Origin of the sequence: Limimaricola pyoseonensis (genome assembly GCF_900102015.1) — a bacterium.
In the GTDB taxonomy this organism is placed as follows: Bacteria; Pseudomonadota; Alphaproteobacteria; order Rhodobacterales; family Rhodobacteraceae; genus Limimaricola; species Limimaricola pyoseonensis.
The window spans coordinates 110180-164601 of record NZ_FNAT01000001.1 but is presented as its reverse complement, the minus strand read 5'-3'; the positions used below and the strand labels follow the sequence as shown (position 1 = coordinate 164601).

Annotated in this window: 54 protein-coding genes, 1 tRNA gene and 1 pseudogene (2 of these 56 running past the window's edge); 30 read left to right on the top strand and 26 right to left on the bottom strand. The window is 70.2% G+C overall.

Features of this window, described 5'->3' with window-relative positions:
• On the top strand, positions 1-842 hold the 3' portion of the coding sequence (locus BLT43_RS00805; protein WP_090109261.1) for a glycosyltransferase 61 family protein. It extends 292 nt beyond the left edge of the window; the window shows 842 of its 1134 coding nt (coding positions 293-1134); the start codon falls outside the window, past its left edge; the stop codon is at positions 840-842.
• A gap of 66 nt (positions 843-908) precedes the next feature.
• Here the strand turns inward: BLT43_RS00805 and BLT43_RS19045 are convergent, their stop codons facing one another.
• Positions 909-1304: a hypothetical protein gene (locus BLT43_RS19045; RefSeq protein WP_090109260.1), complete on the bottom strand. Its 396-nt coding sequence runs from the start codon at positions 1302-1304 to the stop codon at positions 909-911.
• 196 nt (positions 1305-1500) lie between these two features.
• Between BLT43_RS19045 and ccmI the strand changes: the two genes are divergently transcribed.
• Genes ccmI through BLT43_RS00785 form a run of 3 tightly spaced genes read left to right on the top strand, consistent with a single transcriptional unit; the run spans position 1501 to position 3397 of the window.
• Positions 1501-2697: a c-type cytochrome biogenesis protein CcmI gene (gene ccmI, locus BLT43_RS00795; protein WP_090109259.1), complete on the top strand. Its 1197-nt coding sequence runs from the start codon at positions 1501-1503 to the stop codon at positions 2695-2697.
• Entirely contained in the window at positions 2694-3170 is a 477-nt protein-coding gene (gene ruvX, locus BLT43_RS00790; protein WP_090109258.1) for a Holliday junction resolvase RuvX, read from the top strand. Before ccmI ends, ruvX begins: the two co-directional genes overlap by 4 nt.
• On the top strand, positions 3167-3397 hold the full coding sequence (locus tag BLT43_RS00785; RefSeq protein ID WP_090109257.1) for a DUF1289 domain-containing protein: 231 nt from the start codon (positions 3167-3169) through the stop codon (positions 3395-3397). The genes ruvX and BLT43_RS00785 overlap by 4 nt, the downstream gene beginning before the upstream one ends.
• On the opposite strand, the gene dusA is transcribed toward BLT43_RS00785, so the two are convergent.
• Positions 3394-4398: a tRNA dihydrouridine(20/20a) synthase DusA gene (gene dusA, locus BLT43_RS00780; RefSeq protein ID WP_090109256.1), complete on the bottom strand. Its 1005-nt coding sequence runs from the start codon at positions 4396-4398 to the stop codon at positions 3394-3396. The two genes, BLT43_RS00785 and dusA, sit on opposite strands and share 4 nt — an antisense overlap.
• Positions 4399-4492: 94 nt before the next feature.
• On the bottom strand, positions 4493-5089 hold the full coding sequence (locus BLT43_RS00775; RefSeq protein WP_090109255.1) for a TetR/AcrR family transcriptional regulator: 597 nt from the start codon (positions 5087-5089) through the stop codon (positions 4493-4495).
• A gap of 161 nt (positions 5090-5250) precedes the next feature.
• On the opposite strand from BLT43_RS00775, the gene BLT43_RS00770 reads away from it, so the two are divergent.
• Entirely contained in the window at positions 5251-5805 is a 555-nt protein-coding gene (locus BLT43_RS00770) for a carboxymuconolactone decarboxylase family protein (protein ID WP_090109254.1), read from the top strand.
• Positions 5806-5848: 43 nt separating this feature from the next.
• Here BLT43_RS00770 and scpA read toward each other — a convergent pair whose 3' ends face one another.
• Genes scpA through BLT43_RS00755 form a run of 3 tightly spaced genes read right to left on the bottom strand, consistent with a single transcriptional unit; the run spans position 5849 to position 11553 of the window.
• A complete protein-coding gene (gene scpA, locus BLT43_RS00765; RefSeq protein WP_090109253.1) occupies positions 5849-7990 on the bottom strand; it encodes a methylmalonyl-CoA mutase in 2142 nt (713 codons plus the stop codon).
• Positions 7991-8009: 19 nt separating this feature from the next.
• Positions 8010-10040: an acetyl-CoA carboxylase biotin carboxylase subunit gene (locus BLT43_RS00760; protein ID WP_090109251.1), complete on the bottom strand. Its 2031-nt coding sequence runs from the start codon at positions 10038-10040 to the stop codon at positions 8010-8012.
• Positions 10021-11553 carry an acyl-CoA carboxylase subunit beta gene (locus tag BLT43_RS00755; RefSeq protein ID WP_090109249.1) on the bottom strand — a complete coding sequence of 511 codons (1533 nt, stop codon included), beginning with the start codon at positions 11551-11553 and terminating at the stop codon, positions 10021-10023. Before BLT43_RS00755 ends, BLT43_RS00760 begins: the two co-directional genes overlap by 20 nt.
• A 125-nt stretch (positions 11554-11678) precedes the next feature.
• On the opposite strand from BLT43_RS00755, the gene BLT43_RS00750 reads away from it, so the two are divergent.
• Complete coding sequence (locus tag BLT43_RS00750; protein WP_090109247.1) at positions 11679-13076, top strand: helix-turn-helix domain-containing protein; 1398 nt, start codon at positions 11679-11681, stop codon at positions 13074-13076.
• On the opposite strand, the gene BLT43_RS00745 is transcribed toward BLT43_RS00750, so the two are convergent.
• Genes BLT43_RS00745 through bioB form a run of 6 tightly spaced genes read right to left on the bottom strand, consistent with a single transcriptional unit; the run spans position 13061 to position 18471 of the window.
• Positions 13061-13825 carry a methyltransferase domain-containing protein gene (locus BLT43_RS00745; RefSeq protein WP_090109245.1) on the bottom strand — a complete coding sequence of 255 codons (765 nt, stop codon included), beginning with the start codon at positions 13823-13825 and terminating at the stop codon, positions 13061-13063. The genes BLT43_RS00750 and BLT43_RS00745 overlap by 16 nt on opposite strands.
• A complete protein-coding gene (locus tag BLT43_RS00740) occupies positions 13822-14433 on the bottom strand; it encodes a pimeloyl-ACP methyl esterase BioG family protein (protein WP_090109243.1) in 612 nt (203 codons plus the stop codon). Before BLT43_RS00740 ends, BLT43_RS00745 begins: the two co-directional genes overlap by 4 nt.
• 3 nt (positions 14434-14436) lie before the next feature.
• Positions 14437-15723 carry an adenosylmethionine--8-amino-7-oxononanoate transaminase gene (gene bioA, locus BLT43_RS00735; RefSeq protein ID WP_090109241.1) on the bottom strand — a complete coding sequence of 429 codons (1287 nt, stop codon included), beginning with the start codon at positions 15721-15723 and terminating at the stop codon, positions 14437-14439.
• On the bottom strand, positions 15720-16349 hold the full coding sequence (bioD, locus tag BLT43_RS00730; protein ID WP_090109239.1) for a dethiobiotin synthase: 630 nt from the start codon (positions 16347-16349) through the stop codon (positions 15720-15722). The genes bioA and bioD overlap by 4 nt, the downstream gene beginning before the upstream one ends.
• The gene (locus BLT43_RS00725) at positions 16346-17497 is read right to left on the bottom strand and encodes an 8-amino-7-oxononanoate synthase (RefSeq protein WP_090109237.1); all 1152 of its coding nucleotides are present in this window, start codon (positions 17495-17497) and stop codon (positions 16346-16348) included. The genes bioD and BLT43_RS00725 overlap by 4 nt, the downstream gene beginning before the upstream one ends.
• On the bottom strand, positions 17494-18471 hold the full coding sequence (gene bioB, locus BLT43_RS00720; RefSeq protein WP_090109236.1) for a biotin synthase BioB: 978 nt from the start codon (positions 18469-18471) through the stop codon (positions 17494-17496). Before bioB ends, BLT43_RS00725 begins: the two co-directional genes overlap by 4 nt.
• 202 nt (positions 18472-18673) lie before the next feature.
• On the opposite strand from bioB, the gene BLT43_RS00715 reads away from it, so the two are divergent.
• The 3 genes from BLT43_RS00715 to BLT43_RS00705 are packed head-to-tail and all read left to right on the top strand — an operon-like array spanning position 18674 to position 23030.
• A complete protein-coding gene (locus BLT43_RS00715) occupies positions 18674-19216 on the top strand; it encodes a PAS domain-containing protein (RefSeq protein WP_165612510.1) in 543 nt (180 codons plus the stop codon).
• A complete protein-coding gene (locus BLT43_RS00710) occupies positions 19209-22649 on the top strand; it encodes a chemotaxis protein CheB (protein ID WP_207497375.1) in 3441 nt (1146 codons plus the stop codon). Before BLT43_RS00715 ends, BLT43_RS00710 begins: the two co-directional genes overlap by 8 nt.
• A gap of 3 nt (positions 22650-22652) precedes the next feature.
• Positions 22653-23030: a response regulator gene (locus BLT43_RS00705; protein ID WP_207497374.1), complete on the top strand. Its 378-nt coding sequence runs from the start codon at positions 22653-22655 to the stop codon at positions 23028-23030.
• A 274-nt stretch (positions 23031-23304) separates the two neighbouring features.
• On the opposite strand, the pseudogene BLT43_RS19285 reads toward BLT43_RS00705, so the two are convergent.
• Positions 23305-23487: pseudogene (locus BLT43_RS19285) on the bottom strand (transposase); the annotation flags it as partial.
• Positions 23488-23776: 289 nt separating this feature from the next.
• Between BLT43_RS19285 and BLT43_RS00700 the strand changes: the two are divergent.
• From BLT43_RS00700 to BLT43_RS00665, 8 genes are read left to right on the top strand one after another with little or no spacing between them, the layout of a single operon-like run.
• On the top strand, positions 23777-24475 hold the full coding sequence (locus BLT43_RS00700) for a FadR/GntR family transcriptional regulator (protein WP_165612508.1): 699 nt from the start codon (positions 23777-23779) through the stop codon (positions 24473-24475).
• Positions 24476-24489: 14 nt separating this feature from the next.
• Positions 24490-25461, top strand: coding sequence for a tripartite tricarboxylate transporter substrate binding protein (locus tag BLT43_RS00695; RefSeq protein ID WP_090109232.1), 972 nt, complete (start codon positions 24490-24492; stop codon positions 25459-25461).
• A gap of 10 nt (positions 25462-25471) precedes the next feature.
• Positions 25472-25936 (top strand): tripartite tricarboxylate transporter TctB family protein, encoded by a 465-nt coding sequence (locus tag BLT43_RS00690; RefSeq protein WP_090109231.1) that lies wholly within the window; start codon positions 25472-25474, stop codon positions 25934-25936.
• A 10-nt stretch (positions 25937-25946) separates the two neighbouring features.
• Complete coding sequence (locus BLT43_RS00685; RefSeq protein WP_090109230.1) at positions 25947-27476, top strand: tripartite tricarboxylate transporter permease; 1530 nt, start codon at positions 25947-25949, stop codon at positions 27474-27476.
• 4 nt (positions 27477-27480) lie between these two features.
• Entirely contained in the window at positions 27481-27966 is a 486-nt protein-coding gene (locus BLT43_RS00680; protein ID WP_090110180.1) for a 2,4'-dihydroxyacetophenone dioxygenase family protein, read from the top strand.
• 16 nt (positions 27967-27982) lie between these two features.
• Positions 27983-28762 (top strand): SDR family NAD(P)-dependent oxidoreductase, encoded by a 780-nt coding sequence (locus BLT43_RS00675; protein ID WP_090109229.1) that lies wholly within the window; start codon positions 27983-27985, stop codon positions 28760-28762.
• A 7-nt stretch (positions 28763-28769) separates the two neighbouring features.
• Positions 28770-29783 (top strand): zinc-dependent alcohol dehydrogenase, encoded by a 1014-nt coding sequence (locus BLT43_RS00670; RefSeq protein ID WP_090109228.1) that lies wholly within the window; start codon positions 28770-28772, stop codon positions 29781-29783.
• A 54-nt stretch (positions 29784-29837) separates the two neighbouring features.
• Positions 29838-30758: a sugar kinase gene (locus tag BLT43_RS00665; protein ID WP_090109227.1), complete on the top strand. Its 921-nt coding sequence runs from the start codon at positions 29838-29840 to the stop codon at positions 30756-30758.
• A gap of 314 nt (positions 30759-31072) precedes the next feature.
• Here the strand turns inward: BLT43_RS00665 and BLT43_RS00660 are convergent.
• Both BLT43_RS00660 and BLT43_RS00655 read right to left on the bottom strand, forming a co-directional pair.
• Positions 31073-31148 (bottom strand) — tRNA-Thr (locus tag BLT43_RS00660).
• A gap of 51 nt (positions 31149-31199) precedes the next feature.
• On the bottom strand, positions 31200-32819 hold the full coding sequence (locus tag BLT43_RS00655) for an ABC transporter permease (RefSeq protein WP_242652167.1): 1620 nt from the start codon (positions 32817-32819) through the stop codon (positions 31200-31202).
• Between the two features lie 127 nt (positions 32820-32946).
• Here BLT43_RS00655 and BLT43_RS00650 point away from each other — a divergent pair, with 127 nt between their 5' ends.
• On the top strand, positions 32947-33828 hold the full coding sequence (locus BLT43_RS00650; protein ID WP_090109225.1) for a hypothetical protein: 882 nt from the start codon (positions 32947-32949) through the stop codon (positions 33826-33828).
• Positions 33829-33846: 18 nt separating this feature from the next.
• Here the strand turns inward: BLT43_RS00650 and BLT43_RS00645 are convergent, their stop codons facing one another.
• Positions 33847-34110, bottom strand: a complete 264-nt coding sequence (locus BLT43_RS00645) for a DUF2312 domain-containing protein (protein WP_090109224.1) — start codon at positions 34108-34110, stop codon at positions 33847-33849.
• A gap of 142 nt (positions 34111-34252) precedes the next feature.
• Here BLT43_RS00645 and BLT43_RS00640 point away from each other — a divergent pair, with 142 nt between their 5' ends.
• The gene (locus BLT43_RS00640) at positions 34253-34468 is read left to right on the top strand and encodes a hypothetical protein (RefSeq protein WP_090109223.1); all 216 of its coding nucleotides are present in this window, start codon (positions 34253-34255) and stop codon (positions 34466-34468) included.
• Here BLT43_RS00640 and BLT43_RS00635 read toward each other — a convergent pair.
• Positions 34455-35732 (bottom strand): enoyl-CoA hydratase/isomerase family protein, encoded by a 1278-nt coding sequence (locus tag BLT43_RS00635; RefSeq protein WP_165612507.1) that lies wholly within the window; start codon positions 35730-35732, stop codon positions 34455-34457. The two genes, BLT43_RS00640 and BLT43_RS00635, sit on opposite strands and share 14 nt — an antisense overlap.
• Before the next feature lie 136 nt (positions 35733-35868).
• Here BLT43_RS00635 and BLT43_RS00630 point away from each other — a divergent pair, with 136 nt between their 5' ends.
• Positions 35869-36309 carry a protein tyrosine phosphatase family protein gene (locus tag BLT43_RS00630; protein ID WP_090109219.1) on the top strand — a complete coding sequence of 147 codons (441 nt, stop codon included), beginning with the start codon at positions 35869-35871 and terminating at the stop codon, positions 36307-36309.
• A gap of 10 nt (positions 36310-36319) precedes the next feature.
• Here the strand turns inward: BLT43_RS00630 and BLT43_RS00625 are convergent, their stop codons facing one another.
• The 5 genes from BLT43_RS00625 to BLT43_RS00605 form a co-directional block, all read right to left on the bottom strand.
• On the bottom strand, positions 36320-37204 hold the full coding sequence (locus BLT43_RS00625; protein WP_090109217.1) for a FliM/FliN family flagellar motor C-terminal domain-containing protein: 885 nt from the start codon (positions 37202-37204) through the stop codon (positions 36320-36322).
• A gap of 76 nt (positions 37205-37280) precedes the next feature.
• Positions 37281-39959 carry an ATP-binding protein gene (locus tag BLT43_RS00620; protein ID WP_090109215.1) on the bottom strand — a complete coding sequence of 893 codons (2679 nt, stop codon included), beginning with the start codon at positions 39957-39959 and terminating at the stop codon, positions 37281-37283.
• 10 nt (positions 39960-39969) lie between these two features.
• Positions 39970-40257 carry a hypothetical protein gene (locus tag BLT43_RS00615; RefSeq protein WP_090109214.1) on the bottom strand — a complete coding sequence of 96 codons (288 nt, stop codon included), beginning with the start codon at positions 40255-40257 and terminating at the stop codon, positions 39970-39972.
• On the bottom strand, positions 40244-40612 hold the full coding sequence (locus tag BLT43_RS00610) for a response regulator transcription factor (RefSeq protein ID WP_090109212.1): 369 nt from the start codon (positions 40610-40612) through the stop codon (positions 40244-40246). Before BLT43_RS00610 ends, BLT43_RS00615 begins: the two co-directional genes overlap by 14 nt.
• 101 nt (positions 40613-40713) lie before the next feature.
• Positions 40714-42003 (bottom strand): helix-turn-helix domain-containing protein, encoded by a 1290-nt coding sequence (locus tag BLT43_RS00605; RefSeq protein ID WP_090109210.1) that lies wholly within the window; start codon positions 42001-42003, stop codon positions 40714-40716.
• A gap of 236 nt (positions 42004-42239) precedes the next feature.
• Between BLT43_RS00605 and BLT43_RS00600 the strand changes: the two genes are divergently transcribed.
• The 10 genes from BLT43_RS00600 to aat all read left to right on the top strand — a co-directional run bounded on the left by BLT43_RS00600 (position 42240) and on the right by aat (position 52814).
• A complete protein-coding gene (locus BLT43_RS00600) occupies positions 42240-43586 on the top strand; it encodes a substrate-binding protein (protein ID WP_090109208.1) in 1347 nt (448 codons plus the stop codon).
• Positions 43587-43702: 116 nt separating this feature from the next.
• A complete protein-coding gene (locus BLT43_RS00595; RefSeq protein ID WP_090109206.1) occupies positions 43703-44734 on the top strand; it encodes a branched-chain amino acid ABC transporter permease in 1032 nt (343 codons plus the stop codon).
• Between the two features lie 3 nt (positions 44735-44737).
• Complete coding sequence (locus tag BLT43_RS00590) at positions 44738-45943, top strand: branched-chain amino acid ABC transporter permease (protein WP_090109204.1); 1206 nt, start codon at positions 44738-44740, stop codon at positions 45941-45943.
• Positions 45944-45955: 12 nt separating this feature from the next.
• Positions 45956-46714: an ABC transporter ATP-binding protein gene (locus BLT43_RS00585; protein ID WP_090109202.1), complete on the top strand. Its 759-nt coding sequence runs from the start codon at positions 45956-45958 to the stop codon at positions 46712-46714.
• Positions 46715-46773: 59 nt separating this feature from the next.
• A complete protein-coding gene (locus BLT43_RS00580) occupies positions 46774-47529 on the top strand; it encodes an ABC transporter ATP-binding protein (RefSeq protein ID WP_090110179.1) in 756 nt (251 codons plus the stop codon).
• A 31-nt stretch (positions 47530-47560) separates the two neighbouring features.
• Entirely contained in the window at positions 47561-49519 is a 1959-nt protein-coding gene (gene acs, locus BLT43_RS00575; protein ID WP_090109200.1) for an acetate--CoA ligase, read from the top strand.
• Between the two features lie 147 nt (positions 49520-49666).
• A complete protein-coding gene (locus tag BLT43_RS00570; RefSeq protein WP_090109196.1) occupies positions 49667-50164 on the top strand; it encodes a hypothetical protein in 498 nt (165 codons plus the stop codon).
• A gap of 108 nt (positions 50165-50272) precedes the next feature.
• Entirely contained in the window at positions 50273-50788 is a 516-nt protein-coding gene (accB, locus tag BLT43_RS00565; RefSeq protein ID WP_090109194.1) for an acetyl-CoA carboxylase biotin carboxyl carrier protein, read from the top strand.
• 8 nt (positions 50789-50796) lie between these two features.
• The gene (accC, locus tag BLT43_RS00560) at positions 50797-52146 is read left to right on the top strand and encodes an acetyl-CoA carboxylase biotin carboxylase subunit (RefSeq protein WP_090109193.1); all 1350 of its coding nucleotides are present in this window, start codon (positions 50797-50799) and stop codon (positions 52144-52146) included.
• Positions 52147-52160: 14 nt separating this feature from the next.
• Positions 52161-52814 (top strand): leucyl/phenylalanyl-tRNA--protein transferase, encoded by a 654-nt coding sequence (gene aat, locus BLT43_RS00555; RefSeq protein ID WP_090109192.1) that lies wholly within the window; start codon positions 52161-52163, stop codon positions 52812-52814.
• Here the strand turns inward: aat and BLT43_RS00550 are convergent.
• The 4 genes from BLT43_RS00550 to clpX form a co-directional block, all read right to left on the bottom strand.
• Positions 52778-53158 carry a DUF2155 domain-containing protein gene (locus tag BLT43_RS00550; RefSeq protein ID WP_242652166.1) on the bottom strand — a complete coding sequence of 127 codons (381 nt, stop codon included), beginning with the start codon at positions 53156-53158 and terminating at the stop codon, positions 52778-52780. The two genes, aat and BLT43_RS00550, sit on opposite strands and share 37 nt — an antisense overlap.
• The gene (locus tag BLT43_RS00545; RefSeq protein WP_090109190.1) at positions 53143-53526 is read right to left on the bottom strand and encodes an NADH:ubiquinone oxidoreductase subunit NDUFA12; all 384 of its coding nucleotides are present in this window, start codon (positions 53524-53526) and stop codon (positions 53143-53145) included. The genes BLT43_RS00550 and BLT43_RS00545 overlap by 16 nt, the downstream gene beginning before the upstream one ends.
• Before the next feature lie 66 nt (positions 53527-53592).
• The gene (locus tag BLT43_RS00540) at positions 53593-53967 is read right to left on the bottom strand and encodes a RidA family protein (protein WP_090109189.1); all 375 of its coding nucleotides are present in this window, start codon (positions 53965-53967) and stop codon (positions 53593-53595) included.
• A gap of 3 nt (positions 53968-53970) precedes the next feature.
• Positions 53971-54422: the 3' portion of an ATP-dependent Clp protease ATP-binding subunit ClpX gene (gene clpX, locus BLT43_RS00535; RefSeq protein ID WP_090109188.1), read on the bottom strand. 817 nt of this gene lie beyond the right edge of the window; 452 of the gene's 1269 nt are visible here — the last part of the coding sequence; its start codon lies beyond the right edge, outside the window; the stop codon is at positions 53971-53973.

The window sequence follows — 54422 nt, the reverse complement described above, 5'->3', positions numbered from 1 at the left end:
TCGAGAGCCTCGCCCGGATCTGGGCCTTCGACGCGCTGCGCCACGACCTCGACGGCGTCCTTTACGTGCCCAAGGCGCAGGTCCGGCCGCAGCATGTCGCCCGCAGCTTTCGCCCGCTGCTCGGCGCGCTCGGCCTCGATGCCCCGATGCGCAACCTCGAGGCCCCGACCCGGGTGGAGCGGCTGCACGTGCCGCCGCAGGGGCTCGGCATGTTCGACATGATCGAGGGGGCGCCCGAGTTCCGGCGCTTCATCCGCCGCCATGCGGGCGCGGACATCCCCGCCGACGGCCCGGAGCGGATCTACATCTCGCGCAGCGCCCTGCCGGCGGCGCGCGGCTCGATCCTCGGGGAAAGCTGGCTAGAACGCCGGCTGGCGCAGGAGGGCTACGTCGCCTTCCACCCGCAGCAGCACGACCATCGCACCCAGATCGCGACCTACAAGGCGGCGCGCCGGATCGTCTCGGTCGACGGATCGCCCCTGCACCTCTTGGCCATGGTCGGCGATGCCGGGCAGCGGGTCGGCATCGTCGCGCGCCGTCCCGGCGGGCTCGACGAGGTCTTCGCGCGGCAGATTCGCGCCTTCAGCGGCGCGTCGGTCACGCTGTGCGGCCCGCCGCGCGGCAACTGGGTGCCCGACGGCGCGGCCGGCCCCAACCGGCTGAGCTGGGGCGAGATCGATTTCCCAAGGGCGGGCGCGGCGCTGGCGGAAGGCGGGCTGGTCGATCACGGTCCGTCATGGACGGGCCCGGAGCCCGCGGAGCTTGCGGCCGAGATCGCGCGCGTCGGCGCCGCCAACGGCCGCGCGTTCCACCGCTTCGACGCGGAACGGCCGGGCCGCTAGGGCGCGGCCCGGCGAAAGCGGCGCGAACGGCGGCAGCAGGGCCCCGTCCGCGCAGGTCCTCGGCGATTACTGGGTCGTCTCGACCTCGGCCTCGCCCTCGGTCTCGATGACGGTTTCGTCCTCGAGCGGCTCGACCGCGCCGGCCTCGGTCTCGTCCACGGTCTCCTCGATCGCGGCATCGGCTTCGGCCTCGGCCGCCGCCGCGGCGTCCTCGACCTCCTCGACCGCCGCGGCCCCGGTGTCCTCGATCGCCTCGGCCGCGCCTTCGGCCTCGGCCTCGACATTGACGTTGGTGTCGCCCTCGACGACGTCGGCGTTCTCGACCTCGCCGCCACCGGCGAACAGCCAGTAGAGCACGACCACGGCCACCACGAGGCCGCCGACGATCAGCGCGATGGAGGAACCGCCGCTCTTGGCCGGCGGCGGGTTGCTGTTGTTGTTGTTGATGTTCGGATCAGACATTCGGGATCCCCCTCGATGTGTCATTTGACGGCGCAACGTCAGCTTCGAAATGGGGGTTCCCGCCGATGCAAAAGAATCGCGACATTCGGTCGCGCCGGTTTCGGGCCAATGCGGGCCTCCCACTCGCGAAGCCGTGGCCGCGCGGGTCTTTCTCCGGCGGACGAGGACGGCTAGGAGGAGCGCAAAGGAGAGGCTGATGCTGTTCTGGATCATCGCATCCGCGCTGGCGGCGACCGTCGCGATCTCAATGATCGCGCCGCTGCGGCGTCCTGCGCCGCCAAGCCCGCCGGACGCCGACCTGGCCTTCTACAGAAGCCAGCTGGCCGAGATCGAGCATGACCGCGCGCGCGGCCTGATCGGCGCGGAGGAGGCGGACCGCGCCCGCGCCGAGATCGGCCGTCGCCTGATCCAGGCCGACCGCGCCGGCCAGCGCCGCGCGGCCGCCGTAGCGGGGCCGCGCCGTTTGCTCGGCCTCGTCGCCGGGGTCGGCGTGGTGGCGGGCGCGCTCGCGCTCTATGCGCAGCTCGGCGCGCCGGGCGCCGGCGACCTGCCGCTGTCGCAACGCATCGCCGATGCCGAGGCGGCCCGCGCCGCCCGCCCCAGCCAGTCGGAGGCCGAACGCCGCGCCGGCACCGGGCCCGAGATCTCGGCGCCCGAGGATTACGTCGAGATGGTCGCGCAGCTGCGCGAGGCCGTGCCGCAGCGGCCGGACGACCTGACCGGCTGGCAGCTGCTCTCGCGCCACGAGGCCGCGCTCGGTAATTTCGCCGCCGCGGCGCGGGCGCAGGAGCGGGTGATCGCCCTCAAGGGCGACGAGGCCGGGTTCGACGACCGTCTCGCGCTGGTGGACCGCATGGTCGCGGCGACCGGCGGCCTCGTGACCGCCGAGAGCGAGACCCTGCTGCGCGCGCTGCTCGAGACGCGCCCTGACGCCCCGGCGGCGCTTTATTACATGGGTCTTCTGCAGGCGCAGACCGATCGTCCCGACCTCGCCTTCCGCTACTGGCGGCAGGTGGTCGAGCAGGGTGACCCCGAGGCCCCGCATGTCCGCATGGCGCGGGCGCAGGTCGGGCGCGCCGCCGCGCTGGCCGGGGTGGACTATGCCCCGCCGTCGCTGTCGGGCCCCAGCGCCGACGACATCGCCGCCGCGCAGGACATGTCGCCCGAGGCGCAGGCCGGCATGATCCGCGGCATGGTCGACGGGCTGGCGCAGCGGCTGGCCTCCGAGGGCGGCAGCGCGCAGGACTGGGCCCGGCTGATCGACGCTTTGGCCGTGCTGGGCGAGGCCACGCGCGCCGAGGCGATCTGGTCGGAGGCGCAGCAGGTCTTCGCCGGCACGCCCGACCTCGAGACGATCCGCGCCGCGGCGCGCAAGGCAGGAGTGGCCGAATGATTCACGAGACCGCGGAAGACTTCGCCGCCGCCCTGCCCCGCGCCGGCGCGCTGGCCGGGCTCGACTTCGGCACCAAGACCATCGGCGTCGCGGTGTCGGACGGGCTGCGCTCGGTCGCGACCCCGCTCGAGACGGTGAAGCGCAAGAAGTTCACCGAGGACGCGGCCCGGCTGCTCGCCATCGCCGAGGCGCGCGGGCTGGCCGGCTTCGTGCTCGGCCTGCCGCGCAACATGGACGGCTCGGAGGGCCCGCGCGCCCAGTCCACCCGCGCCTTCGCGCGCAACCTGTCGCGGCTGACCGAGCTGCCGATCGGCTTCTGGGACGAGCGGCTCTCGACCGTCGCGGCCGAGCGGGCGCTTCTCGAGGCCGACCATTCGCGCAAGCGCCGCGCCGAGGTGATCGACGCGGTGGCGGCGGGCTACATCCTGCAGGGCATGCTCGACCGGCTGGGCTACATGGGGCGCGGAGCATGAGCGACGAGGTCTGGAGCCGGGCCGAGATCGAGAGCCCCTGCGTGAAGCTCTGCACGATCCATCCCGAAACGCGGCTCTGCCTCGGCTGCGCTCGCTCGATCGACGAGATCGCCGGCTGGGGCCGGATGTCGCCAGAGGAGCGCCGCCGGGTCATGGACGAGCTGCCCGCGCGAGAGGCCGCGCCGAAGCGCCGCCGCGGCGGCCGCGCGGCGCGGCGGGAGAGTTAGGCGGCGGCCCTCAGGTCCGTGACCTGCGCCAGCGCCGCCTCGACCAGCTCCGGCCCCGCGCCGGGGCGGTTCGCCCCCTCCGACAGCATCCGCCGCCAGCCGCGTGCCCCGGGCCGCCCTGCGAAGAGGCCGAGCATGTGCCGCGTCACCTGGTGCAGCCGCCCGCCCTGCGCGAGGTGCCGCTCGATATAGGGCAGCATCCGCGCCACGGCCTCTTCGGCCGCGACCGTCTCGCCCTCGCCCCAGATCGTCCGGTCGGCATCGCCGAGGATGTCGGCGGGCTGGTGATAGGCCGCGCGCCCGATCATCGCGCCGTCGAGGCCGGCCTCGAGGAAGCCGCGCGCCTCCTCGAGCGAGCCGATGCCACCATTGACCGACAGGTGCAGATCCGGGAAGTCGCGCTTCATCCGGTGCACGAGGTCGTAGTCGAGCGGCGGGATGTCGCGGTTCTCCTTGGGGCTGAGCCCCTGCAGCCAGGCCTTGCGGGCGTGGATGGTGAAGCGCGTGACGCCGGCGGCCGCGACGGTTTCGAGGAAGCGCGGCAGCACTTCCTCGGGCTCCTGCTCGTCGACGCCGATGCGGCACTTCACCGTCACCTCGACCGGGCTTTCCGCGATCATCTCGGCGCAGCACTCGGCCACCAGCTCGGGCCGGGTCATCAGGATCGCGCCGAAGGCCCCGGACTGGACCCGGTCCGACGGGCAGCCGCAGTTCAGGTTGATCTCGTCATAACCGTACTCCGTCCCGATCCGCGCCGCCTGCCGCAGCTCCGCCGGGTCCGAGCCGCCAAGCTGCAGCGCCACCGGGTGCTCGGCCGCCTCGAAGCCCAGGAGCCGCTCGCGCTCGCCATGGATCACCGCGGGCGCGGTGACCATCTCGGTGTAGAGCAGCGCCCGGCCCGAAAGCTGCCGGTGCAGGTAGCGGCAATGCCGGTCTGTCCAGTCCATCATGGGTGCGACGGACAGGCGGGCGGCGGTTTTGAGCGGTGTGTCGGTGGTCATGTCGGCTCCGTTGGCGGCACGGAAGGCGGTGTGGGCATGAATGCGGGAACGCCGGGGCTCATAGCAGCAAAGCCGCGAAAGGCAAAGCGCGGGCTCAGTGCCGCAGGCGCAGCGCCTCGACCTCGGCGGCGATGTCCTCGGCCAGCATCCGCAGCGCGGCGCCCGAGGTCTCGCGCTGGGCCTGCACCTTCAGGCCGAAGATGTTGCTCTGCACCCGCCGGGCAAGGCGCGCCGGGTCGGCATCCGGGGCGATCTCGCCCGCACGCTTCGCCGCGGCGAAAATCTCGGCGATGTCGCCCTCCACGGCATCGAGATGCCGCCGCGCCGCCGCCATCACCTCGGGATGATCGGCATTGGTCTCGAGCAGCGTCTTGACCAGCATGCAGGCCCGGCTCGGCCCGCCCGCCTCCAGAAGCCCGCCCAGCGCCCGCAGATAGCCCGAAAGTGCGCCGAGCGGCGAGGCCTGCCCCGCGATCCCGGCCAGCTCAACGCGCATCCGCTCGGCATAGCGGTCGAGCACGCTGCGAAACAGCGCCTCCTTGCTGTGGAAGGCGGCGTAGATGCTGCCGGGCTTCATCGCCAGCTCGGCCTCGAGGTCCTTGAGCGAGGTCGCGTGGAAACCCTTGCGCCAGAACAGCGCCAGGGCGGCGTCGAGCGCCTGCTCGCGATCATATGGGGCGGCACGGGGCATGCGCGCAACATAGGGGCCCCGGGCCCGCTTGTCGCCCCGTCCGGCCACATCCTCACCTTTGAGTGATTGCTCAAGTCTACCCATTGAGTGATCGCTCAAACGTGCCATGTCTGTGCGGCGACGGGCCGAGGCGGCCCGATCACGAGACACAGGAGTTCGCGATGACCGATTTCACCCTGCACGACGCCGAGACCGCGCCCGAGGCCAGCAAGCCGCTGCTCGACAAGTCGCAGAAGGCCTTCGGCATGATCCCCGGCCTGCACGCGGTGATGGCCGAGGCGCCGGGCCTGCTCGAGGGTTACCAGGAGCTGCACCGCCTGTTCCTCGAGACCAGCTTCACCGCCGAGGAGCAGACCGTGGTCTGGCAGACGATCAACGTCGAGCATGCCTGCCACTACTGCGTGCCGGCGCATACCGGCATCGCCAAGGCGATGAAGGTGGACGACGCGATCACCGACGCGCTGCGCGACGAGGCGCCGCTGCCCACCGCCAAGCTCGAGGCGCTGCGCGACTTCACCCTCTCGGTCGTGCGCGGCCGCGGCAATGTCGACGAGGCCGCCGTGGCGGCGTTCCTCGAGGCGGGCTTCACCAAGCGCAACATCCTCGAGGTGATCCTCGGCGTCGCGCAGAAGGTGATGAGCAACTACACCAACCACCTCGCCGAGACGCCGGTCGACAAGCCGTTTCAGAAGTTCGACTGGCAGAAGGCGGCCTGATCCGCCTTTCCGGGCCGGCCCATCGGGGCCGGCCTTTCTTCCGTCAGGCGCCGCGCGCCTTGCGGATCATCCCGAGGATCTCGGACGCGGCGGCCGGGATGTTCGTGCCCGGCCCGAAGATCGCGCTGACCCCGGCCCCTTTCAGGAAGTCGTAGTCCTGCTGCGGGATCACCCCGCCGCAGACCACGAGGATCTCGCCCGCGCCCTGCGCCTTCAGCGCCTGCACCAGCTTCGGCGCCAGCGTCCGGTGCCCGGCGGCCTGGCTCGAGATGCCGACCACGTGGACGTCGTTGTCGACCGCGTCCTGCGCGGCCTCCTCGGGCGTCTGGAACAGCGGCCCGACATCGACGTCGAAGCCGATATCGGCGAAGGCCGTCGCGATCACCTTGGCGCCGCGGTCATGGCCGTCCTGCCCCATCTTGACCACCAGCATCCGCGGGCGGCGGCCCTCCTCCTCGGCGAAGCCCTCGACCTCGGCCTGGATCTTCTCGAACTCGGCGTCGCCCTCATAGGCCGCGCCATAGACCCCGGCGAGGGTCTTCACCTCGGCCCGGTGCCGGCCGAACACCTTCTCCATCGCCATGCTGATCTCCCCCACCGTGGCGCGTGCCCGCGCCGCCTCGACCGCCGCCGCGAGCAGGTTGTCGCCCTCGCGTGCCGCCTGCTCCAGACCCTCCAGCGCGGCGTCGCAGGCGCGCTGGTCGCGGCTCTCGCGCACCTTCGCGATCCGCGCCACCTGCCCCTCGCGCACCTTGACGTTGTCGATGTCGAGGATGTCGATCGGGTCTTCGCGCTCCTTGCGGTACTTGTTGACCCCGACGATCACGTCCTCGCCCCGGTCGATCAGCGCCTGCCGCCGCGCGGCCGTCTCCTCGATCCGGAGCTTGGGCATGCCCGAGGCCACGGCCTTGGTCATGCCGCCCATCTCCTCGACCTCCTCGATCAGCGCCCAGGCCTTCTCGGCCAGCTCCGCCGTCAGGCTCTCGACGTAGTAGGAGCCGGCGAGCGGATCGACGACGTTGGTGATCCCGGTCTCTTCCTGCAGGATCAGCTGGGTGTTTCGGGCGATCCGGGCCGAGAAGTCGGTCGGCAGCGCGATCGCCTCGTCGAGCGCGTTGGTGTGCAGCGACTGGGTGCCGCCGAGCACGGCGCTCAGCGCCTCGTAGGCGGTGCGCACGACGTTGTTGTAGGGGTCCTGCTCCTGCAGGCTCACGCCCGAGGTCTGGCAATGCGTGCGCAGCATCAGGGACTTCGGGTCCTTCGGCTCGAACTCCGACATGATGCGGTGCCACAAGAGCCGCGCGGCGCGCAGCTTGGCGGCCTCCATGAAGAAGTTCATGCCGATGGCGAAGAAGAAGCTCAGCCTTCCTGCGAAGCGGTCCACGTCCATGCCGCGCGCGATGGCGGCGCGGACATATTCGCGCCCGTCGGCCAGGGTGAAGGCCAGCTCCTGCACGAGGTTCGCGCCGGCCTCCTGCATGTGGTAGCCGGAGATCGACACCGAGTTGAACTTCGGCATGTGGTCGGCGGTATATTCGATGATGTCCGCGACGATCCGCATCGAGGGTTCGGGCGGATAGACATAGGTGTTGCGGACCATGAACTCCTTGAGGATGTCGTTCTGGATCGTCCCCGAGAGCTTCCCGACCGGCACGCCCTGCTCCTCGCCCGCGACGATGAAGCTCGCGAGGATCGGAATGACGGCCCCGTTCATGGTCATCGAGACCGAGACCTTGTCGAGCGGGATGCCGTCGAACAGGATCTTCATGTCCTCGACGCTGTCGATGGCGACGCCCGCCTTGCCGACATCGCCCTCGACGCGCGGATGGTCGCTGTCATAGCCGCGATGGGTGGCGAGGTCGAAGGCGACCGACACCCCCTGCTGGCCCGCATCGAGCGCGCGCCGGTAGAAGGCGTTCGATTCCTCGGCCGTCGAGAAGCCGGCATATTGCCGGATCGTCCATGGCCGTCCGGCATACATGGTCGAGCGCACGCCGCGCAGGAAGGGCGCCTCGCCCGGCAGGCTGTCGACATGGTCGAGCCCGGCCGTGTCCTCGGCGGTGTAGAGCGGCCGCACGTCGATCCCCTCGAGCGTGCGCCAGGTCAGCTCGGACGGGTCGCGCCCCTTCAGTTCGCTCTTCGCGCGCTCGGTCCAGCCGGCGCGACGCTCGCTCTCCCCGGTCATCGCATGGCCCTCCCCCGGCTCACTCGAATTCCATGATGGTCTGGTCCACCGACAGGCTGTCGCCGGCGGCGGCGTGCAGCTTGGAGACCCTGGCCTTGCGCTCGGCGCGCAGCACGTTCTCCATCTTCATCGCCTCGACTGTGCAGAGCGGCTGGCCCTCCTCGACCTCCTGCCCCTCGGCGACCGCGATGTGCACGACGACGCCCGGCATCGGGCAGAGCAGCAGCTTCGAGGTGTCCGCCCCCTGCTTCTCGGGCATCAATGCAGCCAGCTCGGCCTGCCGCGGCGTGTAGACCCGCACGTCGAGATCGGCGCCGCGGTGGCGCACCCGGTAGCCCGCGATGCGCGGCGCGACCTTGAGCACGGTCTCGGCGCCATCGACGGTGAGGCGGGCCAGCCGCGCGCCGGGCGTCCAGTCGCCCTCGACCCGCATCACCGCGCCGTCCTCGAAGGTCACGTCGGTGCCACCCGCCCCGGCCTCCAGCGTCACCGGGTGGCTTTCGCCCGCGACCTGCACCACGAAGGCGCGGCCGACGCGGCGCTCGTGATTGTCGATCCGGCCCGAGATGCGGGCGCGGCGGATCTCCTCGATCCGCTGCAGCGTCGCGCAGGCGGCGGCAATGCGGCGGCGGGCCTCGGCGGGCAGTTCGACGCCCGAGAAGCCCTCGGGCCATTCCTCGGCGATGAAGCCGGTGTGGATGTCGCCCGAGTGGAACTTGGGATGCGCCATCACCGCCGAGAGGAACGGCAGGTTGTGGCCGATGCCCTCCAGCTCGAAGCCGTCGAGCGCCCGTTCCATCGCGTCGACCGCGCGGTCGCGGTCGGGAGCCCATGTACAGAGCTTGGCGATCATCGGGTCGTAATGCATCGAGATCTCGCCGCCCTCGGCGACGCCGGTGTCGTTGCGCACGACCTCCGCGTCGGAGGCGAACTCCTCGGGCGGACGGTAGCGGGTCAGCCGCCCGATCGAGGGCAGGAAGCCGCGATACGGATCCTCGGCGTAGAGCCGGCTCTCGATCGCCCAGCCATTGAGCTTGATGTCGTCCTGCGCGAAGGGCAGCTCTTCGCCCGCCGCCACCTTGATCATCTGCTCGACCAGGTCGACGCCGGTGATCAGCTCGGTCACCGGGTGCTCGACCTGAAGCCGGGTGTTCATCTCGAGGAAGTAGAAGTTGCGGTCGGCGTCGACGATGAACTCGACCGTGCCGGCGCTCTCGTAGCCCACGGCCTTCGCCAGCGCGCAGGCCTGCGCGCCCATGGCGGCGCGGGTTTCGGGGTCGAGGAAGGGCGACGGGGCCTCTTCCACGACCTTCTGGTTGCGGCGCTGGATCGAGCATTCGCGCTCGCCCAGATAGACGCAGTTGCCGTGCCGGTCGGCCAGCACCTGGATCTCGATGTGGCGCGGGCCGACGACGAACTTCTCGATGAAGATGCGGTCGTCGCCGAAGGAGGAGGCCGCCTCGCGCTTCGAGGCCTCGAAGCCCTCGCGCGCCTGGTCGTCGTCATGCGCGATCCGCATGCCCTTGCCGCCGCCGCCTGCGCTGGCCTTGATCATCACCGGGTAGCCGATGTCGCGGGCGATCCTGACCGCCTCCTCGGCATCCTCGATCAAGCCCATATGGCCCGGCACGGTGGAAACGCCGGCCTCGGCCGCGATCTTCTTCGAGGCGATCTTGTCGCCCATCGCGTCGATGGCGCTCGCGGGGGGACCCACGAAAACCACGCCGCGCTCGGCCAGCGCGCGGGCGAATTTCGGGTTCTCGGACAGGAAGCCGTAGCCCGGATGCACGGCCTCGGCGCCGGTCTCCTCGATCGCGCGCATGACGCGGTCGATGTCGATATAGGACTGCGCGGCGGGCGCAGGCCCGATCTCGACCGCGCGGTCGGCCATGGCGACATGCACCGCGTCGCGGTCGGCCTCGGAATGCACCGCGATGGTCTCGATCCCCATGGCGCGGGCCGAGCGGATCACGCGGCAGGCGATCTCGCCGCGGTTGGCGACGAGCAGACTGCGGAACGGCTTGGCGGCCTCAGAGCGGGATGTTGTCATGCTTCCTCCACGGGTTCTCGAGGCGCTTGTTCCGCAGGGCGGCGAAGGCGCGGGCGGTGCGGCGGCGGGTGGCGCGCGGCATGATCACCTCGTCGATGAAACCGCGCTCGGCCGCGACGAAGGGGTTGGCGAAGCGGTCCTCGTAATCCTTGGTGCGCTGCGCGATCTTCTCGGGCTCGCCCAGTTCGGAGCGGTAGAGGATCTCGGTCGCGCCCTTGGCGCCCATCACCGCGATCTCGGCGGTGGGCCAGGCGTAGTTCACGTCGCCGCGCAGGTGCTTGGACGCCATGACGTCATAGGCGCCGCCATAGGCCTTGCGGGTGATGACGGTGACCTTGGGCACGGTGGCCTCGCCATAGGCGAACAAAAGCTTCGCGCCGTGCTTGATGACGCCGCCATATTCCTGGCCCGTCCCGGGCAGGAAGCCCGGCACGTCGACCAGCGTCAGGATCGGGATCTCGAAGGCGTCGCAGAAGCGCACGAAGCGCGCGGCCTTGCGGCTACTGTCGATGTCGAGGCAGCCGGCCAGCACCATCGGCTGGTTGGCCACCACGCCGACGGTCTGCCCTTCCAGCCGGATGAAGCCGGTCAGGATGTTCTTGGCGAACTCGGCCTGCATCTCGAGGAAGTCGCCCTCGTCGGCGATCTTGGTGACCAGCTCGTGCATGTCGTAGGGCTGGTTCGGGTTGGCCGGGATCAGGCTGTCGAGGCTCGGCTCCTCGCGCGCGGGATCGTCGAAGAAGGGCCGCACCGGCGCCTTCTCGCGGTTGTTGAGCGGCAGGAAATCGATCAGCCGCCGCGCCTCCAGAAGCGCCTCGACGTCGTTCTCGAAGGCCGCGTCGGCCACGCTCGACTTGCGCGCATGGGTGAGCGCGCCGCCCAGTTCCTCGGCGGTCACCACCTCGCCGGTCACGGTCTTCACCACGTCGGGGCCGGTGACGAACATGTAGGACGAGTCCTTCACCATGTAGATGAAGTCGGTCATGGCGGGCGAGTAGACCGCGCCGCCGGCACAGGGGCCCATCACGAGGCTGATCTGCGGCACCACGCCCGAGGCCAGCACGTTCTTCTGGAACACGTCGGCATAGCCGCCCAAGGACGCCACGCCCTCCTGGATGCGGGCGCCGCCCGAATCGTTGATGCCCACCACCGGCGCGCCGTTGCGCATCGCCATGTCCATGATCTTGCAGATCTTCTGGGCGTGGGTTTCGGAGAGCGAGCCGCCGAAGACGGTGAAGTCCTGGCTGAAGACATAGACCATGCGGCCGTTCACCGTGCCCCAGCCGGTGACCACGCCGTCGCCCGCGGGGCGGCTGTCGGCCATGCCGAAATCGGTGCAGCGGTGCCGCACGAACATGTCGTATTCCTCGAAGCTGCCCTCGTCCAAGAGCAGCTCGATCCGCTCGCGCGCGGTCAGCTTGCCCTTGGCGTGCTGCGCCGCGATGCGCTTTTCGCCGCCGCCCATCCGGGCCGAGGCGCGGCGCTCTTCGAGCTCGCGCAAGATTTCCTGCATCGGCGTCCTCCTTTGCGGGCCATGCTAGGGTTTCGCCGCGAACCCGCCCAGCGCCAATCCGCAAATTTGCAAAACAGGCATTATGCGGTATGCCAAAATGGCAAACCTGCAAATCGGGAGGTCGCGTGGCGGTCCAGAAACATTACGCCGGCACCCAGCTGCGCGACCTGCGCGGACGGCTCGGCCTGACCCAGAAGCTTTTTGCCGAGCGGCTGGGCGTGTCGCTGCCCTATCTCAACCAGATGGAGAACAACCACCGCCCGGTCTCGGCCGGGGTGGTGCTGGCGCTGGCGCGCGAATTCGGCTTCGACGTGACCGAGCTGACCTCTGGCGAGGAGATCCGCCTCGCCTCCGACATGCGCGAGGCGCTGGCCGACCCGGTCCTGAGCGGCGCGCAGCCGTCGCTGTCGGACCTGCGCATGGTCGCGGCCAATGCGCCCTCGGTGGCGCGCGCGCTTCTCGACCTGCACGCCGCCTACCGCCGCGCGCAGGACCGGCTCGCCTCCTTCGACGAGGCGCTGGGCCGCGCGGGCGCGGCGCCCTCGCCCTGGGAGGAGGTGCGCGACTTCTTCCACTACTGCGACAACTACATCGACGCGGTGGACCGCGCCGCAGAACGCTTCGCACGCCGCGCCGCCGAGGCCGGCCGCGACGCGCCCGAGGCCGCCGCGCAGGCGCTGGAGGCGCGCGGCGTCACGCTGCGCGAGGCGGCAGAGGGGCCGCTGCGCCGCTACGACGCCGAAGCCCGCGTGCTGACCGTCTCGGCCCGCGCGCCGCGCCCGACGCGGCGGTTCCAGCTGCTGGTACAGCTGGCGCTGATCGAGCACCGGCAGCTGATCGAGGCGACGCTCGATCTCGGCCGGTTCGAGACCGGCACGGCGCGCGACATCGCCCGGATCGGCCTCGCCAACTACTTCGCCGGCGCGGCGCTGATGCCCTACGGCCCCTTCCTCGAGGCAGCGCAGCAGATGCGGCATGATCTGGAGCGTCTGGCCGAGCGCTTCGGCGCGAGCCTCGAGCAGGTGGCGCATCGGCTCTCGACGCTGCAGCGCCCCGGCGCACGCGGCGTGCCCTTCTGGTTCGTGCGGGTCGACCAGGCCGGCACGGTGACCAAGCGCCACTCGGCCACCCGGCTGCAATTCGCGCGTTACGGCGGGGCGTGCCCGCTGTGGAACGTGCACCGCGCCTTTGAGACGCCGACGCAATGGCTGCGCCAGCTGGCGCAGACGCCGGACGGGGTGCGCTACTTCTCTCTGGCGCGCGACGTCAGCGGCGGCGGCGGTGCATGGGGCGCACCGGTGCGCCGCTTCGCCATCGCGCTGGGCTGCGAGATCAAGCACGCGGGCGATCTGGTCTATGCCGACCACATGGATCTCGACGCCGCCGGCGCCTTCGAACCGATCGGCATCTCCTGCCGGATCTGCGAGCGGCAGGACTGCCACCAGCGCGCGGTGCCGCCGCTGGAGGGGCGGCTCAGGGTCGATGCCGATCTGCGCGGCGAGCTACCCTACCGGCTGGAGTGAGCCCTGCGCGCCAGCAGGTGCACGCAGTCATAGGTCAGGCCGAGCCGCCCGTCAGACAGCGCGTGATCCCGCCGCCACGCCGCCTCGACCTCGCGCATCCGCGCCCGGCCCCAGCGGGCGCGGGCATTGCCGGTGACGCCGGTGGCGCGGAGATGGCGCAAGAGCTGCGGCAGGTCGTCGAAGCCGAGCCGGGTGCGCCGCGCCTCGACGGCGCGCATTTCCATGTCGTCGGGCAGCAGTGCGGGCCAGCCCTCAGGATCGATGTAGGACATCGGCGCGGGCTCGGCGCCCAGCGCGACCAGCTCGGTGAAATGCCCCCGACCGAAGCCGCCGAGCAGCAGCCGCCCGCCCGGCGCGAGCGCATCCGTAAGCCGCGCCAGCAGCGCCGCCGGGTCGGCGATCCACTGGATCGTCGCGCCGGAGGCGATCAGGTCGAAGGAGCCCTCGAGCGGCAGCGCCTCGACCGGGCCGGGGCGGAAGCCGGGTCGCAGTTCCTCCGGCAGCCGATCGCCCGCCTCCGGCAGCAGGTCGTTGAGGGCGTAGTCCCCGACCTCGAAACGCGCGGTCAGCGCCTCGGTCAAGAGCCCCGCTCCGCAGCCGAACTCGAACACCCGGCCGAGCCGCGCGGGCGCGCCGTCTTCGACCAGCATCTCGGCCAGCCGCCGGGCGCTTTCCGCCTGCACGCGCGCCTCGTCGCGATAGGTGGCGAGGCCGCGGCGGAAGGCGCGGGCGATGCGGGGATGGCTCATCCCGTCACCTCCTCCCAGCGCGACCAGAGGTCAAAGGGCGTGTGCGGCGCGTCCACCTCCTCGACCGTGCGGCCCGCGAAGGCGCGGTGCAGGTTGGCGGGCGGGAAGATACGGTCGCCGGTGGCGATCACCACCCGGTCCCACGCCACATCCGACGCAGGCCCGCGCGCCGCCACGGCGTCGAGTTCGTCCCGAAGCGCAGGAATGTCAGCGGACGCGACCGGCGGCGCGCCGATCCGGTCGAGGAAGCTGGCGAGCGTAACCGGGTCGAGCCGGTCGCGGGTGCGCTGGAAGATGGCGGGCGGGATGCCCATGGCACGGTCCACCGGGGCGGGGCTGCCGCAGAGCGCGATCCGCCTGTCGAAGGCCGTCTCGCGCCCCGCCTGCCAGTGCCCGTAGGCCGCGACGCCGAAGGACCACGCCACGAGGTCGCGACGCGCGTAGCCCGAGAGGTTCGGCAGATCGGCGTCGAGATCGCGCCAGTCCTCGACATAGAGCACGTCGGCGCCCGTCAGATGCGCCAGCGCCGCCGGGCCCGCCGCCCAGCCGCCGAACACCGTCACCACCCGGTCAGCGCCCCCCGGCCCCGAGAGCCAGCGCCAACGCATGGCTCAGAGCGTCCGCGCCAGCCGCAGCATCGCGGCCGAGACCCGCGACACCTCGTCGGGCGCGAGGATGAAGGGTGGCATGGCGTAGATGTTGCGGCCGAAGGGACGCAGCCAGACGCCGGTCTCGCGCGAGATTGGGTGGGCCTCGTCGGCGCTGACGGAATGATCCATCTCGATCACCGCGATGGCGCCCAGCACCCGGACATCGGCCACGCCCGGCAGGTCGCGCGCAGGCGCCAGTTCGGCCTGCATCTGCGCCGCGATCTCGGCCACGCGGCCGCGCCACGTGCCGTCGGCCAAGAGGTCGAGGCTGGCGCAGGCGGCGGCGCAGGCCAGCGGATTGCCCATGAAGGTCGGCCCGTGCATGAACAGCCCCGGATCGCCGCCGCCGATGGTCTCGGCGACATGGCTCGAGGCCATCACCGAGGCGAAGGAGATGTGGCCGCCTGTCAGCGCCTTGCCGAGACACATGATGTCGGGCGTGACGCCGGCGAGATCGGCCGCGAAGAGATGGCCGGTGCGGCCGAAGCCTGTCGCGATCTCGTCGAAGATCAGCAGGATGCCCATCTCGTCGCAGAGCCTGCGCGCCCGGCGCAGGTATTCGGGGTGGTAGAAGCGCATGCCCCCCGCCCCCTGCACCACCGGCTCGAGCACCAGCGCCGCGATCTGGTCGCCATGTTCATGCAGGAGCCGCAACAGCGCGGCGGTGCCGTTGGCCTCGTCGTCCTCGGGCCAGCCCTCGTCCAGCGTCACCGGCGGGCGCGGCGCGAAATACTGGATGTTGAGCGATCCCTCGAACAGGTGATGCATGCCGTTCACCGGGTCGCAGACGCTCATCGCCTTCCAGGTGTCGCCGTGATAGCCGCCGCGGATCGTGGCGAAGCGGCTGCGGCCCGGGAAGCCGGCGGCGAGCTGGTGCTGCACCGCCATCTTCATCGCCACCTCGATCGCCACCGAGCCGCTGTCGCAGTAGAACACCCTGTCGAGCCCCGCGGGCGTCATCGCCACGAGCCGGCGGCCGAGCTCGACCGCGGGTTCATGCGTCAGCCCGCCGAACATCACATGCGGCAGGCGGTCGATCTGGTCCTTCATCGCGGCCGTGATCGCCGGGTGGCGGTGGCCGTGGATCGTGCACCACCAGGACGACATCGCGTCGATCATCCGCGTGCCGTCGTCGAGCGTGATCCACGCGCCGTCGGCGCGATCGACCATGAAGGTCGGGCCGGGCTTCGTGACGTTGGTGTAGGGGTGCCAGAGATGGTCGCGGTCGAATTCGGCGGCGTCGGTCATGCGGTCTCCATGGCGGCCCGGATCGCGGCGAGGTCGATGGCGGCGAAGGCCTGCGCGAGCGTGTCGCCGTCGAGCGGCGCGATCGGCCCAAGGTGGCCCAGGTGCCGCGCCTCGCCCATCTCGCAGATCGTGCGCTCGACCCGGGGCGCGGCCTCGCCGATGAAGACCACGCCCGCGACCGGCACGCCGCGCGCCTTGAGCGCCATCAGCGACAGCAGCGAGTGGTTGATCGTGCCAAGCGCGGTGCGGGCGCAGAGCACCACCGGCGCGCCCCAGCGTGCGAAGAGGTCGAGGAAGGTGACGTCTTCGTTCAGCGGCACCATCAGCCCGCCCGCGCCCTCGATGACCAGTGGGCCGTCGATGTCGGGCAGCACGAGTGCCTGCGGGTCGATCCGCACGCCTTCGGCCTCGGCCGAGATGTGCGGGCTGGCGGGCAGTTCCAGCTTCAACGCCTCGGGCAGTACCGGCCGGCCGGAGAGCCGCGCGACGATCTCGCTGTCGGTCTCCTCTTCGAGGCCGGACTGCACCGGCTTCCAGTAGGTCGCGCCCAGCGCCCGGGTCAGCCCGGCGGAGAAGACGGTCTTGCCGATGCCGGTGTCGGTGCCGGTGACGACGATCGGGTTCATGCGGCGGCCCTTCGCAGATCTTGCAGGTCGGCGAAGAGCGCGTCGATCTCCTCGCCGGTGACGTTGGGGGTGATCGAGACGCGCAGCCGGGCGGTGCCGCGCGGCACGGTCGGCGGGCGGATCGCGCGCACGTCGTGGCCGCGCGCCTGCAGCGCCTGCGCCAGGGCGACGGCCTCGGGGTCCTCGCCGATCAGGATCGGCAGGATCTGGGTGTCGAAAGCGCCAAAGCGGGAAGCGGCCGCGTGGGCGCGGCGGATGTTGGTCCAGGCGGCCTCGCGCAGATCGGGGCGCGACGCGACGATCGTCAGGGCCGCGCGCACGATGGCGGCGTCGAGCGGCGAGGGCGCGGTCGAGAAGACGAAGTTTCGGGCGCGGTTTACCAGCGTGTCGACCAGCACCTCGTCGCCGCAGACCAGGCCGCCCACCGCGCCCAGCGCCTTGCCGCAGGTGTGCAGCGTGACGAGGTCGACCGACGCGTCGAGCCCATGCGCCAGCCCCTGCCCCCTCTCGCCGTAAAGCCCGGTCGCATGCGCCTCGTCCACGACCAGCACCGCGCCGTCCTCGGCCGCGACGTCGGCGAGGGCGTCGAGCGGCGCGAGGTCGCCCTCCATCGAGTAGAGGCTCTCGCAGGCGATCCAGGCGCGGCCCCGGCCTCCCTCGGCCCGCCAGGCCCGCAGGGCGTCGCGCGCGGCACCGGCGTCGTTATGGGCGAAGGCGCGGCATTCGGCGCGGCCCATCTTCATGCCGTCATGCGCGCTGGCATGGACCAGCGCGTCGTGCAGCACCAGGTCGCCCTGCATCGGCAGCGCGGCGAAGAGCGCGACGTTGCCCGGGAAACCGCCGCCCATGTAGAGCGCGGCCTCGGCGCCGAAGAAGGCGGCGGCCTCGCGCTCCAGCGCCTCGTGTTCGGCGGCGTTGCCCCGAAGCAGCCGCGAGCCGCCGGAGCCCACCGCCACGCCGCGGTTTAGGGCCTCGCGCGCGGCGTCGCGCAGAAGGTCGGAGGCGGCGAGGCCGAGATAGTCGTTCGAGGAGAAGTCGCGCCCGGCGCGGGGCATCAGCGCCCGCCGGCGCCCGCGCGCGCCCAGCGCGTCGAGCGCCTCGGCGTGGCGCGGAAATCCGGGGCGGCCCTGTCCGGCCGCCGCGCTCATCGCGCCCCGGTCTCGCCGGGCTCCATCGCTTCCAGACCGAGCCGGTCGAACAGCGCGGCATCGCGGTCCTCGCCCGGGTTCTCGGCCGTGAGCAGCACGTCGCCCGAGAAGATCGAGTTGGCGCCGGCGAAGAAGCACAGCGCCTGGGTCTCGGCGCTCATCGAGGTGCGCCCGGCCGAAAGCCGCAGATGCGCGCGCGGCATCAGGATGCGGGCCAGCGCGATGACGCGGACGAACTCGATCCCCTCGACCGGCTCGGCATCGGCGAGCGGCGTGTCGGGCATCGGCATCAGCTGGTTGATCGGCACGCTGTCGGGATGCGCCGGCAGGTTGGCCAGCGCCAACAGCATGTCGATGCGGTCCATCTCGGTCTCGCCCATGCCGAGGATGCCGCCCGAGCAGACCTTGATCCCGGCCTCGCGCACGCGGTTCAGCGTGTCGATCCGGTCGGCGAAGGTGCGGGTGGTGATCACCTCGGGGTAATACCGCTCCGAGGTGTCGATGTTGTGGTTGTAGTAGTCGAGACCGGCATCCTTCAGGCGGAACACCTGGTCGTCGTCGAGCATGCCTAGCGTCATGCAGGTCTCCATGCCCATGGCGCGCACGCCCTCGACCATGGCGACCAGCTGGTCCATGTCGCGCTCCTTGGGCGAGCGCCAGGCCGCACCCATGCAGAAGCGGGTCGAGCCCTGCTCCTTGGCGCGGCGGGCCTCGGCCAGAACCCGCTCGACCTCGATCAGCTTCTTGGCCGGGAGGTGCGAGCCGTTGCGCGCCGACTGGCTGCAATAGGCGCAATCCTCGGCGCAGCCGCCGGTCTTGATGTTGGAAAGCCGGCTGCGCTGGACCTTGTTGGGGTCGAAATGCTGCCGGTGCACGGTCTGGGCCTGGAACAGCAGGTCGTTGAACGGCTGGTCGAAGATCGCCTGCGCCTCGGCGCGGGTCCAGTCGTTGCGGATGGGGCTGGCGTCGAGCACGGCGGGTCCTGCCTCTGTAGCGTCTGGAGTGTTTCTAGGCCAGGCGGCCGCACCCCGTCAAACCGGTTCCCCGCCGGGGCGGGGCCGTCGCTGGCGGCCCTGCCCCCCGAGGCGTATCATCGCGGCCGATTGTGAGGCGGCCAAACGCTTGATAGATCGGAGCCCAACCGCCCGCGCGATGCCCGCGCCCGGAGGACTGGACATGGACGAGACCCCGCAGATCCCGCAGCCGCTGCTGGACTATCTCCGCAGCGCGCCGATCCCGCTGGCGCTGGGCGCGGCCGAGCTGCCCGACGAGCCGCTGATCGAGGTCAACGCCGCCTTCTGCAAGCTCACCGGCTACGGGCGCGACGAGGCTGTGGGCCGCAACTGCCGCTTCCTGCAGCGCGGCGAGGAGGCGCTCGAGGCGCGGGCGAAGATGCGCGCCTTCCTCGACGACGAGGGCCAGGAGGCCGGGCGCTTCGAGGTGCCCAACATGCGCAAGGACGGCACGCATTTCACCAACCTGATCTTCATGTCGCGGCTGCGCGCGCGCCGCGCCGGCCAGGGGCTGATCTTCGCCTCGCAGTTCGACCTCGACCGCGGCCGCTCGCGCGCCGAGGCGCAGCGCTACGACATCCAGCTCGGCGCGGGCATCGACCAGGTCTCGGAGATCGCCCAGAACTTCGGGCTGATGATGCGGCAGTCGACCGAGCTTCTGTCGCAATCGGCCGCCACCATCGCCCGGATCAAGTTCGATGGCTGAGGACGGCGCCGGGAACCGGGCCGACAACCGGGCCGAGACGACGGACACCGCCCTGCCGGTGGTCGGCATCGGCGCCTCGGCCGGCGGGCTCGAGGCGCTGCGCGAGATGCTCTCGGAGGCGCGGCTGCCCACCGGCATGGCCTATGTCGTGGTCCAGCACCTCGACCCCAACCACGACAGCCTGCTGGCCGAGCTGCTGAGCCGGCACACCGCGCTGACCGTGCGGCAGGCCGAGGCGGGCGAGCGGGTGCAGCCCGACCATGTCTACATCATCCCGCCCGGCCACGGGCTGGAGATCGCCGGCGGCGCGCTCGAGCTCACTCCCTTCGCCGAGCCGCGCGGCCTGCGCCGGCCGATCGACGACTTCTTCGTCTCGCTGGGCGAGGACGCGCGCACGCTGTCGGCCTGCGTGATCCTGTCAGGTACCGGCGCCGACGGCACGCTCGGGCTGCGCGCGGTCAAGGAAAACGGCGGTCTGGCTCTGGTGCAGGCGCCCGAGACCGCGCGTTACGACGGCATGCCACGCTCGGCGGTGGGCACCGGGCTCGTCGATTTCGTGCTGCGCCCCTCCGAGATCCTGCCGCGGCTGCGCGACTACTTCGCCCGCGCCATCGGCGGCTCCGACACGGTGGCCGGCACCGGCGACCAGATCGACGAGATCTGCGAGGCGCTGCACGAGCAGACCGGTCACGACTTCTCGGGCTACAAGCACACCACGCTGGCCCGGCGCATCCAGCGCCGCATGCAGGTGATGCAGATCGAGGATCCGTCGCGCTACCGCTCGCGGCTGCGCGGCGACCGGACCGAGGCCCGCGCGCTGCTGCGCGACCTTCTGATCAACGTCACCCGCTTCTTCCGCGACCCCGAGCATTTCGAGGCGCTGCGCGAGACGGTGATCGCGCCGATGGTCGCGGCCGCGCGCGACGAGGACGACATCCGGGTCTGGGTGCCGGGCTGCTCGAGCGGCGAGGAGGCCTATTCCATCGCCATGCTCTTCGCCGAGGAGTGCCGCGCGCAGGAGCGCGCGCCGCGGCTGCAGATCTTCGCCACCGACATCGACGAGCAGATGCTGGAGATCGCCCGCGAGGGGCGCTACCTGACCCCGGCTCTGCCGGACATCCCCGAGGCGCTGCGCGACAGCTACACGATCCAGCACGGCGACCATTTCCGCATCGCGCCGCAGCTGCGCGAGATGATCCGCTTCTCGCCGCACAGCGTGATCAAGGATCCGCCCTTCTCGCGGCTGTCGCTGATCTCCTGCCGCAACCTGTTCATCTATTTCGGCGAACGGCTGCAAAGCGGCGTGCTGCCGATCTTCCACTACGCGCTGGAGCCCGAGGGCGTCCTGTTCCTCGGCCCCTCCGAGAGCATCGGCCGCCACGAGGAGATGTTCGCGCCGCTCGACCACAAGGCGCGGATTTTCCGGCGCGGCGAGACCCGGGGGCGCTACCCGATCGAGCTGCCCGCCGCGCGCAGCATCGCCAGCCGCGCCGGCAGCGGCGCCGAGCGCTGGGAAAGCCGCGAGCGCGCGCCCCAGCCCGGCCTCGCGCTGCAGCGGCTGGCCGAGCGCTACGCCCGGCCCTGCGTGGTACTCGACCGCGACGGCACGATGATCGAGAGCCACGGCCGGCTCGGGCGCTACTTCGAGTTTTCCGCGGCCGGCGGCGGCGCGGCGGCGCAGGCCGCCCGGCCCGGCCTGCGCGAGGTGCTGATGCCGCTGATGCGCGAGGCGCTCGACAACCGCCGCCGGGTCATTTCCCGCGACATCGAGGTGCGCGCCGAGTTCGGCCGCCAGCGGCTCGACGTGATCGCCGATCCGCTGGCCGACGAGACGGTGCTCCTGGTGTTCCGCGACACCGACGCCTTCGAGGCCGAGCCTGACGACGACCTGCTGGAGATCGGCCCCTCCGACGGCCAGGTCGAGATGCTCGAGGGCGAACTGCGCCACACGCGGCGGCAGCTGCGCGACAAGACCGAGCAGCTCGAGACCGCGAACGAGGAGCTGAAGAGCTCCAACGAAGAAATGATGTCGATGAACGAGGAGCTGCAATCGACCAACGAGGAGCTCTCGACCGTCAACGACGAGCTCAAGGTCAAGGTCGACCAGCTCAGCGTCGCCAATGACGACCTGAAGAACTTCTTCGATTCCACCCGCCTGCCGGTGGTGGTGCTCGACGGCGACATGCGGCTGCGCAGCTACACCGAGGCGGCGCTGGCGATCTTCCCGCTGCAACCCGGCGACAAGGGGCGGCCGCTGTCGCATGTCTCGAGCCTGCTGGCCGATGACGGCTTCCTCGACGCCGCGCGCCGCGTGGTGGCGGGCGAAGAGGACGTGCGGCTCAGGATCGCGCAGGGCGACGGCACGAAGCAATGGATGCTGAACGTGCGGCCCTACCGGCTGCTCGACGGCCGCCGCGACGGTGCGACGCTGGTCTTCAGCGACATCACCGAGGTGCTGGCGCTGCAGGACCAGCTCGGCCGCGAGCGCGAGCAGCTGGAACTGGCGCTGCGCCTCGCCCGGATCGGGATCTGGGACTACAGCCCCGAAACCGGGCAGATCTCGGTCGACAGCGTGCAGGCCGAGCTGCTGGGCCTGACCGGCGCCGGCAGCCACCCGGTCGAGCGGCTGCTGGCCCGGATCGTGCCGCAGGACCGCGAGGCCATGCGCGACAGCCTCGAGACCAGCCTGTCCGAGGGGCGCGATTTCGCGGCCGAGCTGCGCCTGATCGCGCCGCAGGGCGAGCGGCCGCGCCACCTGCGCAGCCTCGGCCGGCTGGTCAGCGGCCGGTCGGAGCGGCGGATGATCGGCGTGACCTTCGACGTCACCGCCGACCGTCACGCCGCCGAGACGCGCGAGCTGATGATCCGCGAGATGAATCACCGCGTGAAGAACCTCTTCGCGGTGATCAGCGCGCTGGTGACGACCACGGCGCGTGGCGCCGCCGACAAGGAGGACCTGGCCGCGAGCCTTCGCGGCAAGATCGCCGGCCTCGGGCGGGCGCATGCGCTGACCAACGACCTCGAGGGGCTGCACGGCGTGCCCTTCGGCGATCTCGTCGCCGCCATGCTGGAGCCCTATGCCGGACAGGTGCCGCTGTCGGCCTCCGGCCCCGCGATCGAGGCCGAGCCGCAGGAGGTGACGCCGCTGGCGCTGATCCTGCACGAATGGGCGACCAACGCCGCGAAATACGGCGCCCTGCGCGACGGCGACGGCAGCCTCGACATCTCCTGGGAGGCGCAGGGCGACGGGGGCTGGCGCCTGATCTGGCGCGAGACCAAGCCGGCGCACGACCCCGCGTCGGGCTCGGCCGGGGGGTTCGGATCACGTCTGGTCGAGATCTCGGCCCGCCAGCTCGGGGCCGAGCTGGACAATCGCCGCGACGGCACCATCTTCGAGTGGACGTTGACCAAACACGCGCATCAACCCGGCTGACACATGGCAAAGATACTGCTCGTCGAGGACGAGCTTCTGATCGGATGGGACATCAAGGACACGCTGGAAGAGGCCGGCCACGAGGTGGACGGCCCCTACGCCACCGTGGCCGAGGCGCTCGAGCGCGTCGAGCGGGCCCTGCCCGAGATCGGTTTCCTGGACGTGCGGCTGGCCGACGGCGAGGTCGACCCGCTGGCCGACCGGCTGCAGGCCCAGGACGTACGGCTGGTCTTCCATTCCGGCCATATCCGCGCGCTCGATCACGGGCGGCGCTATCCCGGCTGCACCGTCTGCGCCAAGCCCTCCACCCCCGACGAACTGGTCGAGGCCGTGGCCCAGCAGGTCGCACGCCGCAAGGGCGGCGGTCTGGCTGCGGAGTAAGCTGAAGGTCGATGCCGGCCGCGGCAAAGCGCCGCGATGGTGTCCCCGGATAGACTCAAACCCCCGACCCACTGATCACAAATTGTGGGTGAGACAGCCAACAACTGCCTGATTTTAAATGAGGTTCATCCTCGCAATAGCGGCAAATCGAGCGTCAGACGCAAGAAGACGCGCCTTCCGCGACAGAGTCCGAAAATGGGGCCCCTTTCCCTCTCGATCGGGACTGCCACTTAGGTACACCACCCTGTCGAACACCGAAGACACCGCCCCGAAGGCCGTCGCCGAGCATCAGGCGCCGCCTAAGATACAATAGGTTTGCCGCTACACCATTGTAGCGCGCGACCACCGAGACGCTGGTTCCGTTCTCCGTCACTTCGACAATCCGTAGCTTTTCGGCCGAGAACAGGTAACGCCTACGGCTGCCCTCGTTGATGGCCTCGTAGTCGGACATCGGCATGTGCTCAGGCTTATGCCAAAGCCCCGATAGTTCATGCCTGCTTGTCCGGTCGGAACCGGGGCGAGTTCGAAGGTATGGCTTACAGTCTCGGCCTCAAGTCTCACCCCCCAACCCGCCTCCATTTGCGATAATGATCCGACCAATGGCATATAATGATCAGATCATTGACATGTCCGTCGATTCATCCGATCAATGCTCGTGAGCGTGGTGAGGGGGGAAACGTCCACGGATGGAGACGCAGGGACAGGAACGACCGAAGGCCTCCGGGACCTCGCAACGACCGGCAAAGGTGGCCGAAGCACTCGAATGCCTGGGCCGACGGATTGCGACCGGCGAGGTTGCCGAGGGGGAGGTTCTCCCCGTCGAGGCAGATTTGGTCGCCGAGTTGGGCGTTAGCCGCTCGACCTTGCGGGAAGCAGTCAAGACACTGGTCGCGCTGGGCATGGTGGAGGTTCGCACGCGCCACGGAACCAAGGTTCTTCCCCGCCGTAACTGGAACATCCTCAATCGGGACGTGCTGCTCTGGATGACCTCCGACGGGGTCATCAATGCCGAGCTGTGCAAGGCCATCGATGAAGCCAGAGAGGTCATCGAGCCCGCAGCCGCAGCCTTTGCCGCCAAGCGGGCCAGCAATATCCAAATCATGGAAATTCGCCGCGCCTACGGGGATATGGCGTTGGCTGCAGAGGTCAGCGACCTTGATGGGGCCATTCGGGCGGACCGAGCGTTCCATCTCGCCATTCTTGCCGCCACCGGCAATCCTATTCTCGAGGCATTCGACTCCGCGCTCGATGCCGTGCTCGGGCTGCTCTTCGTAGTGGCTACGGATGCGCATCTTCAGAGCTTCCGGAGCAACCTCGTCAACCATTGCCATGTGCTCGAAGCGATCGAGCGGCATGACGCGAGCGCTGCCAGTGCCGCGATGCTGGAGACCATCTGGTTCACCCGCAGCAACCTGGAAGCGCACAACCTCACGACAGCAGATTAAAGGGAGGAACCTGAATGCTGAAGAAGTCCCTACTCGGGAGCGCCGCTCTCCTCGTTTCCGCCGGCGCTGCGCTGGCCGAGTATCCCGAGCGTCCGATCACCATGATCGTGCCGTGGAGCGCCGGTGGCGGCACGGATGCCATCGCCCGCATGCTCGCCAACGGCATGGAGGAAGAACTCGGCGTGCCGGTATCGGTGGTAAACCGCACGGGCGGCGCCGGTGTCGTCGGCCACAACGCGATGGTGAACACGCCCGCCGACGGCTACACCATCGGCTTCGGCACCGCAGAACTCGTTACCTACTATTGGACCGGCAACGCCGAATTCCAAGCTGACGACTTCACGCCGATCGCGCTCGTGAACTTCGACTCCGGTGCCTTCCACGTGTCGGGCGACAGTGAGTGGGAAACGGTCGAGGAAGCGCTCGCCGCCATCAAGGAAGCCCCCGAGGGGACCTACAAGATGTCCGGCACCGCCGTCGGTGCGGCCTACCACCTCGCCTTCGCGGGCGCGCTTCAGCAGCAGGGCATCGACCCGATGAAGGTCACCATGGTGCCGTCGCAGGGCGCCGCTCCGGGCTTCCAGGAACTGGCGGCCGGTGGTGTCCACATCATCCCGTCCTCGCTTCCGGAAGGTAAGACCATGGTCGATGCCGGCCGTGCCAAGGCTCTGGCGGTGTTCTCGGACGAGCGTCTCGGCGCCTACCCGGACGTCCCGACCTTCTCCGAGCAGGTCGGCGCGGACTACGCGGGCGGCACCTGGCGCGGCGTCGTCGGGCCGACCGGTCTCGACGAGGCGGCTGCCGAGAAGCTGGAGCAGGCGGTCTCGGCCGTCGTCGAAAGCGATGAGTTCCAGACCTTCATGTCCGAGCAGGGCTTCGGCGTCCGCTACCTCGACTCCGAAAGCTTCGGGTCCTTCCTGTCCCAGCAGCAGGCCCAGGTCGGCGAGGTCATGAACGCCATCGGCCTCGCCCAGCGCGCGAACTGAGGAACACGGCATGCGGCTTCCCGATCTCTGGACCGGCCTCGCCATCGTGGCACTGGGGCTGTTCGCCATCCTGCAAGCGCAGGGGTTCCCGGAACCAGCGGGAGCCGCATCGCCTCGACTGTTCCCGCGCATCATCGGGGCGGCTTTCGTGATCTGCGGCCTGGCCGTCGCGTCTCGTGACTTCACCAGGGGCAGGGCCGCCCTGATCCCACCGGGCGAGACGTGGATGCGCCACCCCAAGCAGATCGCGCGGGTGGCCTTCGTGCCTTTCGCCATCATCGCCTACGGCCTGCTGGCCCCCATCGCGGGATCCCTCGCGGTCTCGCTGGTGCTGGTCTTCATCAGCGCGCTTCTGTGGAACGAGCGCCCCCTGGGTGCGATCCTCTCCGCGCTGATCGTCTGCATCGCCGTCACCCTCTTCTTCACCCGCGTCATGCGCGTTCCGCTTCCGGCGGGACCCTTGGACCTCTTCTAAGGCGATCGGCATGGACGTCTTCCTCTCCGCCCTCGAGCTCGTCCTCACCCTGGAGGTGATGAGCACCGTCCTGCTCGGCTCGGCCTTCGGTCTCTTCGTCGGCGCCACGCCCGGCCTGAGCGCCACCATGGCCGTGGCCCTGCTCGTGCCCGTCACGTTCTTCCTGTCGCCCGTGGCCGCCATCGGCGCGATCGTCGCCTGCTCGGCGATGTCGATCTTCGCCGGCGACATTCCGGGGGCCCTGCTGAGAATTCCGGGAACGCCGGCCTCGGCCGCCTACATGAGCGAACTCAACGCACTCAGTTCCAGGGGCCGGCTCGATCTCGCGCTCGGCACCTCGATGATGGTGGCGGTGATCGGCGGCCTGGTCGGCACCCTGGTTCTCATGCTGGCGGCCCCGCAACTGGCCGAGGTGGCGCTCCAGTTCTCGACCTACGAGTATTTCTGGCTCGCTCTGCTCGGACTGAGCTGCGCCACGCTGGTGGCCGGCAGCGACCGCCTCAAGGGCACCATCTCGCTGCTGCTTGGTCTCTTCCTGACGCTGATCGGCCTCGACATCACGACCGGCCTGCCGCGCTACACCTTCGGCACCATCGACCTGCAGGCGGGCGTCTCGCTCATCGCGGTGATGATCGGTGCCTTCGCCGTGGCCGAGATCATGAGATCCGCGACGGGATCCCTGAAGTCGATCGGCATGCCGCCGGCCGCCGGCCTCGGCATCCTCAAGGGCCAGGCCCGGCACCTGTGGAAGCACAAGACCCCGGTGGTGCGCGGCAGCCTTCTCGGCACCGTCATCGGCGCCCTGCCCGGCGCTGGCGCGGACATCGCCGCATGGATCGCCTATGCGGTCAGCCGCCGCTTCTCGAAGACGCCCGAGACCTATGGCACGGGCGAACCCGAGGCCATCGCCGGGTCCGCCTCCGCCAACAACGCCGCTCTTTCGGGAAGCTACGTGCCGACGCTCGTCTTCGGCATTCCGGGCGACTCCATCACGGCCATCGTCGTGGGCGTGCTGCTGCTGAAAGGCATCCAGCCGGGGCCGATGGTCTTCATCACCTCGCCGGAGCTGGTGAACGCGATCTACATCGTCTTCGCGCTGGCCAACCTGCTGATCATCCCGCTGGGGCTTCTCGCGATCACCGGTGGCCGATACGTTCTGGGGCTGCGGGCGGGACTTCTCTACCCGGCGATCCTGCTCCTGTGCATCCTCGGCACATTCGCCACCAACAACTCGATCTTCGACCTCTGGACGCTGGCCTTCATCGGCACGCTCGTCTGGATCCTCGAGGCCAATGACTATCCGGCCGCCCCGCTGGTTCTGGGTCTCGTGCTGGGCAAGATCGTCGAAGAGAACTTCATGATGAGCATGATCAAGGCCGACGGCAACCTGCTGGCCTTCTTCGAGCGCCCGATCGCCGGAACGCTGGGCGTGCTCACCATCGCGGTGTGGTTCCTGCCGCCGCTCATCAAGCTCATCCGCCGCTGGCGTTCGCGCGCCGACACGGCTCCGACCAAGGAAAGGGTTGAAGACCATGTATGACCAGATGAAGGGGTCGACGCACCCGCTGGCCGTGCCCGAGATCGCCGAGATGGCGGTGCCGACCGACGAGCGGGTCTGGGTGCCGCAGGCCTCGAACGTGTGGTTCCGCCCGCTGCTGCTCAACACCATGGCGGGCCAGTGGTGCAACCTGCTGCGCGTCCGCAAGTCCGGCGTGCTCAGCAAGCACCTGCACCCGGCCCCGGTGATCGGCTACGTCATCGAGGGCAAATGGCACTACCTCGAGCATGACTGGGTGGCCGAGCGCGGCTCCTTCGTCTTCGAGCCGCCGGGCGAGATCCACACCCTCGTCGTGCCCGAGGACTGCGAGGAGATGATCACCTTCTTCAACATCCAGGGCTGCATGTATTACGTCGACGACGACAACAAGCATGTCGGCTTCGAGGACGTGTTCACCAAGATCGACATGTGCCGCAAGCATTACGAGGAAGTCGGCCTCGGCGCGGATTACGTCGACCAGTTCATCCGGTGATCAAGTGAGAGACGTGATGGACAACGACGCGCAGCCTCTCCTCGACGGCGGATGGGCTGCGCCCTTCCTCGAAGGTCGAAAGGTCTTTATTACCGGCGGCACCTCGGGGATCGGCCGAGGCATTGCACGCGGCTTCGCCATGGCCGGGGCCGAGGTCATCGCAACCGGCGTCAGCGAGGCCGAGGTGTCGGCCGCCGCGCAATGGGCCGAGAGCCTCGATGCGCCCGGCTCCGTCAGCGTGGACGTGCTCGACGTCTGCGACGCCAAGGCGGTCGAAACGAAGGTCGGCGGCATCGGCGACCTCCATGCGCTGGTGAACTGTGCGGGCCTGATCCGCCGGGGCGCGGAGCTTGACCCGGAGGTCTTTGCCAAGGTGGTCGAGGTCAACCTCACCGGCTCGATGCGCTGCGCCCATGCGGCCAAGCCCGCGCTCCAGAAGACCGGCGGCACGGTGGTGAACACCGCTTCCATGCTCTCCTTCTTCGGCGGCGGTCTGGTGCCGGGATATGCCGCCTCCAAGGGAGGCATCGCCCAGCTCACCAAGTCGCTCGCCATTGCCTGGGCCAAGGACGGCATCCGCGTGAACGCGATCGCGCCGGGATGGATCAGGACGCCGCTCACCACCGACCTCCAGGCGGACAGCGAGCGCGAGACGACCATCTTGGGGCGCACGCCGATGGGGCGCTGGGGAGAAGCCGGGGATCTGTCCGGCCCGGCCATGTTCCTCTGTACGCCCCTTTCGGGCTTCATGACCGGCGTGGTGATGCCGGTGGACGGGGGCTACTCCGTTGCCTGAACAGGCCATGCGCGCGCTCGTCTATGCCGGTCCCGGGCAGGCCGAGCTTCGAGACGTGCCGCGCCCTGTGGCCAGGCCCGGTGAAGCGCTTCTCAGGATGCGTCTATGCGGGCTGTGCGGCACCGATGTCGGCATTCATGCCGGCACCCATCCACGCGCCACGGCGCCGCTGGTTCTCGGCCATGAGTTCGTGGCCGAGATCGCGGCCGACACGCCGCGTTTCATGGCCGGGCAGCGGGTGGTGGCCTACCCGCTCATCTCTTGTGGCACCTGTCACCCCTGCCGCACCGGCCAGCCGCATGTCTGCGCCAGCCTGCGCCTGGTCGGCATCGATCGCGACGGCGGCATGGCGGAATGGCTGGCCCTCGACGAGACGGTCCTGTTCCCCGTTCCCGACGACATGGACGACGCCACGGCCGCTCTGGTCGAGCCCCTGGCCGTAGCGCTGCGTGCCGTCGAGAGATCCGGCGCGGCCCTGACGGACAGTGCCGTGGTCGTCGGCGCGGGGCCGATCGGCCTGCTGACCGCCCTGCTCCTGCGCCGAGCTGGCGTCTCGCGGCTTTTCGTGTCGGACGTCGACCCGGCCCGGCTCGAGCTTGCGGCGCGAATGGGGGCGACTCCTATCAACGTGCGTCATGACAGCCTCCTGGACCGCGTTCTCGAAGCTACGAACGGCGACGGGGCGGATGTCGTCTTCGAATGCGCCGGCGCGGCGGAAGCCGTGGCCGAGATCACCCGCATCGCGCGGCCGGGCGGCACGATCTGCATGGCCTCCATCCACAAGGCGGCCGTGCCGGTCTCGCTGATCGACGTCAACTTCCGCGAGCTGACGCTGATCGGGTCGAGGGTCTATACGCGGGAGCAGTTCCGCCGCGCCGTGGATCTGGCCCGCGATCTGGCCGAAGACCTGCGATCCTTGGTCACGCATGTCGTGCCTCTCGGGGCCGCCGCCGAGGTCTTCGCGATGCAGGCCTCCCCGGACGAGAAAGCCGTGAAGATCCTCGTCGACTGCCGGTCGTGAGCGCCGTTCCTTCATGTCGAGCGCCCTGCGCTCCCTTTCTGGCAGGAGAGTGACATGCCGATCGATATCCTGTGCCTGGGCGAGCCCATGCTGGAATTCAACCAGCAGCCCGATGGGCGCTATCTCCAAGGCCATGGAGGCGACACCTCCAACTGTGCGATCGCGGCGGCCCGGCAGGGCGCTTCTGTCGGCTACATCACCCATGTCGGGCAGGACGTCTTCGGGCGCAGCCTGCTGGATCTCTGGACGCGCGAAGGAGTCGACACCTCCTGCGTGGTGAGCCGCCCCGATGCGCATACCGGCATCTACTTCGTCACCCATGGCGAGCAGGGGCATGAGTTCAGCTACCTGAGATCAGGATCGGCCGCCTCGCTCATGCGGCCTGAAGATCTGCCCCTGCAGGCCTTGCAAAACTGCCAGATCCTCCACGTGTCCGGCATCAGCCAGGCGATTTCGCCCAACGCGGCCGATACGGTCTTCGCGGCAACCAAGGCGGTGAAATCGCATGGCGGAATCGTATCTTATGACACGAACCTCAGGCTGAAGCTGTGGCCCTTGGAGCGGGCGCGAGCTGTTGTCCATGCCGCCGTGGCGCAGTGTGATATCGCCCTTCCGGGACTGGACGATGCCATCCAGCTCACGGGGCGGGATGACCCTCAGGCCATCGTCGATTTCTATCTGGGTCTGGGGGTGGGCGTCGTCGCGCTGACGCTCGGCTCAGCCGGCGTTCTGGTCGCCACGCCAGAGGAGCGGCGCCATATCTCCGCCCCGCAGGTCCGGGCCGTTGATGCCACGGGTGCCGGCGACACCTTCGACGGCGCCTTCCTTGCGAGGTTTCTTGAAAGCCGCGATCCCTTCGATGCCGCGAACTACGCCAATACTGCTGCGGCTCTCGCGGTCCAGGGATATGGTGCGGTGGCTCCCATGCCCGACCGTGCGGCGGTCCTGGCAGGTCTAGCGAATTCGGAACGATAGCTGCCACGCCCGTTCCGTTGGGGTCAGGACTCGTTGATCCTCAAGGCCAGAAAATGATGGTCGCGACCAAGTCGATGGCAGAGAGGTAGACTATCGAGCTGAATAGCCCCGTGTCTTGTGGACGTCTTCGCGCCTCGTGGGCATCAGCGGCCACAGGTCGGTAGCCAGCGTCCGCCGCTACGCTCATAGCACGGAGGAGACGCGTCGCAGGGCCATCGCCATGCAGGAGCAGGCACAGTTTCGGCACATCACCCGAGCAGGTTCTTCGGCACAGCCCAAGTACAGAAGAAAATGCAATGATTTCAGGTATCTGGTGGTGCCCCCAGAGAGACTCGAACTCCCGACCCACTGATTACAAATCAGTTGCTCTACCAGCTGAGCTATAGGGGCACGCCGCCTGCATAGACCGCCCTTCGGGCCGGGCGCAAGGGGCGCTTCGCGTCAGCGGTTGGCGCGGGCGAGAAAGCCCACCGCGACAAGGCCCACCAAGGTGATCATCAGCGCCGCCGGCGCGGCCTCGGCGATGTTCTCGAGGCTCGCCTTGGCATGCACCCGGGTGGCCAGCGTGTCGTAGCCGAAAGGCCGCAGCAGCAGCGTCGCCGGCAACTCCTTCACGCAATCGACGAAGACCAGAAGCAGCGCCGAGCCGATCGAGGCGCGGATCAGCGGCAGGTGGACCCGGCGCAGCGTGCCGCCGGCGGTCTGGCCGAGCGAGCGCGCCGCCATCGGCAGGCTCGGCGCCACCCGGCCCAGCGCCGCGTCGGCCGCGCCCTGTGCGATGGCGAAGAAGCGCACCGTGTAGGCGATCACCAGCGCCGCGGCGCTGCCGGTGAGGATCAGCCCCGGATCGGCGCCGCCCAGCGCCACCCAGCCATCGGCCACGGCGTTGTCGAGCCCGGCCAGAGGGAACAGGATGCCGACGCCCAGCACCGCGCCGGGCGCGGCGTAGCCGATCGCCGTCACCGGCAGCAGCAGCACCGGCAGCCGCTTGCCCGAAAGCCGCGCGCCGTAGACCATGAACAGCCCCAGCACCACCGTCGCCAGCGCCGCCGCGCCGCCGGTGGCCAGCGTGTGCGTCAGTGCCCGGATCAGCCCCGGCGCCGCCCATTCGGCCGCGTCGAGCGCGTGACCCGAGAGCACCGCCACCGGCAGCACGAAGCCGAGGCCGAAGGGCACGAGGCAGGCCGCGCAGGCCGCGGCACCCTGCCAGCCGGTCAGGCGCACCGGCTCCACCGGGCGCGGCTGGCGGGCCGAGCCGAAGAAGCGGGAGCGGCGGCGGCTGAGCTTTTCCAGCGTCACCAGGAGCACGATCACCCCGAGCACCAGCGTCGCCAGCTGCGCCGCGCCGCCGAGATTGCCGGCCTGCAGCCAGACGGTGAAGATGCCGGTGGTCAGCGTCTGCACCGCGAAGTAGTCGACCACGCCGAAATCGTTGACCGTCTCCATCATCACCACGGCGCAGCCCGCGGCGATGGCCGGGCGCGCCAGCGGCAGGCCGACCCGCCAGAACCGGCCCCAGGGCCCGACGCCGAGCGCGCGGGCGACCTCGAAGCCCGCGCCCGACTGTTCGCGGAAGGCGGCACGCGCCAGCAGGTAGACATAGGGGTAGAGCGCGGCCGAGAGCACCAGCACCGCCGCCCCGCGCGAGCGGATCTGCGGGAAGACGTAGTCGCGCGCGTCCTGCCAGCCCATCAGCTGGCGCAGCCCCGTCTGCACCGGGCCGGCATATTCGAGGAAATCCACGAGCGCGTAGGCGCCGACATAGGCCGGCACCGCCAGCGGCAGCAGCAGCGCCCATTGCAGCCAGCCATGGCCGGGGAAGCGGTACATCACCACGAGCCAGCCGGCCCCGGCCCCCACCAGCGCGGTGATCGCGCCGACCGTGCTCATCAGCAGCAGCGTGTTGCCCAGGTAGCGCGGCAGGGTCGTCGACAGCAGGTGCGGCCAGATGTTGTCCTCGGGCCGGAACGCCAGCCAGATCACCGACAGCACCGGCAGCAGCACCAGCGCGGCGATCGCCACGGCGCCCAGCGACCACGGGTCAGGCCAACGCGGGCGCATGGGTGTCGCTCCGGAAATCTGACCGCTTCGCTCTGACATGCGGTGCGCGGTAGCGGAAAGCGGTTTCGCTGTCCAGCCGGCCCGATATGATGGCGCGACGAGCAGTGACGAAAGACAAGACCCGCGAATGGACATCGCCTTCCACATCGGCGCGCCCTGCACCGACGACGACCGCCTGCTGGGATCGGTCGAGAGCAACCGCGCCGCGCTCGCGCCGCGCGGCACCATGGTGCCGCCGATCGCCCGCTACCGGCGGCTCCTGCGCGAAACCGTGCAGCACCTGGCCGGCGGCGCGCCCGAACCCGAGGGGCGCGAGGTGCTGCTCGACGCGATCCTCGAGGAGGCCGAGCGCGAGGGCGCCCGGCGGCTGGTGCTGGGCAACCCGGCCTTCCTGTGCCCGCCCGCCAAGGTCTGCGAGGCCGGGCAGTTCCACGAGATGGCGGGCTTCAAGGCGCGGTCGCTGGCGGCGCTGTTTCCCGGCGACCGGATCGAGATGTTTCTCGGCATCCGCAACCCGGCCGGCTACCTGCCGGCGGTCTGGGGCCAGACCCGGATCGCCGGGTTCGACGATTTCATGTCCGGGCTCGACCCGCGCCGGATCCGCTGGTCCGACGTGATCGCCCGGCTGCTCGCGGCCGCGCCCGAGGCCCGGCTCACGGTCTGGTGCGACGAGGACGCCCCGCTGATCTGGGGCGAGCTGATCCGGCGCATCGCCGACCTGCCTGCCGGATCGACGGTGGAGGGCGCATCGGACATGGCCGCCGCGCTGATGCCAGAGGAGGGCGCGGCGCGGCTGCGGGACTACCTCGCACAGCAGCGCCCGCCCGAGGCGGCGCGGCCGCGCATCGTCTCGGCCTTCCTCGACCGCTACGCCCGCCCCGAGGCGCTGCGCCAGCCGGTCGAGGTTCCGGGCTGGGACGCGGTGCTTCTGGCCGATCTCAGCGCCCGCTACGAGGCGGATCTCGACCGCATCGCCGCCATGGACCGGGTCACGCTGGTCACCGCCTGAGCGGGTCGGGCGAGCCGGTCAGGCCATGCCGAGCGCGGCCTTGTAGAGCTCGAGCACCGCCTCTTCCTCGGCGATGTCGTCGGGCTCGCGCTTGCGCAGCGCGATCACCTTGCGCAGCACCTTGGTGTCGTAGCCGCGCCCCTTCGCCTCGGCCATGACTTCCTTGATCTGCTCGGCGATGTCCTTCTTCTCGGCCTCGAGATGCTCGACGCGTTCGATGAACTGGCGCAGCTCTTCCGCGGTGGCGTCGGTCTGGGTCTCGATCACGGATGACACGCTCATGTAGCTCTCCTGGGATGGGCCGGATGTCGGGGCCCTTCCCTACCGCCCGGGCCGGGCGGCTTCAAGCGCGGCCATGCGCGGACTTGTGCCGCCCCGGCAGGAAGGCTAGGCCGGGGCGTCAACGGGTCGGGAGAGGACCAGGATGGAGCTTGTCGTCTGGATCGGGGCCGCGATCACCCTTGCCGGTTTCGCGGCGATCCTGTGGAGCCTGATCGCGGTGATGCGGCTGCGGCGTCAGGGCCTCGAGGATGCGCAGATGCGCGCCCGGCTGGCGCGGATCGTGCCGCTCAACATCGGGGCGTTGATGCTGTCGATGCTTGGGCTGATCATGGTGGTCGTGGGCGTTATCCTGACCTGAGCGCGGCCGGCGGCCCGGCCGCCGCCCGCCGCTGCGCGGCCAGCGCCGCGTCGATGTCGCCGCCCGCGCGCGCCGCCGCCTCGAGCAGCTCCGGCGCCGTCCATTCGGGGTCGCTGCGCGCCCAGAGCCGCAGCCGTTCGAGCAGCGGCTCCAGCCCCTCGCGCAGGCTCTCATGCACCGGGCCGCCCTGCAGCCGCGGCCATCCCAACCCATGCACCGCCAGCGCGTCGATGTCGGAGGCGCGCGACAGACGGCCGTCCGACAACAGCCGCAGCCCCTCGATCACCAGCGCGGCGCGCCGCCGCTCGGGCGTGCCCAGCCCATCGGCCGCCTTGTGCAGGCGCTGCAGCAGCTCGTCCCCCGCCGGCGTCGGCGCCAGCCGGCCGGAGCGGCGCTCGAGCAGGCTGCGCGGCACCCTGCGCTCTGCGAAATAGACGTGGTGCAGGGCGGCGAACTGCGGATCGGCCCGGCTTTCGCGATGCGCCAGCCGCTCGAACCGCAGCGCCGCCACGGGCGTCATCAGCAGCGCGGCCTCGACGCTATCGACGATCCGGGCCGCCGTCCGCAACGGCGTCGCGGCGATCTTGCGGCGCCGCGCGGCAACCTCGGCGAGCCAGGTGCCGCCGTCGATCATCCGCTCGCGCCGGGCGCTGACCGGGCGCGGCCGGATCCCGGCATGGGCGAGATGCTCCGCCAGTTCGCGCGCCGCCGCCTCGGCCGCCTCCGGCGTCTCGCCGACCACGCCGTCGACCAGGCCCGCGGCCTGCGCCGCCGCCGCATCCACCGGCCGGCCATGCAGCAGGAGGTCGAGCGCGGCCTTCGCCCCGCAGAGCCGCGCCAGCCGCTGCCCGCCGCCCGCCCCGGGCACGAGGCCCAGCACGATGTCGGGCAGGCCGATCCGGGCGTCGGGCGCCGCCAGCCGGTAATGCGCCGCGAGCGCCAGCTCGGCCCCCGCGCCGAGTGCCGCGCCCCGCAGCACCGCCACCACCGGGCAGGGCAGCGCCTCGATCCGCGCGCACAGGCGCCACAGCGGCGGCGCGGCGTCGTCGGGCGCCCCGATCTCGCGCAGGTCGAACCCGACCGAGAAGCCGGGCCCTGCGGCGCAGAGCACCACGCCCTGCAAGCCTTCGCGCGCCTCGAGATCGTCGAGCGCCGCGCCCAGCTCGCGCCGCAGCTGCGGGTCGAGCGCGTTGACCGGCGCGAAGGACAGGCGCAGCGTCGCGATACCGTCCTCGACGCGCAATGCGATCCGCTGCTCCTCCATGCTCGTTTCCGCCCCGACACTGTTGTCCTGTCTCCACCTTCGACCGTGGCGGGTGGCCAGCGCAAGGCTTCTCGCCCGGATGCGGGACCGATCGGGAGACTGGACGGGCGCCCCGGCCGGGGCTAGAGCTTGGCACATGGATATTCGCCGCATCGCCCCCGACTACGCCGTCAGCCCGCAAATCGCGCCGGAGGACATCCCCGCGATCAAGGAGGCGGGCTTCTCCACCGTGCTGTGCAACCGCCCCGACGAGGAAGTGCCCGCCGAGCTTCAGGCCGAAGCGCTGCGCGTCGCGACCGAGGCCGCCGGGCTGCGCTTCGCGCTGAACCCGGTGACGCATCAGAGCCTGAACCGCGAGGTGGTGGACCGGCAGATGCAGGCGCTCGAAAGCTCGGACGGGCCGGTGCTGGCCTATTGCGCCTCGGGCACGCGCTCCTCGATCGTCTGGTCGCTGGGCCAGGTCGGCCGGATGGAGACCGACGAGATCATCGCCGCGACCGAGAAGGCCGGCTACGACCTCGCCCGTCTGCGCCCGCAGCTCGAGGCGCTGCGCGAGGCGGACGGCGAAGCCGAGTGAGGCGGCCCGTCTAGGGCGCGCCCGGCAGCGCCGGCGCGGCCGCAGGCAGTGGCCCGAGGTCGATGGCCGGCCGCGGCTCCAGCCGGACCGCGCGATTGCCGTTGATCTGCCCGAGCCGGGCCCGGGCCACGACGGCCCCGCCCCCCCCTTCGAGCCGCACCTCCCCCAGATCCGCCCCGGCGAGCGGCAGCATCTGGCCCGGTGCCATGGCCTCGAGCCGGTCGAGCGGGATGGCGATCCGGGTCAGCACGGCGGTCAGCGCGGCGGGGGCCGGCAGGACCGCCTCCCGAAAGGCCGCGCGCCAGTCCGCGGCCGGCGCGGCCCCGCCCGGCGCCGCACGCTGCGCCAGCACCAACTCGCCTGCCCGCCCCGACAGGCCGAGATCGAGAGACAGCCGCAGGCAGCGATAACCGCCCGGCGCCAGCCCCATCGCGGCCGCGCGCGCATCGCGCCAGCGCGCCGCGAGGGCGAGGCCGTCGCCCCAGCCCGACAGATGCTCATCCCCGGATCGCGCCAGTTCGCGCAGCAGTGCGTCGGGGAAGCCGCGCGCCAGCGCCGCATCCGTGCCGCTGAGCGGCCTTGGCGGGGCGGCGGTGGCCGACAGCCGGCCGAGAGTCTGCGCCTCGACCAAGGCGGCGCCCAGACCGTGATCGAGCGCGGCCAGGCCCACCGCCGTCCCGTCACGCTCGATCGCGAAGAGCAGCGGCGCCTCCTCCAACTCGGCCAGTAGCCGGTCGAGCGACAGCTCGCGCGGCTCCGGCGTGTCGCGCAGGCTTGCCGGCAGGGCGGCGGCGCGATCGGCCGCCCGGGCGACCGCGCGCCGCAGATCCGCCGGCTCCGGCCCCGGCCCGGCGACCGGCCGCAGCAGCTGCCGCTCCCCCAACGCTTCGCTCATCCTCGTCCCCGCTCATCCTCGTGCCCGCCCGCGCCCCGAGCCGCCCGTCCGCCGGACCAGTCTGACCGATCAGGGTTTAGGCATTGCTAAGGGACGGTGCGGTGGCGGGCAGCGCGACCCTGAAGGCCGCGCCGCCCTGCCCCGGCAGGTAGCTGATCGCACCGCCGAGCCGGGACATGATCTCCCGGCAGATGGCGAGGCCGAGACCGGCCCCGCCGGCCTTGCCCGGATCGCCGAGCCGCGAGAATTTCTCGAAGATGACCCGGCTCTGCTCGGGTGCGATGCCGCTGCCATTGTCGATGAAATCGACCGCGCGACCGGCATCGCGCACCTCGATCCGCAGCTCCGGCGCCGGGGCGTCGCAGTATTTCCGCGCATTGGTGATGAGGTTGATGAAGACCTGCGTCAGCCGGTCCGCGTCGGTCTCGAGCGCCACGGCCTCCTCGGCGCGGCGGCGCAGCACCTTCATCGACCCGCCCTCGGGCAGCGCCGCCGCCAGCGCCCGGTCGATCATCTCGTCGAGCCGGACGGCGCGGACATCGAGTCGGCCCTGCCCCGATTCGAGCACCGCGAGGTCGAGCAGCTCGTCTAGAAGCCGGGTCAGCCGGCCGGCCTCCTCGCCGATGATGCCGGCGAAGCGGGTCTGTTCCTGCGGGTTCAGCCCGCCGGCCTGCAGGATCTCGGAGAAGGCGCGGATCGAGGTCATGGGCGTGCGCAGCTCGTGGCTGATCTGGCTGAGGAAGGCGTCCTTCTGCACCGACAGCGCGGTGAGCTTGGCGTTGGCCTCGCGCAGCGCGCCGGCGGTGCGCTCCAGCTCGGCGGATTTCTGCTCCAGCCGGGTCGAGTACTCCATGATCTGCGCCGCCTCGTCGGCCACGGCGATCAGGTCCTCGACCGAGACGCTGGCGCCTTGGGTCATCTGGCCCAGCATGGCATGCGCCGTGGCGGCACCGACCGAGCCCGCCAGCTCGCGCTCGAGCTCCTGGATGAAGCCGGGCGTCACGTCGGGCAGCCAGCCCGCCTTGCCCTGCGCGCCGGCGGCGCGGGCGAAGACCTGCTGCGCCTCGGCCGGGCCGAGAATGCGCTGCGCCATCACAAGCAGGTCCTCGGCCTCGGCCGCGCCGCGCATCCAGCTGCCCGGATTGTCGGAATGGTCGAAGACATTGACGAACTGCGCGCCCTGCAACCGCTCGACCGGGCCGGGAAAGCTCAGCAGCGAGACCGCGACGAAGAGCGCGGTGTTGATGCCGAGCGACCAGATCGCCGCGTGCAGCACCGGGTCGAGCGTCGCGGCGCCGAACAACGCCCGCGGCCTGAGCCAGTCGAGCCCCCAGGGGCCGTCGGCCATGACCTGCGCCGAGAGCAGCGCGCCGTCGCCGACGCTGGGCAGGAACATGGTCCAGAGCCAGAGCCCGAAGCCCGCCAGCAGCCCCGCCGCCGCGCCGCCGCGGGTGGCGCCGCGCCAGAACAGCCCGCCGATCATGGCCGGCAGCACCTGCACCACGCCGACGAAGGCGACGAGGCCGATCGAGGCCAGCGCCGCGCCGCCGCCCGACAGCCGGAAATAGAGGTAGCCGAGCCCCAGCACCGCGACGATCGACAGCCGCCGCGCCGTCAGCACCACCGAGCGCACGTCGCCCGACATCATCGCGCCGCCCGAGCGCGCCCGCAGCCACAGCGGCACCACGATGTGGTTCGACACCATGGTCGCGAGCGCGATGGTCGCCACCAGCACCATCGAGGTGGCCGAGGAAAAGCCGCCGAGGAACGCCCAGACCGCCAGCCCCTCGCGGCCCTGGCTGAGCGGCAGGGTGAGCACGAACATGTCGGGGTTGGTGCCGGGCAGCAGCTCGAGCCCCATCACCGCGATCGGCACCACGAAGAGGCTCATCACCAGAAGATAGAGCGGGAAGGCCCAGCTCGCCGTGGCGAGGTGGCTCTCGTCGGCATTCTCGACCACCAGCACCTGGAACATACGCGGCAGGCACAGAAGCGCCGCGGCCGAGAGCGCGGTGTAGGCGACCCAGCGCCCGCCCGACTGCTCCCACGCGGCGATCGGCGAGGCGTCGATCCGCGCCAGCATCCCGGCCGGACCGCCGCCCAGGCCCCAGACCACGAAGACGCCGACCGCGACCAGCGCGCCGAGCTTGACCACGGCCTCGACCGCGACGGCCATGACGATGCCGTGGTGGCGCTCGTTGGCGTCGAGGTTGCGGGTGCCGAAGAGGATGGTGAAGAGCGCGAGACCGGCCGCCGACCACAGCGCGACCGACCCGGCATCGAGCCCGTGCCAGCGCGCGCCGCCGGCGGCGCCGAACACCGCGAAGCTCTGGCTGATCGATTGCAGCTGCAGCGCGATGTAGGGGGTGACGCCGACCACCGCGAGCAGGGTGACGATGACCCCGAGCGAGGTCGACTTGCCGAAGCGCGAGGAAACGAGGTCGGCGATCGAGGTGATGCGCTGGGCCCGGCCGATCCGGACCAGCTTGCGCAGGAGCCACCACCAGCCGAGCATGACGAGGCTCGGGCCGAGATAGATCGTGAGATATTCGAGCCCCGACCGCGCCGCGTAGCCGACCGCGCCGTAGAATGTCCAGGCGGTGCAGTAGATCGACAGCGACAGCGTGTAGATCCACGGGCTGCGCAGCCAGCCGTCATGCCCGCGCGCCGCCCGCCGGTCGGCCGCGAAGGCCACCGCGAAGAGAAACGCCACATAGGTCGCCGAGATCGCGACCAGCCCGTTGAAGCTCAGCATCGGCGCCGCCTCATTCCGGGGGCTCCCGCTCGTCGGGGGCGTCCCGCGGGCCCGGCTCGGCGGCATCGGCGCGCAGCAGGGCCCGGGCCATCAGCGCCGCCACCGCCACGCTCAGCCCCCAGACGACGAAAAGATAGACCAGCACGACCGAGATCCGCGTCTCGCCGCGCGGCCAGATCAGCGGCAACGTCCAAAGCAGCGCCGCGGCCGCCGGGGCGAGCCGCGCGGCGTCGCGCAGCCTCCGCCGGCGGTAGGAGGCGCGCACCAGGAAGAGCGGGCGCGGCTCAGGCCCGCGCAAGGGCCCGCACCCGGTCGAGGATCTCGGCGTTCGAGAAGGGCTTGGTCATGAAATGCGTGGCGCCGAGCCGCATCGCCAACGCCCGGTCGCGATCTTGGCCGCGCGCGGTGAGCATCATCACCGGCAGGTCGCCCAGGCCCGCATCGGCGCGCAGCTCGCCCAGGATGTCGAAGCCCGAAAGGCCCGGCAGCATCGCGTCGAGGATCACGAGGTCCGGTGGATGCGCGCGCACCCGGTCGAGCGCGGTCGCCCCGTCGGAATGGGTGTGCACCGTCCAGCCGTCTCGCGACAGGATGAAGCTGATCGCCTCGATGATGTTGGGCTCGTCCTCGATCAGCAGGACACGTCTCGCCATGGGCTCCCCCGTCGCGCGACGCACCCTCCCCCGGCGCGCCGACACCACACTATCGCCCCGGCCGGTCGAGCTGTCAAAACACCTCGCACGGGGCCCGCGTCTCAGGCCGGCAGGATCGAGGGTTCGCGCCGCGCCGCGCAGTCGCCGCGCGGGCAGAGCCGGCAGCCGGGGCCGACCGGGCGCGGCGCCAGCGCCCCGAGGTCCGGCGCATCGGGCAGGAGCAGCATCACCGCCTCCGCCCGGGCGGGCCGGTCCCAGCCCGGCGCCGCGGCGATTTCGGCCACAGCGTAGGCGGTCAGGCGGGTGGGCTCGCCCAGTCCTGGCAGCTCGACCCGGCAGCGCAGCGGCCGGCCCGGCTGCAGCAGCGCCTCGAACAGCGGCCAGAGCGGACAGGCGGTGCCGCCCCGCGGCAGCGCCACCCCCTCGATCCCGCGGCGCTGGCCGATCGCGCCGCCGGCATCGCAGATCGCCAGCCCGGCCCGCGCCGGCCCCGCCCCCGGCGGCAGGGCGGCGAGCCGCCGCAGCACGGCGGCGAGCGGCGCGCCGGTGTCGCGGGCCACCGCCATCGGGTCGGGCGTGCGGCGCCAGGCCCCGCCGATCACCTCTGCGGGCAGCAGGGCGGCATCGGCCGCATGACGGCCGAGCCAGCGTGACAGGAGCGCGGCGCCCGCCTCGCTCAGCCCCTCGACCTCGCGCAGCAGCTCGGCCGGCGTCGCGCCGGGGCGCGAGGTCTCGAGCAGCGGCAGCTTGGGGCCGAGCGTCTCGAACGCGCGCTCCGCCTCGTCCTGCGGCGAGAGAGGCGCGTCGCCGGCATCGGGCGTCTTGAGGAAGCGGGCGAGCTGCCGGCTGTTCTCGGCCAGTCGCAGGCTCTCGGCGTGGATGTTGCGGTGGAACCGGTCCTGCCAGTCCCGGTCGAGATCCTCGCCGCCGACCAGGATCGAGGCGGTGGAGCGGATCGCGGTGGCCGCGTCGATCACCTGGTGCAGCGAGGCCGACAGTTCCGGGTCGTGCGCCAGCCGGTCGCCCAGCGCCGAGACCTGCGCCTCGAGCCGTTCGATCCGCCGGGACTGGCCGGCGACCAGCTCCGCCCAGCCGGGGAAGCGGCCGGCGAACTCCTCGGCCAGATCGGCCTCCTGCCCGGCCGCGGCGGCCGCGGCGCGCAGCCGCGCCAGAACCGCCCCGCCGGCGCCTTCGGACAGGCTCGCCGGCTCGACGCCCAGCGCGCGGGCGATGCGCTGCAGCAGCCGGCCGCCGATCCGGCGGCGATTGTGCTCGATCAGGTTGAGATAGGAGGGCGAGATGCCGGCCTCGCGGGCCAGATCGGCCTGCCGCATCCCGGCATCGAGCCGCCGCGCCCGGATCCGCGACCCGGCGAGCGAGCGCTCAGCCATGCGGGACGGCCCGGTTTTGTCGTTCCGATTCAACCGCATTCTGCGGTGCCGCGAAAACGAATTGACACATTTTCAGATCCTCCTGTCGAACAATTTACAGAAAGACGGCGCCACGCCAATGACTTGTTGAGCCGTTTTCAGATCAGGCGCGATACTGGCGGCGCACCGGAAGGTGTGGCGGTCGCGCGGGGCGGAGGAGGTCCGGCGCGGCCGACCCAGACAAGGGAGGAGACCACATGACACGACAGACCTTCTCGCGCAGGGGCGTGCTGAAGAGCGGGGCGGCGACCGGCGCGGGCCTCGCGCTGCCGACCATCTTCACCGCGTCCTCGGCCGCGGCCTTCACCAACGCGCCGACCGGGTCGAGCGTGACGCTCGGCTTCAACGTGCCGCAGACCGGCGCCTATGCCGACGAGGGCGCCGACGAACTGCGCGCCTTCGAACTGGCGGTCGAGCACCTCAACGGCGGCGGCGACGGCGGCATGCTGCAGACCTTCTCGAGCCAGGCGCTCGACGGCACCGGCATCCTCGGCAAGAAGGTCGAGTTCGTCACCGGCGACACCCAGACCAAGTCCGACGCCGCCCGCGCTTCGGCGCAGTCGATGATCCAGAAGGACGGCGCGATCATGATCTCCGGGGGCTCCTCCTCGGGCGTCGCGGTGGCGGTGCAGGGCCTGTGCCAGGAAGCCGGCGTGATCTTCATGGCCGGCCTCACCCATTCCAACGACACCACCGGCAAGGACCGCAAGGCCAACGGCTTTAGGCATTTCTTCAACGCCTACATGTCGGCCGCGGCGCTCGCCCCGGTGCTGCAGAACCTCTACGGCACCGACCGGCGCGCCTATCACCTGACCGCCGACTACACCTGGGGCTGGACCCAGGAGGAATCGATCGCCGCGGCGACCGAGGCGATGGGCTGGCAGACCGCCGAGAAGGTGCGCACGCCGCTCGGCGCGGGCGATTTCTCGTCCTACATCGCGCCGGTGCTGAACTCGGGCGCCGACGTGCTGGTGCTCAACCACTACGGCGGCGACATGGTGAACTCGCTGACCCAGGCAGTGCAGTTCGGCCTGCGCGAGCGGCAAGCCAACGGCAAGGACTTCCAGATCGTCGTGCCGCTCTACTCCGAGCTGATGGCACGCGGCGCGGGCCAGGCGATCAAGGGCATCCCCGGCTCGCAGAACTGGGACTGGAAGCTCGAGGACGCCGGCACCAAGGCCTTCGTGAAGAGCTTCGGCGAGAAGTACGGCTTCCCGCCGAGCCAGGCCGCGCACACCTGCTACGTGCAGACGCTGCTCTATGCCGACGCCGTCACCCGGGCGGGCGACTTCAACCCCTGCGCCGTGGTCGAGGCGCTCGAGGGCTACGAGTTCGACGGACTCGGCAACGGCCCGACCCTCTACCGCGCCGAGGACCACCAGTGCTTCAAGGACGTGGTGGTGGTGAAGGGCGCTGAGAACCCGCAGGACGAGTTCCACCTCGTGGAGATCGTCGAGGTCACGCCGACCGAGCAGGTCACCTACGCGCACGACCACCCGATGTTCGCGGGCGGGTCGCTGGGCGAGTGCAACCCGGGCGCCTGAGCCCGATCCCGAACCCGCCGGCCGCGCAAGCTTCGCGGCCGGCCCCCTCCCGACGCGCGCGCCCCAGGCGCGCGCGGCCCGGGGCGGCTTGACCATCCTCAGCAAGGACGGGGACCATGGACGCCATACTCATCCAGATCCTGAACGGGCTCGACAAGGGGTCGGCCTACGCGCTGATCGCGCTCGGGCTCACCCTCATCTTCGGCACGCTCGGCGTGGTGAACTTCGCCCATGGCGCGCTGTTCATGATCGGCGCCTTCTGCGCCGTGACGCTGCAGAAGCTCCTGACGCTCAGCGTCACCACCATCGACCCCGAGCGCACCGACTTCCTCGGCAACCCGCTCAAGGTCCAGACGCCCTATGTCGAGAACTGGTTCGGCCCGGAGGTCGGCGGCACGATCGTCGACTGGGCGGTGCCGCTGGCGATCCTGCTGGCGATCCCGGTGATGCTGCTGGTGGGCTTCGTGATGGAGCGCGGGCTGATCAAGCACTTCTACAAGCGCCCGCATGCCGACCAGATCCTGGTGACCTTCGGCCTTGCCATCGTGCTGCAGGAGATCGTCAAGTATTTCTACGGCGCCAACCCGATCCCGACCCCGGCGCCCGACGCCTTCCGCGGCAGCCTCGACATCGGCGTCTGGCTCGGCTTCGACCCTTACGCGATCATCTACCCCTACTGGCGGCTGGTCTATTTCTTCTTCGCCGGCGTGATCATCGCCGCGGTCTTCGCCTTCCTGCAGTTCACCACCTTCGGCATGGTGGTTCGCGCCGGCATGGCCGACCGCGAGACGGTGGGCCTGCTGGGCATCGACATCGACCGCCGCTTCACGCTGATGTTCGGCCTCGCGGCCGTGGTCGCGGGCCTCGCGGGCGTGATGTACACGCCGATCCTTTCGCCCAACTACCACATGGGCATGGATTTCCTGGTGCTGAGCTTCGTGGTGGTCGTGGTCGGCGGCATGGGCAGCCTGCCCGGCGCGGTGCTGGCGGGCTTCCTTCTGGGCATCCTGCAGAGCTTCGCCTCAATGAACGAGGTCAAGTCGTTGCTGCCCGGCATCGACCAGATCATCATCTACCTCGTCGCCATCGTCATTCTGCTGACCCGCCCCCGCGGCCTGATGGGCCGTCGCGGCGTGATGGAGGAATAAGCCATGCTCGGACTTGAGCGCAGAGACCTCACCATCCTGATCGCGGTGGCGGTGATCACCCTGTTCGCCCCGATCATCCTCAACCCCTTCCCCACCGGCTCGGCGCTGGCGCAGTTCAACGCGGGCTATCCCGACCTGATGCAGCGCTTCGTGATCTTCGGGATCTTCGCGATCGGCTTCAACATCCTGTTCGGGCTGACGGGCTACCTCTCCTTCGGCCATGCCGCCTTCCTCGGGATCGGCTCCTACTCGGCGGTCTGGATGTTCAAGCTGCTGAGCATGAACGTGATCCCGGCGATCCTGCTGTCGATCGTCATGGCCGGGCTCTTCGCGCTGGTGATCGGCTTCGTCAGCCTGCGCCGCTCGGGCATCTACTTCTCGATCCTGACGCTGGCCTTCGCGCAGATGAGCTACAACCTCGCCTACTCGGTGCTGACGCCCGTGACCAACGGCGAGACCGGGCTGCAGATCACCCTGTCGGACCCGCGCATCCTCGACGGCGAGAGCAGCGGCCTGCCGGTCACATCGCTGTTCGGCGCCGAGATGCGCGACACCACCACGCTGTTCGTGGGGCCGTGGTCCTGGGACTTCTCGGTCGGCTACTACTTCTGCGCGGCGCTGATGCTCGTCGCCTTCTACATCTCGGTGCGGATCTTCCGCTCGCCCTTCGGCATGATGCTCAGGGCGGTGAAGTCGAACCAGCAGCGGATGAACTACACCGGCCTGAACTCGCGGCCCTACACGCTGGCGGCCTTCGTGATCTCCGGCATGTATGCCGGTCTCGCCGGCGGCCTTCTGGCGGCGATGGACCCGCTGGCGGGCGCCGACCGGATGCAGTGGACGGCGAGCGGAGAGGTGGTGCTGATGACCATCCTCGGCGGTGCCGGCACGCTGATCGGGCCGGTGCTCGGCGCGGGCTTCATCAAGTACTTCGAGAACATCTTCTCGAAGATCAACGACGGCATCCTGCACCAGTGGTTCGCCTTCATGCCCGACGGGCTGGAGAACTTCGTGGTCGCCGTCATCCACCCCTTCATCGGCAAGGGCTGGCACCTGACGCTGGGCATCATGTTCATGCTGGTCGTGATCTTCCTGCCGGGCGGCCTCGTCGAGGGTGCGAGCCGGGTGGGCCGGGTGTTCCGCCGCCGCGACCGCAAGGCCGACCATGTCGAATCCGACGCCGCGCGCCAGCGCGCCGCCGCCGAATAAGGAGGACCCGCCATGGGCATTCTCGAAGTCAAGGGCGTCAACAAGCGCTTCGGCGGCCTGCAGGCGCTGGGCGACGTCAACCTCTCGGTCAAGCAGAACACCGTCCACGCCATCATCGGGCCGAACGGCGCCGGCAAGTCGACCCTGCTCAACTGCCTCGTCGGCAAGCTGATGCCGGACTCGGGCAGCGTGATGTTCGACGGCCAGTCGGTGCTCGGGCGCAAGCCGCACGAGATCAACCAGATGGGCATCTCCCGCGTGTTCCAGACGCCCGAGATCTTCGCCGATCTCTCGGTGCTGGAGAACGTGATGATCCCCTGCTTCGCGCGGCGCGACGGCGCGTTCCGGCTGCACGCCTACGAGACCGTCGGCAGCGAGCGCGACATCCGCGGCCAGGCCGAGCACATGCTCGAGGACGTCAACATGGCCGACAAGCGGCACATGCATGCGGGCTCGCTCTCGCGCGGCGACAAGCGGCGCCTCGAGATGGCGATGTGCCTGGTGCAGGAGCCGAAGCTCCTGCTGCTCGACGAGCCGACCGCCGGCATGGCGCGGGCCGACACCAACAACACCATCGACCTGCTGAAGGAGATCAAGGCCAAGCGCGACATCACCATGTGCATCATCGAGCACGACATGCACGTGGTGTTCTCGCTCGCCGAGCGGATCACCGTGCTGGCGCAGGGCACGCCGCTGGTCGAGGAGACGCCCGAGAACATCAAGGGCCACCCCAAGGTGCGCGAGGCCTATCTCGGCGAGGCGCAGGTGTAACCGCAAGTTCCTTAGAAGGAATTTGCACAGCTCTTCGAAGAGTTTTGCGGGAGAACGACATGAACGAGAAAGCGACATTCGACCGCGGCCGCAGCCAGGCGGCGACGCATCCCAAGTTCCTCTCCGTCTGGGACATCCAGGCCTATTACGGCGAGAGCTACATCGTGCAGGGGGTGAGCTTCGACATCCACGAGGGCGAGATTCTGGCTCTTCTCGGCCGCAACGGCGCGGGCAAGACCTCGACGCTCAGGACCATCGCCCGGCTCGACAACCCGGCGCTGCGCCACGGCGAGATCTGGCTCGACCACCAGCCGCTGCACAAGATGAAGGCGCATGAGGCGGCGGCGAACGGCATCGCGCTGGTGCCCGAGGACCGGCGCATCATCCCGGGCCTCACGGTCGAGGAGAACCTGAAGCTCGCGCAGATCGCGCCGCCGGTGGGCTGGTCGCTGGAGCGGATCTACGACCTGTTCCCGCGGCTGGGCGAGCGGCGGCGACAGGAAGGCGTGACGCTGTCGGGCGGCGAGCAGCAGATGCTGGCCATCGCGCGGGCGCTGGCGCGCGACATCAAGGTGCTGCTGCTGGACGAGCCCTACGAGGGGCTCGCCCCGGTGATCGTGCAGGAAATCGCCAAGACGCTGAACGTGATCCGCGATCAGGGCATCACAACGGTGATCGTCGAGCAGAACGCCGTGGCGGCGCTGAAGCTCGCCGATCGGGCGGTGATCCTTGACACCGGCTCGGTGGTTTATGACGGATTGGCACAAGAGGTGCTCGAGGACGAGGCGCTGCGGCAGCAATACCTCGCGATCTGAGCACCGGGAGGAACAATTGAAGGACCAGCCCATGACACCGCACGCCCCCCAGCTGCACGAACCGAGCCAGGAGACCGTCGCGCGCGCCCATGCCGACCGCGCCGCCTATGACCGGATGTACGCGCAATCGGTGCAGGACCCCGAGGGTTTCTGGGCCGAGCACGGCAAGCGGCTCGACTGGATCAAGCCCTTCTCCAAGGTGAAGGACACGAGCTTCGATCTCGGCCGCGTCTCGATCAAGTGGTTCGAGGACGGCACGCTGAACGTCGCGCAGAACTGCGTCGACCGGCACCTGAAGACCCGCGGCAGCCAGACCGCGATCATCTGGGAGCCGGACGACCCGGAGGCCGAAGCCCAGCACATCACCTACCAGCAGCTGCACGCCCATGTCGGCAAGTTCGCCAACGTGCTGAAGAAGATGGGCGTGGAGAAGGGCGACCGCGTCGTCATCTACATGCCGATGATCCCGCAGGCGGCCTACGCGATGCTGGCCTGCGCCCGGATCGGCGCGATCCACTCGGTGGTCTTCGCGGGTTTCTCGCCCGACGCGCTGGCCGCCCGGGTCTCGGGCTGCAGCGCCAAGCTGGTGATCACCGCCGACGAGGCGCCGCGCGGCGGCAAGAACACCCCGCTCAAGGCCAATGCCGACAAGGCCTTCGAGAAATGCCCCGAAGGCACGCAGATGCTCGTCGTCAAGCGCTCGGGCGGCGCGGTCGAGATGGTCGAGGGCCGCGACCACTGGCTGCACGAGATGGAGGACGGGGTGTCGGAGGACTGCCCGGCCGAGGAGGTGGGTGCGGAAGACCCGCTCTTCATCCTCTACACCTCCGGCTCGACCGGCCAACCCAAGGGCGTGGTGCACACCACCGGCGGCTACCTCGCCTACGCGGCGATGACCCACCAGTACACCTTCGACTACCATGACGGCGACGTGTTCTGGTGCACCGCCGATGTCGGCTGGGTTACCGGCCACAGCTACATCGTCTACGGGCCGCTCGCCAACGGCGCGACCACCGTGATGTTCGAGGGCGTGCCGACCTGGCCCGATGCCTCGCGCTTCTGGAAGGTCTGCGAAAAGCACAAGGTCAACCAGTTCTACACCGCGCCCACCGCGATCCGGGCGCTGATGGGCAAGGGCGACCACTGGGCCGAGGGTGCGGACCTGTCGTCGCTGAAGGTGCTGGGCACCGTGGGCGAGCCGATCAACCCCGAGGCCTGGGAGTGGTACGACCGGGTGATCGGCAAGGGCCGCGTGCCGATCGTCGACACCTGGTGGCAGACCGAGACCGGCGGCCACATGATCACCTCGCTGCCCGGCGCCATCGCCACCAAGCCGGGCTCGGCCACCCTGCCCTTCTTCGGCGTGCAGCCGGTCGTGCTCGACCCGCAATCGGGCGCCGAGATCGAGGCGACCGAGGCCGAGGGCGTGCTGGCGATCCGCGACAGCTGGCCGGGCCAGATGCGCAGCGTCTGGGGCGACCATGAACGCTTCGAGCAGACCTACTTCTCGCAGTATCGCGGCTACTACTTCTCGGGCGACGGCTGCCGGCGCGACGCCGACGGCTATTACTGGATCACCGGGCGGGTCGACGACGTGATCAACGTCTCGGGCCACCGCATGGGCACGGCCGAGGTCGAGAGCGCGCTGGTCGCGCACAAGGCGGTCTCCGAGGCCGCGGTGGTCGGCTACCCGCACGAGGTGAAGGGCCAGGGCATCTACGCCTATGTCACGCTGATGGAAGGCGTCGAGGCGACCGAGGAGCTGCGCAAGGAGCTCGAGGCCTGGGTGCGCCAGGAGATCGGCCCGATCGCCAAGCCCGACTGCATCCAGTGGGCGCCGGGCCTGCCCAAGACCCGCTCCGGCAAGATCATGCGCCGCATCCTGCGCAAGATCGCCGAGAACGACTATGGCAGCCTCGGCGACACCTCGACCCTGGCCGAGCCGCAGGTGGTCGAGGACCTGATCGGCAACCGGATGAACCGGGGCTGAGACCTTGGCCTGCCGGGCCGGCGCCATGCCGGCCCGGCAGACCGTGACAAGACCGTTTCTCGAAAAGCTGTCGCCGCACCGGCAACCTCCGGTTAGGAGTTGGCATGTAGGCTGGTGCCGGTGGGGGCTCCTGATTCGGAGCTTTGGATGGATATCGTCAGATCGTCGCGACTTCCGATCGGCTCGGCCCTGCCGGTCGATCCGCGCCTGAGGCCGGAACCCGAGAGCGCCGCCGCGCCGCGGCCGGACCTGCCGCCCGTCTCGCGCGGCACGGCCACCGATGCCGCCGCACCCCGCCCGCCCGATCTGCGCGACCTCGGCCGGATTCGGGCCGGGTTGCTGCTGCAGGACATCCCGCCGGTCGAGCGGCCGCAGCAGGCGCTCAAGCCCTGGGGCGTGGCGATCCTGCCGGATGCGCAGAAGGCGCAGGAGCGGCGCGAACAGGCCGAGGCGCTGCAGCACGAAGCGGACGCGAAACAGCAGGAGGCCGACCGCGCCGCTGACGCCGCCGAGACCGCGGAGGCACCCCCAACGGTCGTGGCGGAGGACCCGCGGGCCGTGCCGCAGGACCCGTTCGCCACGGCGAATCCGCAGGCCCCGGACGCCCCGCCCCCGGCCCAACCGCCCGCCCCGCGACCCGATTGACGTTCAAAGCAGGCGCCCCGCTGCTTTTCTCGCCCGCCAGAGTGGCGTATAAGCCCCCGGAATGAACGCCCGTAGGGGCGCGATACGAGGGGCAAGGGGCCGAGAGTTATGAGCGACAAGACCAGCCACGACAGCGATGTCAGCTTTATCCGCGCACTTGCGGAGCTTCTGAACCAGAACGACCTGACCGAGCTTCAGGTCAAGCGGGACTACGGCGAGAACGACAGCCTCAACGTCCGGGTCAGCCGCGCCCGCGAGGTGGTGCAGCAGATGTCGATGCCGCAGCAGCCGCATTACAACGCCGCGCCCGCGCCGCAGCCGGCCGCCGCCAACCCCGCCCCGGCGGCCCCGTCCGCGCCCGCCGCGGCCAGCGAGGATCCGGCCAGCCATCCCGGCGCCGTCACCTCGCCGATGGTCGGCACCGCCTACATGCAGGCCGAGCCCGGCACGCCGCCCTTCGTCAGCGTCGGCTCCCAGGTCAAGGAAGGCGACACCCTCCTGATCATCGAGGCGATGAAGACCATGAACCAGATCCCCGCCCCGCGCGCCGGGACGGTCAAGCGCATCCTCATCGAGGACGGCAGCCCGGTCGAGTTCGGCGCGCCGCTGATGATCATCGAATGAGCACACCGATGTTCGACAAGATCCTGATCGCGAACCGGGGCGAGATCGCGCTCCGGGTCGTGCGTGCCGCGCGGGAGATGGGCATCAAGTCCGTCGCCGTGCACTCCACCGCGGATTCGGACGCGATGCATGTGCGGATGGCCGACGAGGCGATCTGCATCGGCCCCCCGCCGTCGGGGCAGTCCTACCTGTCCTTCCCGGCGATCCTCTCGGCCTGCGAGATCACCGGCGCCCAGGCGATCCACCCGGGCTACGGCTTCCTGTCCGAGAACGCCGCCTTCGTGCAGGCGGTCGAGGATCACGGGCTGACCTTCATCGGCCCGACCGCCGAGCACATCCGCGTCATGGGCGACAAGATCGCCGCCAAGGACACGATGAAGGCGCTGGGCGTGCCCTGCGTCCCGGGCTCGGACGGCGGCGTGCCGAATGTCGAGGCGGCCCGCTCGATCGCGGCCGAGATCGGCTACCCGGTCATCATCAAGGCCACCGCCGGCGGCGGCGGGCGCGGCATGAAGGTCGCGAAGTCCGAGGCCGAGATCGAACGCGCCTTCCAGACCGCGCGCTCCGAGGCCAAGGCGGCCTTCGGCAATGACGAGGTCTACATCGAGAAGTACCTGCAGAAGCCGCGCCACATCGAGATCCAGGTCTTCGGCGACGGCAAGGGCCGCGCCGTGCATCTGGGCGAGCGCGACTGCTCGCTGCAGCGCCGCCACCAGAAGGTCTTCGAAGAGGCGCCGGGACCGGCGATCACCGAGGAGCTGCGCGCCCGGATCGGCAAGACCTGCGCCGAGGCGGTCGCCAAGATCAACTACGCCGGCGCCGGCACGATCGAGTTCCTGTTCGAGGATGACGAGTTCTACTTCATTGAGATGAACACCCGCCTGCAGGTGGAGCATCCGGTGACCGAGGCGATCTTCGGCGTCGATCTCGTGCGCGAGCAGATCCGCGTCGCGGCCGGGCTGCCGATGTCGTTCCAGCAGGACGACCTGCACATCCGCGGCCACGCGATCGAGGTGCGCATCAACGCCGAGAAGCTGCCGAACTTCGCGCCCTGCCCGGGCCGGATCACGCAGTACCACGCGCCGGGGGGCCTGGGCGTGCGGATGGACAGCGCGCTTTATGACGGCTACCGCATCCCGCCCTATTACGACAGCCTGATCGCCAAGCTGATCGTGCATGGCCAGGACCGGGCCGAGGCGCTGGCGCGGCTGAACCGCGCGCTGGGCGAATTGATCGTGGACGGGGTCGACACCACCGTGCCGCTGCACAACGCGCTGCTGTCCGAGCCGGACATCCTGTCGGGCAACTACAACATCCACTGGCTCGAGCGCTGGCTCGAGCAGGCGCTGCAGAAGTAGACGGAGGGCCGCGCATGCACCCGCGGCCCAACCCGCAGCTCACGCCCGAGCTTCTGCTGCATGCCTATGCGCAGGGCGTGTTCCCGATGGCCGAAGCGCGCGACGACCCCGAGATCTTCTGGGTCGATCCGCGCCGGCGCGGCATCCTCGCACCCGACGAATTCCACATCTCCCGCAGCCTCGCCCGGCGCATGCGGCGCGGCGGCTTCGAGGTCGGTGCCGACAGCGATTTCGAGGGCGTGCTGAAGGGCTGCGCCGACCGGCCGGAGACCTGGATCAACGCCACGATCTTCGACCTCTATCTCGAGCTGCATCGGCGCGGCTTCGCCCATTCGGTCGAGATCCGTCAGGACGGCCGGCTGGTGGGCGGCGTCTACGGCGTCGCGCTCGGCGGCGCCTTCTTCGGGGAAAGCATGTTCTCGCGGACGCGGGACGCCTCGAAGCTGGCCCTCGCCTGGCTGGTCGACCGGCTAAGGCTGGGCGGGTTCAGCCTGCTCGACGCGCAGTTCCTGACACCGCATCTGGCCAGCCTCGGCTTCAAGGAGGTGCCGCGCGCCGGCTATCGCAAGCTTCTGGCGCGTGCCCTCGGGAGCGGTGGCGACTTTCACCTCGCCGGCCCCCCGGCGCCCGCTCAGGACGTCCTGCAGCGCAGCGCCCAGACGTCGTAGCGCGGATGGTCCAACGCGTTCAGCGCCGGGGCCGAGGCGATCATCCAGCCGCGAAACACCGGGTCTTCAAGGCTGCCATAGCGGATCTCCAGCCGCTCGAAGGCGTCGCCGGCCGGGTTGTCGGCCGGGTAGCGACATTCCTGCAGCGTGACCTGCAGGTGGCCCACCTCGCCGCTCTCGCCGGTGGCGAGGTCGAGATCGGTGACCTGGCCGGTGATCTTGTCGAGCACCCGCAGCACGCCGCCCGGCGCCTGCGCGGCGCCCTGCTGCTGGGCTGCGGCCGGCAGCGCCAGCCCCACGGCCAGCGCGGCGGCAAGCGCGCGGCGGATCACTCGGGCGACCACGCTTCGTAATCCTTGTGATCGGCCGGCGCGCTGCGGCGGATCGAGCCGGAGGGGGCGTAGGCCATCATGGTGCCGGTCAGGTTCGCCTGATGCGGCTGCTCCCAGCTCTGGCGCGGCAGCGGGCGCTCGGTCGGCGGGGTGTCCCAGATACGGTGCAGCCAGCCATGCCAGTCGGGCTCGATCCGGCTGGCCTCGGCCTCGCCGTTGTAGACCACCCAGCGCCGGCTGTCGTCGGCATTGCGGTAGAAGATGTTGCCCTGAGCGTCTTCGCCCACTTTCTGGCCGAACCGCCAGGTGAAGAACTGGGTGGCCACGGTCTGGCCGTTCCACCAGGTGAAGATGCGCTTGAGGAAGTCGCCGAGGCTCATGATCCGTCTCCTGTCCTGCGGCCTCTCATGCCGCAAAGCGGGCCCGAGGTCCAGTGGATCGCGCCCTCAGAGCGCGCGCGCCGTAGCCTCGATCTCGATCCGCATCTGCGGTTGCATGAGGCCGCATTCGATCATCGTCGCCGCCGGCCGCGCCGCGCCCCAGGCGGCCCGCAGGAGCGGCCAGCAGGGTTCGAACTCGGCCCGGTCGGGCAGCATGTAGGTGACACGCACCACCCGGTCCATGGCGCTGCCGGCCGCCTTGAGGGCGGCCTCGAGGTTGCGCAGCGCCTGCGCGCATTGCGCCTCCACCCCGTCGGGCAGCGTCATGTCGGAGTAGTCGTAGCCGGTGGTACCCGAAACGAAGACCCATCCATCGCAAAGAACGGACCGGCTGTAGCCGATCCGTTCCTCGAACTCCGATCCGCTGGTGAGGCGGCGCATGGCTCAGCCCGCCGAGGCGGTCTCCTTCTTGGCGCCGTCGGCGTAGATCAGCAGCGGCTTGGCCTCGGGACCGACCGCCTCTTCGTTGACGACCACCTCGGTGACGTTCTCGAGGCTGGGCAGCTCGAACATGGTGTCGAGCAGGATGTCCTCCATGATCGAGCGCAGGCCGCGCGCGCCGGTCTTGCGCTCGATCGCCTTGCGGGCGATCGCCTTGAGCGCGTCATCGGTGAAGGTGAGCTTGGTGCTCTCGATGTCGAACAGGCGCTGGTACTGCTTCACGAGCGCGTTCTTCGGCTCGGTCAGGATGGTGACCAGCGCGTCCTCGTCGAGATCGGTCAGCGTCGCGATCACCGGCAGACGGCCGACGAATTCGGGGATCAAGCCGAACTTCAGCAGGTCCTCCGGCTCGAGATCGCCGAAGATCTCGCCGATGCCGCGATCGTCATCGGCGC

Excerpts from the sequence above, each read along its gene's own strand:
- BLT43_RS19045 (WP_090109260.1), bottom strand. The coding sequence starts at position 1,304 with ATGTCTGATCCGAACATCAACAACAACAACAGCAACCCGCCGCCGGCC.
- ccmI (WP_090109259.1), top strand. The coding sequence starts at position 1,501 with ATGCTGTTCTGGATCATCGCATCCGCGCTGGCGGCGACCGTCGCGATC.
- ruvX (WP_090109258.1), top strand. The coding sequence starts at position 2,694 with ATGATTCACGAGACCGCGGAAGACTTCGCCGCCGCCCTGCCCCGCGCC.
- BLT43_RS00785 (WP_090109257.1), top strand. The coding sequence starts at position 3,167 with ATGAGCGACGAGGTCTGGAGCCGGGCCGAGATCGAGAGCCCCTGCGTG.
- dusA (WP_090109256.1), bottom strand. The coding sequence starts at position 4,398 with ATGACCACCGACACACCGCTCAAAACCGCCGCCCGCCTGTCCGTCGCA.
- BLT43_RS00775 (WP_090109255.1), bottom strand. The coding sequence starts at position 5,089 with ATGCCCCGTGCCGCCCCATATGATCGCGAGCAGGCGCTCGACGCCGCC.
- BLT43_RS00770 (WP_090109254.1), top strand. The coding sequence starts at position 5,251 with ATGACCGATTTCACCCTGCACGACGCCGAGACCGCGCCCGAGGCCAGC.
- scpA (WP_090109253.1), bottom strand. The coding sequence starts at position 7,990 with ATGACCGGGGAGAGCGAGCGTCGCGCCGGCTGGACCGAGCGCGCGAAG.
- BLT43_RS00760 (WP_090109251.1), bottom strand. The coding sequence starts at position 10,040 with ATGACAACATCCCGCTCTGAGGCCGCCAAGCCGTTCCGCAGTCTGCTC.
- BLT43_RS00755 (WP_090109249.1), bottom strand. The coding sequence starts at position 11,553 with ATGCAGGAAATCTTGCGCGAGCTCGAAGAGCGCCGCGCCTCGGCCCGG.
- BLT43_RS00745 (WP_090109245.1), bottom strand. The coding sequence starts at position 13,825 with ATGAGCCATCCCCGCATCGCCCGCGCCTTCCGCCGCGGCCTCGCCACC.
- BLT43_RS00740 (WP_090109243.1), bottom strand. The coding sequence starts at position 14,433 with ATGCGTTGGCGCTGGCTCTCGGGGCCGGGGGGCGCTGACCGGGTGGTG.
- bioA (WP_090109241.1), bottom strand. The coding sequence starts at position 15,723 with ATGACCGACGCCGCCGAATTCGACCGCGACCATCTCTGGCACCCCTAC.
- bioD (WP_090109239.1), bottom strand. The coding sequence starts at position 16,349 with ATGAACCCGATCGTCGTCACCGGCACCGACACCGGCATCGGCAAGACC.
- BLT43_RS00725 (WP_090109237.1), bottom strand. The coding sequence starts at position 17,497 with ATGAGCGCGGCGGCCGGACAGGGCCGCCCCGGATTTCCGCGCCACGCC.
- BLT43_RS00715 (WP_165612510.1), top strand. The coding sequence starts at position 18,674 with ATGGACGAGACCCCGCAGATCCCGCAGCCGCTGCTGGACTATCTCCGC.
- BLT43_RS00710 (WP_207497375.1), top strand. The coding sequence starts at position 19,209 with ATGGCTGAGGACGGCGCCGGGAACCGGGCCGACAACCGGGCCGAGACG.
- BLT43_RS00705 (WP_207497374.1), top strand. The coding sequence starts at position 22,653 with ATGGCAAAGATACTGCTCGTCGAGGACGAGCTTCTGATCGGATGGGAC.
- BLT43_RS00695 (WP_090109232.1), top strand. The coding sequence starts at position 24,490 with ATGCTGAAGAAGTCCCTACTCGGGAGCGCCGCTCTCCTCGTTTCCGCC.
- BLT43_RS00690 (WP_090109231.1), top strand. The coding sequence starts at position 25,472 with ATGCGGCTTCCCGATCTCTGGACCGGCCTCGCCATCGTGGCACTGGGG.
- BLT43_RS00685 (WP_090109230.1), top strand. The coding sequence starts at position 25,947 with ATGGACGTCTTCCTCTCCGCCCTCGAGCTCGTCCTCACCCTGGAGGTG.
- BLT43_RS00680 (WP_090110180.1), top strand. The coding sequence starts at position 27,481 with ATGAAGGGGTCGACGCACCCGCTGGCCGTGCCCGAGATCGCCGAGATG.
- BLT43_RS00675 (WP_090109229.1), top strand. The coding sequence starts at position 27,983 with ATGGACAACGACGCGCAGCCTCTCCTCGACGGCGGATGGGCTGCGCCC.
- BLT43_RS00670 (WP_090109228.1), top strand. The coding sequence starts at position 28,770 with ATGCGCGCGCTCGTCTATGCCGGTCCCGGGCAGGCCGAGCTTCGAGAC.
- BLT43_RS00665 (WP_090109227.1), top strand. The coding sequence starts at position 29,838 with ATGCCGATCGATATCCTGTGCCTGGGCGAGCCCATGCTGGAATTCAAC.
- BLT43_RS00655 (WP_242652167.1), bottom strand. The coding sequence starts at position 32,819 with ATGCGCCCGCGTTGGCCTGACCCGTGGTCGCTGGGCGCCGTGGCGATC.
- BLT43_RS00650 (WP_090109225.1), top strand. The coding sequence starts at position 32,947 with ATGGACATCGCCTTCCACATCGGCGCGCCCTGCACCGACGACGACCGC.
- BLT43_RS00645 (WP_090109224.1), bottom strand. The coding sequence starts at position 34,110 with ATGAGCGTGTCATCCGTGATCGAGACCCAGACCGACGCCACCGCGGAA.
- BLT43_RS00640 (WP_090109223.1), top strand. The coding sequence starts at position 34,253 with ATGGAGCTTGTCGTCTGGATCGGGGCCGCGATCACCCTTGCCGGTTTC.
- BLT43_RS00635 (WP_165612507.1), bottom strand. The coding sequence starts at position 35,732 with ATGGAGGAGCAGCGGATCGCATTGCGCGTCGAGGACGGTATCGCGACG.
- BLT43_RS00630 (WP_090109219.1), top strand. The coding sequence starts at position 35,869 with ATGGATATTCGCCGCATCGCCCCCGACTACGCCGTCAGCCCGCAAATC.
- BLT43_RS00625 (WP_090109217.1), bottom strand. The coding sequence starts at position 37,204 with ATGAGCGAAGCGTTGGGGGAGCGGCAGCTGCTGCGGCCGGTCGCCGGG.
- BLT43_RS00620 (WP_090109215.1), bottom strand. The coding sequence starts at position 39,959 with ATGCTGAGCTTCAACGGGCTGGTCGCGATCTCGGCGACCTATGTGGCG.
- BLT43_RS00610 (WP_090109212.1), bottom strand. The coding sequence starts at position 40,612 with ATGGCGAGACGTGTCCTGCTGATCGAGGACGAGCCCAACATCATCGAG.
- BLT43_RS00605 (WP_090109210.1), bottom strand. The coding sequence starts at position 42,003 with ATGGCTGAGCGCTCGCTCGCCGGGTCGCGGATCCGGGCGCGGCGGCTC.
- BLT43_RS00600 (WP_090109208.1), top strand. The coding sequence starts at position 42,240 with ATGACACGACAGACCTTCTCGCGCAGGGGCGTGCTGAAGAGCGGGGCG.
- BLT43_RS00595 (WP_090109206.1), top strand. The coding sequence starts at position 43,703 with ATGGACGCCATACTCATCCAGATCCTGAACGGGCTCGACAAGGGGTCG.
- BLT43_RS00590 (WP_090109204.1), top strand. The coding sequence starts at position 44,738 with ATGCTCGGACTTGAGCGCAGAGACCTCACCATCCTGATCGCGGTGGCG.
- BLT43_RS00585 (WP_090109202.1), top strand. The coding sequence starts at position 45,956 with ATGGGCATTCTCGAAGTCAAGGGCGTCAACAAGCGCTTCGGCGGCCTG.
- BLT43_RS00580 (WP_090110179.1), top strand. The coding sequence starts at position 46,774 with ATGAACGAGAAAGCGACATTCGACCGCGGCCGCAGCCAGGCGGCGACG.
- acs (WP_090109200.1), top strand. The coding sequence starts at position 47,561 with ATGACACCGCACGCCCCCCAGCTGCACGAACCGAGCCAGGAGACCGTC.
- BLT43_RS00570 (WP_090109196.1), top strand. The coding sequence starts at position 49,667 with ATGGATATCGTCAGATCGTCGCGACTTCCGATCGGCTCGGCCCTGCCG.
- accB (WP_090109194.1), top strand. The coding sequence starts at position 50,273 with ATGAGCGACAAGACCAGCCACGACAGCGATGTCAGCTTTATCCGCGCA.
- accC (WP_090109193.1), top strand. The coding sequence starts at position 50,797 with ATGTTCGACAAGATCCTGATCGCGAACCGGGGCGAGATCGCGCTCCGG.
- aat (WP_090109192.1), top strand. The coding sequence starts at position 52,161 with ATGCACCCGCGGCCCAACCCGCAGCTCACGCCCGAGCTTCTGCTGCAT.
- BLT43_RS00545 (WP_090109190.1), bottom strand. The coding sequence starts at position 53,526 with ATGAGCCTCGGCGACTTCCTCAAGCGCATCTTCACCTGGTGGAACGGC.
- BLT43_RS00540 (WP_090109189.1), bottom strand. The coding sequence starts at position 53,967 with ATGCGCCGCCTCACCAGCGGATCGGAGTTCGAGGAACGGATCGGCTAC.